Origin of the sequence: Variovorax rhizosphaerae, from assembly GCF_037889975.1 — a bacterium.
In the GTDB taxonomy this organism is placed as follows: domain Bacteria; phylum Pseudomonadota; class Gammaproteobacteria; order Burkholderiales; family Burkholderiaceae_C; genus Variovorax; species Variovorax rhizosphaerae.
The window spans coordinates 282,539-329,461 of record NZ_JBBKZT010000010.1 but is presented as its reverse complement, the minus strand read 5'-3'; the positions used below and the strand labels follow the sequence as shown (position 1 = coordinate 329,461).

Below are 46,923 nucleotides of genomic sequence, written 5' to 3'. Positions count from 1 at the left end.
ATCGGCTCCGCGCATCTTCTGGGGTCTTGATTGCAACTGTCGGGGGATCAACTTCCAACGCTTGGGCATCATCGCGCGCCGACCGGCGGGGAGTATTTCAGCAGCCTGATAAGGCTGGTGTGGGCGCCGCTCGTGATCGCGTGATGCTTAAAGCTCGCGTGGTGCGTAGTTCCGGCCGTCGTACTTTCGATGCCCGCTGGGCTGGCCAGAACGAGGTGTGGTTCACTGAGTTCGGGGAACTGCCCTTGCTCGCGATTGCCTCCGCTGCCCGCGAGCTCGTTGTTCTGCTCCTTCAAGGCCTTGGCGACTTCATCCTGGTCGCCGCTCTGGTGGGCCTTGGCCTGCTGGGCGGTATCGCTCAGCGATTCATGCTGATCGCGTCCCGCCGTGAGGCGCGCGACGGTCTCGCCCATGTCCGTGATGTGTGCGTTTGCGCTGGCGCGCGATTCGGTCGTGAGCAGCATGCCTTCCGCCGCCCTGACAGCCCCATGCCCGTCCGAGCGCAGTTCGAACCCCTGCCCTCTGGGGTCCTGCCGCCCCACGTTGCGCTCGATCCGCGTGATGTGCCCGAGGCTCAACTGGCTCGCATCGTGGTCACTGCGAATCTGCGCCTGGATCTTGCCTTCGGTGTCGTCCAGCAGCACGTGGTTGCTGCGGCCAGCCGGTGAATTGCCTCTGTCACCCTGAAGCTCGCGGCTGCGCAGGCCCGTGAGCGCTTTCTGGCTCGGCAGTTCCCACGGCGGCATGCGCCAGGCGTTGTAGACCACCCCAGTGACCAAGGGGTGGTCGGGGCAGCCGTCCAGATGCACCACGACCACCTCGGAGCCGACGCGCGGGTGCGAGACCATGCCGGTTTCTCCTCCGGCCCAGCTGCTGCTGACGCGCACCCATGCGGTGTGCTTTCCTTCGCGATCCCAGTGATACTGGATTCTTATTCGACCGTACTGATCCACGTGCAGCGAGCCCGCACCCTCCGGACCGACCACGGTGGCGGTCTGTGGGGCCAGCACTTGCACACGGGTGCTGTTGTAGCCGCGGCCGGGGCGCCAGTAGACGTAGCGCCGGGAGGCGACGAAGGTGTTGCTGTACTCGGCGGGCTTGCCGCTTTCCTGCAGGTAGTTGTTGCTCGCGGTGTGGACGGCCGAGACGATCAAGTACTTGGTGTCGTTGTCTGTGCTGCTCTTGACGCCGAAGTGCTCGGTCAACTGGAACCAGCGGCCCGGTTGCACCTGGTAGTTGTTGCTCTCGGCCTGGTGGTACTTGGCAACGGCGTCGAGTTCATCGGCGCGGCGTTCGACGTATTCCTGGCTTCCATTGGAGCGCAGGCCATAGGCGCCCGTGTACTCGTGCACTTCGAGCCGGGGCATGTCGCCGGGCTGGTGGTGGGTGATGGTGATCGCGTGGACCGGGCGCGGGTTCTTGAAGTTGAAACCGATGGCGGAGTATTCGGTGGGGATGCCTTGCCGTGTCGGGGCCAAGGCCTTGATGGCGTTTTCTTCAGCCGGGCCGCCAGCGCTGTGAAAGCGGATCTCGGGACTCGCGCCGTCGATGGCCGGGCCGATGGTGGTGTCGTCGGTGAGCACCAGCGTGTGGCCGTCCTTCGCATGCTCGTAGCGATAGCTCAGGCCGAGCGCTTCCCAGCGGGCATGGAGGTAGTTGGCATCCGATTCGCCGACGCCGCCACCCTGGCAGGCCATGGTGATTTGCGGGTCATCCGAGGTGGCGACCCAGCGCCATTGCGGCAACGCGCCGTAGTCCGCGAAGATGGTGGTGGTCTGGGCTTCGAGCGTTTGCGCGAGGAACACGCGGTTGTTGCTGCGGAGGGTGAGGTAGTGCAGCCAGGGGCGCAGCACGGCGATGTAGTGGGCCACACCGTCATCGGCCTTCACGAGGGTGAACTCGAAGCAGTACCCGGTGAAGTAGCGCAGGCTGCCGTCGGGGCGAACGAGGGAGACGACCAGCAGCTTGCCGAGCATGTCCTTGAGCTTGAGCCTGGCGCTGTCGGCCAGCAGGTGCAGCGTGTAGCGGAAGTCCCGGCTCAGCGCCTCTTCGGCTTCGAGACGGTCGATGACGATGTGGACGTCGGCCTTGCGGCCGTGGGTGTCGGTGACCTGGGGGGCGTCGTCGTGGGGGAACGAGAGAGTGATCAAGCGCTTGCGCTGATCGAAGCCGAACGAAAAGAACCTGCTTGGCATTGCTGTCCGATGTGTCGAATACATCCCAGGACAGCCTGCCGCGGTGTTCCGCAGTCCTTGTCTTGCCATCCTCCCTGTGCGTTCCGTTGGCGTGCAAACGAACGCGTCCGAATCATATCGGAGCAAAGATTCCTGGAGAAGCGAGGATTGCGTGTGAACCTGCCACGAAGCAATGCCATTGCCTTTTCAATGTCGAACGCCTGGGCCGATGCGCGCAAAATGTCCGCATGGATGACATCGTCAAGCAAGCCATTGCCAAATGGCCCAACGTGCCGCATTGCTACGGCTGGCTCGGCCTCGATGCGCGTGGAAACTGGTATTTGCGGGACGACCGCACGCAGGCGGCGGGGCCGTTCGTCGAGGCGCGGGGCTCGCTGCTGGCGCATGCCAAGCTGATCGACTTCATCCAGCGCAACTACGAGCACGACGAGGCGGGCCAGTGGTTCTTCCAGAACGGGCCGCAGCGCGTGTATGTGGAACTGGAAGCAGCGCCGCTGGTGTGGCGGATTGCTGAAGGCGACTTCGCCGTCACGGCGCACACCGGCGTGGCGGCCGAGCCCACTGCCTGCCTGATGGACGAATCCGGAAAGCTCTACCTGGTGGCAGATGCCGGGTTGGGGCTTGTCCATACGCAGGATGTGGGCGTGGCGGCGGAAGTGATCGAGCAAGGGCGCTGGCAGCCGGAGGACGTCCTGGCCGCCGATTTGCCCACACGCTTCGGGCATGTCATGAGCCCTGCGGCGATGCATTCGTCGCGGAAGTAACCGCCCTCGAATGACGGACGCGCGGTGCGCGGTCGGCAGACGCTTCGTTCAACGCGAGCCCCTTGCCAATGAAAACGCCCTCCGGCTTACCGGAGGGCGTTTTGTTTTGGATGGCTGGGTGATCATTCCTGGCCATGGCGCAGGCCACGTGTCCTGCCTGGCCCCTCTCCCCCGGGGAGAGGGCTGGGGTGAGGGCACCGACCCGTCGCCTCGACGCAGCCTGCACAAGTTGCGCAGCCCGCAGCCTCAGACGCTTCAGCCCTTGCGGGCAGCGCGCGCCGGCTTGGCGATCACAGCCACTTCGGTCATTTCTTCCGTGACCGTCGCGAGGCGCGCTTCCACAGCCTTGGCGCCTTCAACCATCTTGTCGGCCAGTTGCGACACCAGCGAAACGATCGGCGCGTTCAGCGTGCGCACGGCGTCGAGGTTGCCGAGTTCGAAGGACGATTCGACGCGGGCCACGGTGCTCGACATCGATTCGATGCTGCTGTTGGCACGCTTGGCGATCGTGTCGATGGCCTGGTTGGCCTGGTCGTGCGCGGTCTGTACGCCCTTGAGCATGTAGCCGGCCAGCACTTGCTGTGCGTTCACGAGTTGCGACTTGATGTTGTCGTCGATCATGGGGATCGAACGTGCGTCCAGCGCCGACACGAGGCGGGCCTTGGCGTCGTCGAGCATGCGCACGGCGGTGGCGCGGTAGGCCTTGTTCAGGGTCTTGCCGGCAGCGCTGTACTGGGCAACGACGTGGTTGGCAACGGTGGTGATGGATTGGTTCGTCATGGCTTGTTTCCTTTGGGTTTCAGTTGGTATGGACGTATCTTCCCGCTGAAGGCGTAGTCGGCAAAAGCTAGAACCGGTCGATAGTTGGAGCATGTGCTCTATGGCGCTGGCGCCTCGAATACGGGCCGCAGCGGGTGCGCCGACCGCAAGCCGGCTCGTGAAGAATCCAAGCGCAAAAAAGAAAGCCGACCCAACGGGTCGGCTTCGGCTTGAAGAGATTCCGCCTGCTTACTTGGCGGGAGCCGGTGCTGCAGGTGCCGATTCAGCGGTGGCAGCCGGTGCGGCGGCAGGAGCCGGCGCAGCAGCAGCAGCAGCAGCAGCTGGTGCCGCTTCAGCCGCAGCAACAGGCGCCGCAGCCGGAGCCGCACCATCCGCCGCAGGCGCAGCACCTGCGGCCGGCCGGTCCGGCACCGGGAACTTGGCGCCGCCCGAATTGGCCATGTAGACCACCGCGCGGCCAATTTCGAGGTCTTCGAAGTCGCCGCCGGCCTGGGCCGGCATGGCACCCTTGCCCTTGAGCGCATGCTCGAGCAGCGTGGCATAGCCCTGGCCGATGCGCGGCGCCCATCCGGCGGCATCGCCGAAGTGCGGCGCCGTCGGCAGCCCGGGGGTGCCGTGGCAAGCCGCGCATTGCGCCTTGAACACCGCTTCGCCCTGTGCGAGCGGCCGGTTGGCGTCGCGGATCTCGATGCTGCCGACACGCTTCAGGCGCTCGGCCACTTCCTTGTCGCGCGCTTCCTTGGTCACGCCGTACAAGTTGAGCTCGGTCTTGGCCGCGCCGGCGGGCTGCGAGCCCGACACCACGTAGGCCACCAGTGCAAAGATGATCCCGATCGGTACGACAAACGAGAAGAAAACCGCCAGCAGCAACTGCTTGGGATTCTTGATGGGGCCGGTGTGGGCTTCTTCTGTGGCCTGGTAATGCGGGTCTGCGCTCATTGGCGTCCTCAAAATCGGGGGCTTCTCGGGGGTCTGCAAATCAACCGGCGATTATAGGGAGGGCGTTCGCATGCCCTCGGGGTGCGGAACAAAGGTTTCTGCCGCCGCCTATCCCTTCCACCCGCCCCCCAGCGCCTTGTAGAGCGTGACCTGGTTCTGCAATTGCTGCAGTCGCCCCTGCACCGAGGCCTGTTGCGCGAGGAACAGCGAGCGCTGCGCATCCAGCAGGTCCAGCGAACTGGCAATGCCGTTGCGCCAGCGCAAGGTGTTGAGCTTCAGCCGCTCGCTCTCCGCCGCCGTGGCCGCACGCAATGCACGCACCTGCTCGCCCAGCGTCTGCCGGCCGGCGAGTGCGTCGCCCACTTCGCGGAAGGCGCTCTGGATCGATTTCTCGTACTGCGCCACGGCGATCTCCCGGCTGGCACGTGCCGAGTCGAGGTTGGCCTGGTTGCGACCCGCATCGAAGATCGGCAGCGTGATCTGCGGCGAGAACACCCAGGCCTTGGTGCCGCTGTCGAACAGGTTGGAGAACTGCGAGCTCTGCGTGCCGATCGAGGTGGTCAGCGCCACGCGCGGGAAGAAGGCCGCGCGCGCCGCGCCGATGTTGGCATTGGCGGCGATCAACTGCTGCTCGGCCGCGCGGATGTCGGGCCGGTCGGCCAGCAGGTCGGAAGGCAGGCCGGCGGGCACGTCGGCCATGGGCCTGGCGTCTTCGAGGCTGCGGATGCCAGCCATCGATTCGGGCGGCACCGGCGCGCCCAGCAGCAAGGCCAGCGCGTTCTCGTCCTGGATTCGCTGACGCTGCAGCAAGGCCAAGGCCGCACGCGCGTTCTCGGCCAGCGAGGTGGACGACTGGTAGTCGATGTCGGAAGACACGCCGTTGTCGAAGCGCATCTTGGTCAGGCGTTGCGTGTCTTCGCGTGTGGCCAGCGTCTGGCGCGTGATTTCCAGAAACTCTTCATCCGCCAGCAGTTGCAGCCAGCCATTGGCCACCGCGGCGATCAGGGCGATCTGCGCCGCATTGCGCGCATCTTCTGTGGCGAGGTACTGGGCCAGCGCCGCGTCCTTCAAGCTGCTGATGCGGCCGAAGAAGTCCAGCTCCCAGGCGGTGATGCCGAGATTGACCGAGTATTGCGACGACACGCTGCCGCCAAAGCCCAGCGCCTGGTACGGATTGGGACTGGACCGCGTGCCGGCGGCCGATGCGCCCACATTCGGGAACAACGCCGAGCGCTGCACCTGGAACTGCGCGCGCGCCTGCTCGATGTTCTGCACCGAGATGCGCAGGTCGCGGTTGTTGGCCAGCGCCGTCTCGATGAGCCGGGCCAGGCGCGGATCGGTGAAGAAGTCCTGCCAGGCCACGGTCGATGCCGCCGGGCCGCCGGGCTGCGAAGGATCGCCGGGGAACACGGTCGGCACCGGTGCGGCGGGGCGCTGGTAGGTCGGCGCCAGCGAACAGCCGCTGATGAACAGGGCCGCCGCCAGCGCGAGGGGGATGAGTTTCATGCTGCGTGAAGACATGGCGTGCTCGCGATCAGTCATGGGCTTCTGCCTGGATGCCCGCGGCCTGCGCATGGCGCAAGTCCGCTTCATGCTGGCGCTTGCTGCCCTTGAACAGCGTGCGCACCACCACGAAGAACACCGGGACGAAGAGCACCGCGAGCGTGGTGCCGGTCACCATGCCACCCAGCACGCCGGTGCCGATCGCACGCTGGCTGGCCGAGCCCGCACCCGAGGCCAGCACCAGCGGCAACACGCCCAGGCCAAAGGCCAGCGAGGTCATGATGATCGGCCGGAACCGCAGGTGCGCGGCAGCCAGTGCCGACTCGATGATGCCCTTGCCGGACGCCTGCAAGTCCTTCGCGAACTCGATGATCAGGATCGCGTTCTTCGCCGACAAGCCGATGATCGTGATCAGCCCCACCTGGAAGTACACGTCGTTCGAATACGCGCGCAGCATGGTCGCCAGCAGCACGCCCAGCACGCCCAGTGGCACCACCAGGATCACCGCGAGCGGAATGGTCCAGCTCTCGTACAGCGCGGCCAGGCTCAGGAACACCGCCAGGATCGAGAAGCCGTAGAGGATCACCGCCTGCGCGCCTGCGAGCTTTTCCTCGCGCGACTGGCCGGTCCATTCGAAGCCGAAACCGGCCGGCAGTTGCGATGCCAGCTTCTCCATCTCCTCCATCGCCGCGCCCGAGCTGTAGCCCTGTGCGGCAGAGCCCGAGATGCGGATCGCCGGATAGCCGTTGTAGCGCACCGTCTGCTGCGCGCCGTTGACCCAGCGCGTGCTTGCGAAGGCGCTCAGCGGCACGGGCTGACCCTGGTTGTTGCTGGCGTTGAGCTTCAGCAGGTCGCCCGGCTGCATGCGGGCCGGCGCATCGGCCTGCACCACCACGCGCTGCAGGCGTCCGCGGTTCGGGAAGTCGTTGATGTAGGCCGAGCCCAGCGCGGTCGACAGCGTGGTGTTGATCGCATCGAAGGTCACGCCCAGCGCATTGGCCTTGTCGCGGTCGATGTCGATCTGCAGTTGCGGTGCGTCTTCCAGGCCGTCGGGTCGCACCTGCGTCAGCAGATTGCTCTGGCTGGCCATGCCGAGCAACTGGTTGCGAGCGTTGACCAGCGCCTCATGGCCCATGCCGCCGCGGTCCTGCAGGCGGAAGGTGAAGCCGCTCGCGGTGCCCAGTTCAGGGATGGGCGGCGGGGAGAGCGGATAGATGAACGCATCGCGCACACCCATCAGCGCGCCGAACGCGCGCCCGGCCAGCGCCTCGGCCGAATGGCTCGGGTCGTGGCGCTCCTCCCAGTCCTTCAGCGTCACGAAGGCGAGGCCCGCGTTCTGCCCCTGGCCCGAGAAGCTGAAGCCCAGCACGCCCACCATGCTCTGCACTTCAGGCTGCTTGAGGATGAAGTCCTCCACCTGCTTCATCACCGACAGCGTGCGCTCCTGCGTGGCGCCTGGTGGCAACTGCACGTTGACGATGATGTTGCCCTGGTCTTCCTGCGGCAGGAAGGAGGTGGGCAGGCTGCGGAACACGTACACCACCGCGGCGATGATGGCCAGGTAGATGATCAGGTAGCGCGCCGCTCGCTTCAGGATGCGCGCGACCAGGCTTTCATAACCCTTGGCCGTGCTGCTGAAGCCGCGGTTGAACCAGCCGAAGAAGCCCGTCTTCTCATGGTGATGCCCGGCCTCGACCGGCTTCAGCAAGGTCGCGCACAGCGCTGGCGTCAGCGACAAGGCCATCATGGCCGAGAAGGCGATGGACGCGACCATCACCGCCGAGAACTGCCGGTAGATGTTGCCGGTGGAGCCCGAGAAAAAGGCCAGCGGCACGAACACCGAAATCAGCACCACCGTCACGCCGATGATGGCGCCGGAGATCTGCTTCATCGCCTTGCGCGTGGCCTCGAGCGGCGGCAGGCCTTCCTCGCTCATGATGCGCTCGACGTTCTCCACCACCACGATCGCATCGTCCACCACGATGCCGATCACCAGCACCATGCCGAACATGGTCAGCACGTTGATCGAGAAGCCCAGCGCGAACAGCACGGCAAAGGTGCCGAGCAGGGCGATCGGCACCACGATGGTCGGAATGATCGTGTAGCGCCAGTTCTGCAGGAACAGGAACATCACGACGAACACCAGCGCCACGGCTTCCAGCAGCGTCTTCACCACCTCGGTGATGGAGAGGCTGACGAAGCGCGAGCTGTCGTACGGAATGATCCACTTCACGCCCTGCGGGAAGTACTTGGACAGCTCCGTCATCTTGTCGCGGGTGGCCTTGGCCGCGGCCAGTGCGTTGCCGCTCGGCGCCAACTGCACGCCGATGCCCACGGCCGGCTGGCCGTTCAGGCGGGCCGCCGTCGCATAGGCCTGGCCGCCCAGCTCGATGCGGGCCACGTCCTTCAAGCGCACGGCGGAGCCGTCGGTGTTGGCGCGCAGCACGATGTTGCCAAACTGCTCGACCGATGAGAGCTGGCCGTTGACTACCACCGTCGCCGCGATGCTTTGGCCCGCCACGTTCGGCAGGTCTCCGATCGTGCCCGATGACACCTGCGCGTTCTGCGCGCGGATGGCTGCGTTGACGTCGCTCGCCGACAGGTTCAGGCCCTGCAGCTTGGCCGGGTCGATCCAGATGCGCATGGCGCGCTCGGTGCCGAACAACTGGGCCTGGCCGATGCCGGGCAGGCGCTGCAGCTCCGGCACCACGTTGCGCGCCGCGTAGTCGCCCAGCGCGGTGGTGTCGATGGCCGGGTTGTCGGACGACAGGATGGTGAACAGCAGGAAGTTGCTGCGCGACTTGTCGACGCGCACGCCCTGCTGCGTCACTGCGGCGGGCAGGCGCGGCGTGGCCCGCGAGAGGCGGTTCTGCACGTCCACCTGCGCGAGGTCGGGGTTGGTGCCGGTCTGGAAGCTGATCGTGATGGTGCCGGTGCCGTCGGCCTGTGCGACCGACTCCATGTAGATCAGCCCGGGCGAACCATTCATCTCGCGCTCGATGACGGACAGCACGCTGTCCTCCAGCGTCTGCGCCGACGCGCCGGGATAGGCCGCGCTGACGACGATGGCGGGCGGCGCCACGGGAGGGTATTGCGAGATCGGCAACTGCGTGATCGCCACGCTGCCCATCACGATGATGAACAGCGCGATCACCCACGCGAAGATCGGGCGCTCGATGAAGAACTTGGCCATGCGGGCGCGCTCCTTACTGCTTCGCGGCCGGGGCCGGTTCGGCCGGCGCGGCGGCGGGGGCAGCAGGTGCGGCAGAAGGGGCGGGCGCTGCGGCAGCCGGGGCGGATGCGGCAGCGGCAGGTGCGGCAGCAGCGGGAGAAGGTGCAGCAGCGGCAGGCGCAGCTGCGGGAGCGGGCGCAGCGGCAGGGGCGCCGGCGGCAGCCACCGGTTTCCACGGCACCGCCTTCACCGGCGTGCCGGGCGGCATCATCTGCAGCTTCTGGAAGCCGTCCACCATCACCTGTTCGCCGGCCTTCAACCCGTCGAGCACCACCCACTGGTTGTTGCGGGCGGCGTCGATCTTGACGGTGCGCTTGGTGATCTTGCCCTCGGCATCGACCACCGACACCGTGTCGCCCTGCTGCGTGCGCGTGACGGCCTGCTGCGGAATCGTGATCGCGTTGTTGATCTGCGCCTGCTCGATGCGCACCCGCACATAGAGGCCCGGCAGCAGTTCGCCCTTGGGATTGGGCACCTCGGCCCGCAGCGTGACCTGGCCGCTGGTCGGGTCCACCGTGAGGTCGGTGAACAGCAGCTTGCCGGGCTGTGCGTATTCGCTGCCGTCTTCCAGCACGATGCGCACGCTGGCGGCGTTCTCGCCCGCGGCGCGCTTGAACTGGCCGTCCTGCAGGGCGCGGCGCAGCTTCAGCGTGTCGGTGGCCGACTGGGTGAAGTTCACGTAGAGCGGGTTGATCTGCTGGATCACCGCGAGCTGCGTCACGTCGTTGCCCTGGCCGACCAGCGCGCCTTCGGTGACCAGCGCGCGGCCGATGCGTCCGGAGATGGGCGCCGTCACGGAGGCATAGCCGAGGTTGATCCTGGCGGTGGCCAGCGCGGCGCGGCCCACGGCCACGTCGGCCTCGGTCGCCTTGGCGGCGGCCACGGCCGTGGCGTATTCCTGCTTGCTCACCGCATTGGCTTCGACCAGCGGCTTGTAGCGCCCGGCCAGTTCCTTGGCCTGCGCGGCATTGGCCTCGGCCCGGGCCAGCGCAGCGGCGGCACTCTGCGCGGCGGCGGCATACGGGGCCGGATCGATCTTGAACAGCGGCTGGCCGGCTTTCACGTCGCTGCCTTCGCGGAACAGGCGCTCCTGCAGGATGCCGGCGGCGCGGGCGCGCACCTGAGCGATGCGCGAGGCTTCCAGCCGGCCCGGCAGTTCCGTCACCAGGCCGACTTCGCCCGGCGTGGCGATCACCACGCCGACTTCAGGTGCCGGCGGCTTGCCGCCACCACCGGCACCACCCGGCGCACCGCCAGCTGCTGCCGGCGCTTCGCTCTTGCCGCAGGCGGCCAGTGTCAGCAGCGCCACCGTGGCGGCGGCGGCAACGACAGCGCGCACCGAAAACGACAAACGTTGAGTGACATGCGATGCAGGCATGCGATTCCTTCCAGTGAGCAGGGCAGCGGGGAGAGAGGGGACCCGGCGCAGTCTACAGAGCCAAGCAAAAACCGTGGCAATGCGGGTCCGGGCAAGTCCGCTAGTTTACATACGTCGGTGAATGTATATTGAATGGGCCCGGACTACCGGGAGTTCACGCATACACCCACAACCCAGGAGGAACATTGGCCCGCCGTACCAAGGAAGAAGCACTCGCCACCCGTCATCGCCTGCTCGACGCGGCCGAGTTGCTGTTCCAGCAGCAGGGGGTGTCGAACACCTCGCTGCAGCAGATCGCCGAGCGGGCGGGTGCGACGCGCGGGGCGATCTACTGGCACTTCAAGGACAAGGCCGACCTGTTCCACGCCATGATGGAACGCGTGACCCTGCCGCTGGAGGCCGACGCCCGCATCGAGGACCATCCCGGCGAAGACCCGCTCGACGTCATCGAGCGCGGCATGCTCGGCGCGCTGCGCCAGGTGACGACCGACCCGCAGGTGCGCCGCGTGTTCGAGGTGGCCACGCAGAAGGTCGAGTACGCGGGCGAGACCGCGTCGCTGCACCGGCGCCACCTGGAAAGCGCGAACGCCTGCGTGGCGGATTTCGAAAAGGCGCTGCGCCTGGCGGCGCGCCGCTCACGCGTCAGGCTGACCGTGCCCGCGCCGATGGCGGCGCAGGGGCTGCACGCGCTGATCGCCGGGCTGATCCAGAGCTGGCTGCTCGACCCCGAGGCCTTCGCGCTGGTGCCGGCCGGGCGGCGCAACTTCAACGCCTTCCTGGCGGGGCTGGGCTTCGACCGGCCGGGGCTGCGGGCCGAAACCCCACCCAAGTTGGTGGCAGCCGCCGCGAACGACGCGCAATAGGCGATAATCCAAGGCTCCGGCCCAACCGGAGCACAACCCTCTCTCGCTGTATTTCAACGGATAGAATTCGGCCCTCCGAAGGCTGAGATCCAGGTTCGATTCCTGGCGGCGGGACCATATTTCACAGCGTCACATCCTGCATCAAGACCCGCACGCGTCGCAGCGTAGCGGGTCTTTTGCTTTTGCTCGCCGCTCAGCTTTGGCAACCCTGGTGTCTTGCCGGTCCCTGTCTGCCGCTCGCGGCTCGCAAGTCAAGCAGGACAGGTCGTGGACATTTCGACCTGCCTATTTCGGCGCGAAGGGTCCTGAATCGGCGCAGCGACAAGCGGCAAGGTCGTCGGCACCATTCGAAAAGATTGCGCGCCAATGCGAATGGCTAACAAAAACGCAGGTAGCCTTTGATAGAGTTGTTGCGATGACAATAAAAAACAACTTAATTCCCCGTTGCTCGAACGTTGCTAAACTGTTAAAGAAAAAAGTACGGGGTGGCGAATGGCAACGTTGACGCCCGCACAGGTGGCGCTCCACACCAACGAAGCTCAGCTTGCTAAGCAACGATACATCCTGTCGCGAACACCGGTGCGAGACGCTAGTGATTGGCACGGCGCGCTGCGACTTTCGCGTCAGTTGATCGCCGACGCCTTGCGAGCCTCAACGTTCCTAACAGACATTCCAGCAGCACTTCGTGCTAGTGGTACGCACATGCTGGTATTCAGACACATCATGGCGCCGCCAACCAGCCAAGATCAGTTCGCGCTGATGTGCCCAACATGGCGGAAAAGCACCGAAAGACCTCCAGATGCAGGACGGACCAGGAGACCTATGCCCGTACTGCAAGCGCAAAACGCGGCGGCAGTATTTTTGGCTCGGCGATCGCAGTCTCTTACCCCGTGGCTGGACGCTGGGCGGCGGCCGTTCCCTCGTGAATTGCGGAGACTCCTTTGGTCTGTTGCACCGTCAATCGCGAATCAGCAGTTTGTAACTTTGCAGCGCGGGAAGGCGGCCGTTGCGCAGGAGGGTGCAGTCATAAGCATGCTTCAGCGGAAAGGATGGATTAGGCGGCCAGGGAGCCTCTTGGATACTCGAGCAGAACTTCCCCTCCGGCACTTCATGCACAAAACACGGTACGCCACCGCAGCGGCAACTCCGCAGGAAGTCGATATCGCTATGGGTCTGCGAAACACTGTTGTACTCGCTATGGAGTGCAAGGTCTCAAATGACCAGACCAACTCGGTTAAGCGGGTCAACGACATTCTTAAAAAGGCTACAGCATGGAAAACACACTGGGGGAGTTTTGTTAAGACCGCAGCGCTATTGCAAGGTGTGATTGCGCCAAAAGATGTCATCCGATTGCATGAGGCTGAAGTCGAAGTGTTTTGGTCACACGATCTCACAGCTTTTGAAGCGTGGATAGACAGTCAGACCTAAGCAGGATTGACCTTTGCCCTGACACCGGACCGAAGTCTGTAACAATCCAGTTTGTCTTTGAATGGCTGTGGAAGGCGACCTCAACGTGCGCGGAGACCTTCAGACGTGATGGAGGGCATCCAAGTGTGGGACTCGTAAGCGTTCAATTTCCTTTGGTTCGAACTTAGTCAGGCCGCCGGCGTAAGTCCTTCCACTATCGGTATTGATGTTTGCGTTGAGCCATCCCACGAGACGGGTCATCGTTTCGGGTTCCAGTGGCTTGCGCGGATACAGCCCATGAGCGATGTTGATGTGTCGTGCGCCGCACGAATTAAGTGTGAACTGCGGCGGGCGTCGGGCCATGTACGTGCACAGGATGGGTGCGGGGGCTTTAAGGCCCACGGACCACCAAGCTTTGCGGTGCTGCGCTACGTATCCCTGATCGGCTCCTTGCGCCTTCGCCCACGTGAGAAAAGCGGCGATGCGCTGCCGTTCTTCTGTCGAGAATTCGTCCAGCTCCGGCGGCAAATCAATTACACGACGCAGGCCCTCGGTGGAGTGCAGACGCGCACCGGCAAATATCAGATCCTTGGCTTTGGTTACTGCTGGTAGCTGGACACGATTGGGGAGGTGCTGCGCGTGGTCGCCTGCTATCCAGATTTCGTTCGCCCCTGTTACCTGCCCGCGATGCACGCGAAACAGTTCCCCAAGTTCGACGTCCCCAAGCGTAGGAGACACGCTCGGGCGAACGATGATCGACCATCGAGGCGCTTCTTGCAGTTCGCCGCGGGGTATGTCGCTACCTACAGTCAGCCCATTTAGGCTGGCTAGCTTTTCAACGGATCGGACGCGTAACGGTGCGTCCCTTTCCCCTACGCGAAAGCAAGTTATTGCAGCCGTGGTTGCTGTGCCGGGGAAAGCTTCGACAGTTGGCTTTAGGACATGCAACGCAATGCCACCCAACTCGTCAAGCAGCAGCTTGCGCAATGCCGAGCCGTAGTTGACATCCAACCATTCGGCTGAGGTGATGAATGCCCCCACATCACCGGCCTTCGCTAGCAACCGCGTTTGCAGAAAAAAGTGCAGATGAAGGCCGGCGAGCCCACTTGCCTTGATTCCAAAATCCGCAAAACGCGAGGCGTACCAAGCCTTCCAATTCTCCGAGATGTCGTGATGTCGCACGTACGGCGGATTTCCAACGAAAGCCGTTTTTCCCGCGCACTTTGGCAGCTCGACTTGACGATAGTCCTTGAGCATCACCGTTGTGCGCTCGGCCCAACCGCGTGCATTTAGGTTTGCTCGCAACATCAACGCGGCCAAGGGGTCCGTTTCGATGGCGACAAGTTCTGCACTTGGAAAGGCTTCCCCCGCGGCAAGAATGAATCGCCCGGACCCTGCGCCTGGATCGATGACGCGCTTAGGGAGGCCTTGCGCAGCGAGCCAACTCATCATTGATTGAACTACCGGCTGCGGGGTATACACCGCTCCTGCCGCGCGTCTGTCGTGTGCTGAACGCACCGACAAGAACGCTTCGCCAAGAGGGTCGGCACGGTCAGCGATTGCCTGCCGTGTCTGTTGAAGGTGGGCCGCTTCTATCGGTATCGTTGCGGTTGCGGCAAGCTCTTGCTCAGCGGGTGAAAGGTTGCTTCGCCCGTCCAAGAGTGCAAGGCACATCGCAATGAGTTGTTGTTCGGTCTGCATGGTCATTTTTGTTTTTTCTCACGACTAGCAAAGAGGTCAGATTGGCCCAGTTGCTGCTTCTCGGTGAAAGCCCGCATGAAATCGCGCAACACGTCGGCTGCGACGACGTTTTGCGACCGACAGGCCTGAATAAACGCTTCACGCAGTTCCCTTTCCACGCGTATGCGCATGCCTGAATCTTTGTGCGACATCGCTCGATGATAGTGCATGGATACACGTATGTGTATCCATGCAGAAGCCGATAAAGCTCCCGGGGGGACAGCCGCTGGCCAACTAAACCCTGTGTATCCGAGCCTGCGATGCTACCGAGACGGGACTTCGGGCGGCCAGGTAGCGCGGCGATTGGACATGTCAACGCATCGCTTCGCGGCCAACAGTTGCGCGCGGTGCGTGTACTAGCCCAAGGGCCGGTGAATACCTTCTTCGACTCGCCGATCGCCTAGTCGTTACAGACGAAGAGAGTTCCACTGCAATGCCATATGCCACCCTTAGTTCGCTCGTGCAGGCGCCGCAAGCACACCCACCATCAGCAGCAGCACGGCAAGTCGCATAGGAGTGGTGAGGCTCAGCACTCACCCCGCCAACCGCGCCGCCAACCCACCCACCCGATCCACCCTCCGCCCAATCGCCCCCTCCAGCACCTCCGGCGCAGCCGCCAACGTGAACCAGTCCCGCGCCCGCGTGATCCCCGTATAGACCAGCTCCCGCGTCACGATCGGACTGGCCCGGTCCGGCAGCAGCAGCGCCGTGTGCGCGAACTCCGAGCCCTGCGACTTGTGCACCGTCATCGCGAACACGGTCTCCACCGCGCGCAGCCGGCTCGGCAGCACCCAATGGATGCCGCCCGTGCCATCGCCGGTCGCGAAAGCCACGCGCAAGGTCCAGCGGGGGCGCTTCTCGCCGGGGAGGGTGGCGGGCAGCGCCAGCGTCACGCCGACGTCGCCGTTCATCAGGCCCAGGCCGTAGTCGTTGCGCGTGACCAGCACCGGGCGGCCGGGGTACCAGCCGCCGTGTTCGGCTTCGAGCAGGCCTTCGGTGCGCAGCAGTGCGGCGATGCGCGGGTTCAGGCCTTCCACGCCATGCGGGCCGCTGCGCAGGGCGCACAGCAGCTGGAACTTGCCGTAGGCGGCCAGAACCTCCTGCGCCCATGTGTCGAACGCGGGTTGCGGCGCATCGATGGCCGGCTGGCGCTCGCGCATCAGCGTCAGGTAGTGGCGATAGCCCACGGGGGGCGGCACCGACCGCTTGTTGTTTCCGTCGAGGCGGCCCAAGCCCAGGCCCGCGAAGCCTTCCGGTGCGCCGTCGACCACCAGGCGGCGCAGCGACGCGTCGTCGATCGGCCATCGGTGCGCGATGTCGGCGTGCTTCCGGCTGTCGAAGATGCGCCGCACGGCCGGGCCGTCGCCGGCGTTGACGGCCTCGGCCAGCTTGCCGATGCCGCTGCTCGCGCTGAAGCGGTGGCTCACGCGCAACTTGACGACGGCCTGGTCCAGCGGGGTGCCCTTGGCGTCGCAGAGCGCCGCGTCGAACAGCTCGCCGGTGACGGCTTGCAGCCACGCGGCGGTGTCGACGGTGTAGTGGCCGGGATCGGCGCGGGCGCACAGGTCGCCGAGCACGGCGCCGGCTTCCACGGACGCGAGCTGGTCCTTGTCGCCGAGCAGGATCAGGGCGGCCTTGGGCGGCAGGGCGGCGAAGACGGAAGCCATCATCTCCAGGTCGAGCATCGAGGCTTCGTCGAGCACCAGCAGGTCGAGCGGCAACGGGTTGTGCGCGTTGTGCCGGAAGTGCCGCGTGTCGGGGCGGCTGCCGAGCAGGCGGTGCACGGTCGTGACCTCGGTGGGGATGGCGGCGCGCACGGCTTCGGCATCGGCCAGCGCGCCGAGGGGCAGGGCGGCGACGGCGCTGGCGATGGATTCGTTGAGCCGCGCCGCGGCCTTGCCGGTGGGGGCGGCCAGGCGGATGCGGAGCCGCCGGCCTTTGCTGTTGTCGTCGTCGCCGCCACCGCGCTCCGACAGCGCCAGGTGTTGCAGCACCGCCAGCAGGCGCACGACGGTGGTGGTCTTGCCGGTGCCGGGGCCGCCCGTGATGATGCTGAAGCCCTGCCGCACGGCGATGGCGCAGGCGACCTTCTGCCAGTCGGTGTTGGCGCCGTCGCGGTGCTGGAACAGGGCGTCGAGAGATTCGGCGAGGCTGGCTTGCGCCTCGGGCGCCGCGGCCGGCATGGAAAGGGCCACGCGCTGGGCGATGGCCTCGCTGACGGACTGCTCGTACTGCCAGTAACGGCGCAGGTAGAGGCGGTCGCCGACGTGGACCAGCGGGGTCGTGCCCGGGCCGGCCGACACCAGCGTGGCGTGCTTGAGGGCCTTGTGCCACTTGGCCAAGGTCACGCCGGCGAGCAGGGTCGACGGGGGTGTGGGCGGCGTGCCTTCGGTGGTGGCGCGGGCCACGCCTTCGGGGGGCATCGACAGGGCCTGGCCGGCATTGGCCAATGCGGCGCGCAGGTCGAGGCAGGAATGGCCGCGGCCGAGTTGGTGGCTGGCGAGCGCGGCGCCGAGGATCAGCAGCGGGTCGGCGTCCGGCGCCTGCTGCGCGAGGAAGGCGGCGAAGGCCAGGTCCAGGGCGCGCAGCCAGCCTTGGGTGACCCAGGTGTCGAGGTCGGCGAGCAGCGGCGCGTGGCGGGTGGGGAGGGGGCGGAGGAAGACTGTGGTGGTCATAGAGAGACCTCCGCGCTGCGCGCTGCGGTGCGAACTTGCTTGGGGCGGCCCGGCGCGGCGTTCATGCTGCAACCTCCGCAGTCGCACCGCTGAACAGCGCATCGAGCGCATCGATCAGCACCTTCGGCGGTCGTTCGTAATGCAGGCCCTGGCCCGGCGCCGCATGGCCGCGCAGGAAGATGTAGACGGCGCCGCCGACATGGCGCTCGTAGTCGTAGTCGGGCAGGCGCGATCGCAACAGTCGATGCAGCGCAAAGATGTAGAGCACGTATTGCAGTTCGTAGCGGTGGTGCAGCACGGCATGGCGCAGCGCAGCGGGCGTGTAGTCGGCATCGCGCGGGCCGAGCCAGTTGGACTTGTAGTCGGCCACGTAGTAGCGGCCCTCGTGCTCGAAGACCAGGTCGATGAAGCCCTTGAGCATGCCGTTGACCTGCTGCGGCAGGAGCATCGGGCGGTGCGCGGCGTCGAGGGTGTGACGGGTGACGAGTGCGTCGAGCGCGCGCGTGTCGACCTGTTGCGCGGCGAGCCAGAACTCCATCTCGATCTGCACGCGGCCGAGCGTCGAGGGGCTGACGGGTGTCGAGCCTGGCAGATGCGCATCGAGCTTCAGCGGCGTGCCGAGCCAGTCGAGCATCCAGCTGCGCAAGGGCTCGATCCAGGTGCTCCAGCCGTTGAGGTTACAGCGGCGCGCGATGAGGTCGGCCAGGTCGGCTTGCGCTTCCGCATCGGCATGCACGCGGGCGAAGCCCTTGCGGCCGACCCATTCGAGCAGGCTGTGCAGGAAGGTGCCGGGGCCGGCGCCGCGCGGGAAGCCGTGCAGGCCGCCGATGGTGGCGTCGGTCGATGGCGCCGCATCGGCGTCGTCGGTGATGGACTCGCTGCCGGCGCGGCTCTCGGCGTAGATGTCCTCGGCGGCCGTGGCGGGGCTGGGTAGCATGGCCGGGGGCAGGGCGGGTGTGGTGTCGTCGACGGGCGTGTCGTCGAACGCGCCCGTGCTGCGCAGGGCCGAGTAGCTGGCGATCCACCAGCTTTCGCGCGGGCCGGCGGGCAGCGGTGGTTCGGGGGCAGGGAGGACCGTGGTGGCCGGGGGCTGATAGCGCGTGTCGTCGGGCTCGGGTGCGGGCTGGACGTTTATGCACAAGTCGGCATCCTGCACCAGTGCATCGAGTGCCGTGTTGAGTGCCGAGGGGGGCAGCAGATGCCCGCCACCCAGCAGGTAGCCGAGCGCGCTGCGCTCCACGCCGGCCAGCGGCGCGACGCCCACCCAGGTCGCGTAGCGGGCCCGCGTGAGGGCGACGTAGAGCTTGCGCAGGTCTTCGCCCAGGCGCTCGGCATCCACGCGTGCGACGGCTTCGTCGTCGGCCTGCAATGCCACCACGAGGCGGCCCTCGTCGTCGTGCCATTTGAGCGGCAGGTCCTTCGGGCTGGCAGGGCGGAAGGCGGTCGCGAAGGGCAGGAAGACCAGCGGGTATTCCAGGCCCTTCGACTTGTGCACCGTCACCACCTTGACCAGGTCGGCGTCGCTTTCCAGGCGCAGCTTGCGCGCGTCGTTCTCGTTGTCGGTCTCGCTCTCGCCGCGCTGCTCGGACAGCCAGCGGATCAGGCCGTGCTCGCCCTCGACCTGGATGCTGGCGTGCTGCAGCAGTTCGGCCAGGTGCAGCAGGTCGGTGAGGGTGCGGTCGTCGCCGGCGGCGAGCAGGCGCTGCGGCACGGCGAAGTCCTGCAACAGTTGGCGAAGCATGGGCAGCACGCCCTGGCGCTGCCACATCTGCTGGTAGCGGCGGAACTGCAGGACGCGGTCTTCCCAGGCGAGTTCGTCATGGTTGAGGCGGTCCAGCTCATGCCAGCTCAGGGCGAGCACGGCACAGGCGAGGGCGGCGCGCAGCGGGCGGTCGTCATCGGGTTCGGCGCAGGCGGTGAGCAGGCGTTCCAGTTCGACGGCGACGGGGCTCTGGAAGACCAGGCCCTTGTCGGAGAGGTAGACGCTGCGGACGTTGCGTGCGCTCAGGGCCTGGCGAACGGCCGCTGCCTCGCTGCCCTTGTTGACGAGGATCGCGATGTCGCCCGGTTGCACGGGGCGCAGCGTGGCGGTGGCGTCGTCGGTGAACCCGGTGGCGCCCGCCAGGCCCTCGGCCAGCAGGCGCACGATCTCGGTCGCGCAGGCTGCGGACATGGACTGCATCGCATCGCCGCTGCTGACGGTCTCGCCGCCTTCGACGGTCCAGCAGGTGAGGGCGGGGGCGGGTGCGTTGTCGCGGGTCCAGTGTTCCTTGCGGCCTTGGGCTTCGACGGAGAGGAAGGGCAGGGGGTTCTCGTCTTCGGTGCGGAACAGGAAGGCGCCTTGGCCTTGCGCGCGATCTTCGGCCAGCTGGAATACGCGATTGACCGCATCGACCATCGCCGTGGTCGAGCGGTAGTTGGTGCCGAGCGTGGAATGACGATCGGCAGCATCGCGGCGTGCGGCCAGGTAGGTGTGGATGTCGGCGCCGCGGAAGGCGTAGATGGCCTGCTTGGGGTCGCCGATCAGCACCAGGGCCGTGTCCTGTGCGTTGGCCGCCACGCCGTACACCGCGTCGAAGATGCGGTACTGCAGCGGGTCGGTGTCCTGGAATTCGTCGATGAGGGCGACGGGGAATTGGTTGCGGATCAGGGCGGCCAGGCGGGTGCCGTTGGGGCCTTGCAGGGCGGCGTCGAGGCGGGTGAGGAGTTCGTCGAAACCCATCTCGGCGCGGCGGGCCTGCTCGGTGGCGAGGCGGGCGGCGGACCAGTGGGCGACATGGCGCAGGACGTCGTCGTGGGCGTCGGGGAGCGCGGCCAGGCGGTCGCGCAGGGTGAGCATGTCGTCGAGCGCGGGATGGTCGGGGGCTGGCACGCCCTTGGTGAAAGCCTCGGCCATGCCATCGGGGGTGAGGCGGGTCCATGCGGTGCTGTTCTTGGACAGGGGCTGCACCGTATCGCCATGGGCCCAGTCGCGCAGGTCGCCCAGCCAGGCTTGGTAGAAGCGGGCTTGCAGCCTGCGGCCGTCGACCTGCTTGGCCGCGCAGGCCTTGTCGAAGATCGCTTCCAGCTCGTCGGCCCACTTCGTCCATGGCGCCTTGATGTTGGCGAGCTCGCGTACCGTTTGCTCGCGTGCGGCCTTCAGTGCGACGGTGGGCTCCGTGCCCGCTTCGAGCGATGGGGTCAACGTCAGCAGGTTGCGGACCGAGTCCGCCAGCACTTTCGGCGTGGCCCACCATTCGCTCACCCGCTTCGCATCTTCGAGCGACAGCGGCGTGAAGAAGGTGCGCCAGTAGTCGCGCAGCACCTCGGCGCGCAGCTCGGCCTGGTCGGCTTCGAGGGTCTGCGTGAACAGGGCGCCGCTGTCGAAGGCGTGCTCGCGCAGCATGCGGTTGCACCAGCCGTGGATGGTCGACACGGCTGCCTCGTCCATCCACTCAGCGGCCAAGCGCAACGCGCGTGCGCAGGCGAGCCATTCGGTGGACGGATAGTCGGCGCGCAGCTGGTGGAGCAGGTCGTTGCTGGGAGCTGCGAGGTCGACGGTGGACGGGTCGACCGCGAAGGCTTCGGCGGCTTCGGCCAGGCGCGCGCGGATGCGGTCGCGCAGCTCCTTGGTCGCCGCCTCGGTGAAGGTGACGACAAGGATTTCGGGCGGCGTCAGCGCGCGCGTGAAGGCGGCCGGCCCGCCGTGGCCGAGCACGAGGCGCAGGTACAGCGCGGCAATGGTGAAGGTTTTGCCAGTGCCGGCGCTGGCCTCGATGAGGCGGCTGCCGCGCAGCGGGAAAGTGAGCGGTTGAAGCAAGGGCGGCGTGGTGGTCATGCGCTTTCCTTGGCGGCGGTCGGTGCGCCCTTGGCTGCCTTGAGGCGTGCGTTGCCGACGGCGTCGCCGAGGGGCTTGAGCAGGTCGAGCGTCCATCGCGCGAATTCACCGTCGGACCAGAGCGCGTCGAAGTCGGGGAAGGCGCGCAGCAGGTAGTCGCTGAACTGGATCTCGCCGCTGCCCGGGACGCGCGCGTCGCCATAGCACTTGCGTGCCGCCTCGAACGCGGCTTCGTGCGGTACCTCGGCCTGCGTGCCGCCGGCGTCGAGCCAGGCGAAGGCCGTCTGTTGTGCCAACGGTAGCGGCCGGCGCTGGCCCTGCTGCCATGCGTCCAGCAGCGCGGACCACCATGCGCGGGCGTCCGCGGGGTCCAGCGGTTGCAGGATCACGTTGCCGGCCTTGCTGATGATGCGGGTGGTCATCGAGCCGCCATCCAGATGGGCGGCGACATGGGCGATCCAGAACGGGTGCAGCTTGTCGCGCCGATAGCGGTCGTCCTTGACCAGGCTGCCGCTGTGGAGCACCAGTCGGCACCTTTCGCCGCTCGCGTTGACGCGCAGGCCGCCGAGCCAGTCGACGAGGCGCATCGATTTGTCCAAGCCATCGGGCAAGTGGTACAGCGCTTCATCGGGCAGCACAGTGGGCCATTCGGCCTGGGCCTTGGCGTACTCGGTGAACATGGGCTCCATCGGCTCGGCCAATGCTTGTTGCTGCAGCACGCCGAAGGGGCCGGCCGGCAGCGCGCCACGGCGAGCGATGCGTTCGAGCAGACCGTCCATCGCGTCTTCGCGCGACGCGCCGGCTTCCAGTGCGCTGCGTTGCGACTGGATCAGTTCGTCCTGCAGCTTCCAGTTCTCGAGGGCGTTGAGGTCGAAGGGCTCATGGTCCTCGCTTTCGCTCTCGCGGTCATCGAGGAACACGCCCAGTCGCAGGCGGAAGAACGCGCGTGGCGGCTCCTTGAGGAAGTCCGTGAGCATGCGCAGGGTCAAGGGGCCTTCGAAGGGACGCGGGGACAGCTCGTGGTCGGGCGCCTCGTCGATCGAAGTTGCAGCCTGAGCGCGCCATGCGGTGGCATAGCTGAACAGGCGGTCATCGCCACCCTGCGTGAAGTAGGCCGGGTGGAAGGGCTGCAGCCGGTGCGCGACCGTCAGCGCGTGCAACAGTTGCTTGCCGGCCTTGTCTTGCGGCAAGTCCTCGTCCCCGGCCAGCCGCCAGCCCGCAGCCAGGTGGTCGCGCAACTGCGCCACCAGCACCGAGGGCGGCCGCTCGGAGTTGTCCAGGATGCTGTGGCCGACCCAGCTGATGTGCAGCTTCTCGCGCGCCGACAGCAGCGCTTCGAGGAACAGGTAGCGATCGTCCTCGCGGCGCGAGCGGTCGCCGGGGCGGTAGTCGTGGCCCATGAGGTCGAAGTCCATCGGCACGCGGCTGCGCGGATAGTCACCGTCGTTCATGCCCAGCAGCGCGACCACACGGAAGGGAATGGCGCGCATCGGCATCAGCGTCGCGAAGGTCACGGCCCCGGCGAAGAAGGTGGCGTTGAGCGTGGGCTGGTCGATCTGCGCGAGCCAGTGTTCGCGCACCACCGACAGCGGCAGTTCCTCGACCAGTACAGCGTTGTCGCAGGCGGCGAGCCAGTCCTGCAGCGACGTGCCAAGGCGCATCAGCGTGAAGCCATCGGCGTCTTCGCCGGTCTCGAAGAAGTCGGCCAGCAGCGCGCGCAGGCGCTCGCCCCAGACCTTGGGCGTGGCCGGCGTGGCGAGCGTGCGCCAGTGGGCTTCGAGGGTTGTCAACAGTTGCACCAGCGGGCCGAGCAGGGCGGCATCGAGACCGCCCACTTCGTCGAGCGGCTCCACGCCGGCCCAGGCCCCGCTGGAGCCCACGGCGTAGCCCAGCAACATGCGTTGCAGGCCGAAGTCCCAGCTGTTCTGCGCCAGCGCTTCGGGCAGGTCGAGGGACTGGCGTTGCTCGGCATGCAGGCCCCAGCGGATGTTGGCGGCGGAGATCCAGCGGTGCAGCAGCGGCAACTGGCTTTCCTCGATGCCGAAGCGCGCGCGCAGCGCAGGCACCTCCAGCCAGTCCAGCACGTCGCTCACCGCGATGCGCGACTGTGGCAGCGCGAGCAGCTTTTCCAGTGCGCCGAGCAGTGGATCGTGGTGGCGCTGGCCCTGGTCGGCCAGCGTGAAGGGGATGTGGCGCGCATCATCCGGCGTGAGCAGGCCGAACACGGCCTGGATGTGCGGGGCATAGGTGGCCACGTCCGGCACCATCACGATCACGTCGCGCGGGTGCAGCGTGGCGTCGGCGGCGAAGGCGGCGAGCAACTGGTCGTTCAGCACCTCGACCTCGCGCTGCGGGCCGTGCGTGACGTGGAAGGCGATCGAGCGATCGGCACGCGGGTCGATGGCGGGCCAGGTCGCGCGCGTTTCGGCGAGCGGGCGCAGGTCGCGGATGTCGTCCTGCAACTGGCGCAGCATCGTGTCCTGCGGGTTGGCGTCGAAGCAGGCGATGGCACGGCCAATGGCCTCGAAGCGCTGTGCATAGGTCGCCTGCTCGTCATGCACGTCGAGCAAGCGGATGAAGTCGCGGCCCTGCTTGCCCCATGCGGCGAGCAGGGGTTGCGCATGCAGGTGCAGCGCCTCGTCGGCGATGGGGCCTTCGCTGCCGGGACGACGCTGCTGGCGCCAGCGTTCGGCGCGCAGCAGGTCCTTGTCTGCCACGATGTGCGACCAGTCGTGCTCGCAGGGGTTGTGCACGCACATCAGCACCTGCACCCAGCGTGCGAGCGTGGCCAGCACTTCGAGCGACTGCTGCGGCAGCGAGGAGATGCCGAAGACCACCAGCCGGCGCGGCAAGCCGGCGGGCCGCTCGCCCTGCCATTCCGATGCGGCGGCCATGAAGCGCTGGTGCACGGCGGCACGGCTGCTTGTGGCGCCTTCGGGGCCGACGTCATCGAGCAGCGCGCGCCAGAGCCTTGGCTGCCAGCGCAGCTCGGGCGGGACGGGTTGTTTGCCGCCACGCGAGGTCGAGATGGTGTCCTGTCCCGCGGCCCAGGCGGCGAGCCAGTCGGCCCGGTAGACCTGGTACTGGTCGAACAGGTCGGCCAGGCGCTCGGCCAGCTGGTGGCGCTTGCGCAGGTCGCTGTCGTCGACGAGGAAGCGCGACAGCGGCGCGAAGACTTCCTCGGCCAGCAGCGCAGGCAGCAGGCGCATGAGGCGCCAGGTCAGCAGGGTCTTGTCGAAAGGCGAAGCGGCCGGCACGTGCTGCGCGCCGAGCACGGCCCGGTAGGCCTGCCAGATGAAGCTGGCAGGCAGTTCGGTGCGGATCGCCGCGGCCACGCCCACGCCGCCTTGGCCCGCATCGCGCGCCAGCGAGAGCTTGAGCCACTGCGCCACGCCGTTGCTCTGCACCAGCACGCACTCGTCTTCCAGCGGCGCCAATGGGTGGCGATCCAACCAAGCCAGCATCAGGTCGCGCAAGGCTTCGGGGTGGTTGCCGTGCACGGCCATGAAGCCTGGGGGGAGAACGGATTCGGTCATTTCAACGGCAGTAGTTTCTTGTGGCGCCACTGTGTGTGCCCGCCTTGGAATAGACGGTGTCATACGTCTTCTCGCATTCAAACGCACCAAAGCGGGTGGAGCCAGCGTCTGAAGGCGTGAAGATTTCGTAGCGAGGGCGCCGAGGTCGGGTTTGCGGCGCGGAACCGCACTCTCGTGCGGTGACAACGCCAGTTGCGGCATAGGCTAACAATTGCGCGCAGCGCTTGTTACGCCGTAGCCAACACCGCAGGCCCGAGATCGGCGTCCGCAGTAGAAAGATTCACGCCTTCAGGACAGGGACCGTACTTCTACACCCATGTCGCGCCAGTCCTCAGGATGGCAGGTGAACAACAAGATCTGATGGCGACTGGCGGCATCGAAGAGCACGCGTTTCATGCGGGCGAGGCGGGCTTCGTCGCTGTGGACCAGGGCGTCGTCCAGGATGAGCAGCGTGGGCCGGCCGGCCTGCCGCAACAGGTCGGCATACGCGAAGCGGCTGATCAGGCCCAGTTGTTCGCGCGCACCGAAGCTGAGATCGCCGAACTCCCCGGACTCGATCGCGCCGCCGGTCTGCGCCGCGCGGGACAGCGTGCCGGGCGACAGGTCGGCCTTCATGGCCACGGCGGCGCCGGGCATCAGCAGCGGCAGGTAGTGCTGCAGGCGTTGCTGCAACGGGGCTTGCAGGCGGGCCAGGGTGGCTTGGCGCTTGTCGTTGAGCCGGGTGCACAAGAGGTCGAGGGCGTTGGCGCGGTGCTGCAGTTCCGAATGCCGGCGCACGGCCCGCGCGAGCTTGCCGGCGAGCGCCTCGTGTTGCTCTTCGAAGCCTTGGGCGCCGGCCTGTTGCAGCGTGTTCTCCAGCAGCAGGATCTGCTCGCGGCGCTGCTGGTGGCTGCGCGTCATCTGGTCGATGCTGCGCTGAAGGCGGTCGATGTCCTGGGCGACGATGTCGGGCCGCGCTTCGTTGACCTCGGCAACGGCGAGCGCGATGCGCGCGGCCAGCGCCTGGCGCTCGGCTTCGTTGCCCAGCAGTTGCTGCTGTGCCAGTGCCTGGCGTTGCACCCGCGCCGGGTCGGACAGTGCGGCTTGCGCCGCCGCGTGCTCGCGCTGCGCGGTTTCGCGCTGGCTTTGAGCGGCAGCTTGCTGGCCTTGCGCATTCGCGAGCGCGGCTTGGGTGGCGCGCTCGGCCGCGACGGCGGCTTCCTGCTCGGCTTCCGCCTGGTTCAGCGGCAGCGCAGGCTCTACCGGAGCAGCCGGCAGGCGCGCAAGCGCCTCCTGTGTGGTGCTGATGCGTGCCTGGGCCTCCGACAACGCGCTGCGCAAGGGTTCCAGTCCCTGGGGCGCCACGATGGCCAGGGCTTGCTCCGCCAGGCGGAACTGCGACTCACGCTCCACGACCGTCGCCAGCCGCGCCTGCGCCTCGGCCAGGTCCGCGACGCCGAGCGTTTGCAGCGCAGATTGCAACGCCTCTTGCGCCTGCGCATGCGTGCGGGCCAGGTCGGCCAGGTCTTCGCCGCCAGGCGTGATGACGAGTTGTCCGCCGCCGGGCAGTTGCAGCGTGGCCGGGCCGTCGAGCAGTCGTTCGCCCTGGGCTTGCAGGCGCTGGCTGTGGCCCTGCGTCAGCAGTTCGAGCGCCTGGCCGTCTGGCAGCGTGTATTGCAGCCGCGTGGCCACGGCCTGGCGGCCCAAGGCGGCGTCGCGCTCGGCACGATCGAGCTTAATGAGCTTTTTGACCTGTGCTTCGCTGATGGCGGGGGCGGCTGCGGCCGTTGCGCGCAGGGCGGCCAGGTGCGCCTGGGCCCGTTCGGCCCGCTGCACGTCCTGGGTGCTGCGCGCCACTTCGGCTTCGGCCTGCCGCAGTTGCCGGGACAGGTCATGCCGATTGGCGGCCAGCCGTGCGGCCCGCAGCGCCTCTGCGGCGACATGGGTGCGGCTGTGCGCGCTCTCCGCATGCTGCAGGGCGATGGACGTGGCGGCGTCGGCCGCTTCATGTTGACGGATGGCGTCGGCCAGGGCTCGCTCGCGTGCGAGGGCGTTGGCTTGCTGCTGCGCGAGTCCGTCCAGTTCCTTGGCCAGCAAGTCACGCGTGCCCTCGAGCTGGTTCAGGCGGGCCTGGTCGTCCCGCAGGCGATCCTGCGCCGCCTGCAATGCTTGCTGGCGCTGGCACGTGTCGGCGAGTTGCTGGCGCAGGGCATCCCAAGGCCGGTTCGCCTCGTCGCGCTGGTGCTGCTGGCGCAACTGGGCCAGCTGGTCGACTTGCTGCCGGTAGGTGGCGATCTGCACGTCGAGCTGATCGAGTTGGGCCTGCAGCGTGTCGATCGATGCCGCCGCCTCGGCATAGGCGAGGCGCGGCTTGCCGTTGCTCGTCAGCAGTTCGTTGCGCTGGCCCTGCAGCCGTTCCAGCAACTCGTCGCCGCCGGTGGCTGCGAGCGCATTGGCGGCGCCGCCGGCCTGGCCTTGCAATGCGTCATGAAGGTGATTGCGGGCGTGGCTCACGTCGAGGTCCTGGCCGGTGCCCTGCTCCACCCAGAGCAGGCCCGGAATGCCCCAGTGCTCCGGCTTGCTGGCGCCCTTGCCGGCAAAGGCGAAGCCGAACAGCTGGGCCAGGTGGTCTTCGGCATCGGTGCCATCCAGCATGCGCGACCCGATGTGCAGCGTGCAGCGCCTCTTGTTGCCGAGAAAGGTCTTCTGCAGGCGGTGCGCGTCGCCGCCGAGCAGGAAGTCCAGCTCGACCTGCGGGGCGGCGCTGGCGCCTTCGCCCCAGGGGCGCAGGTCTTCCACCGAGGTGGAGCGGTGGCGCTCGAAGAAGGCGGCGCGGATGGCGCGCACCAGCGTGCTCTTGCCCGATTCATTGGGCGCGGCGAGGATGTTCAGCCCGGGCTCGAAGCCGCTCAGCTCGCGCGGTTGGCGAAAGCGCTTGAATTGCTCGACGCGCAGGCGGGTGATCTGGATGCCCATGGTCAAGCCACCTCCATCGCCGGGGCACTCGAAGAGGCTGTGGGCGGGGCGCCGGGTGAGGCAGCGGCGGTAGCGGGAGCGGTGGCGACAGCAGCGGTAGCAGTAGCAACAGCAGCGGTACCAGTAGCGGTAGCGGGAGCAACGGTAGTGGAAGCTGCAGTGGCAGTGGCAGCCGGCACACGTTGCGCCAGGGCCTCTGCCAGCAGCGCCAGGGCGCCCTGTGCGGTGCGCGCCTGCGCAGCGTCCGCGCCGCCCTGCATGCCGCGCAGTTCCTCGACCAGTTCGCCCAGGTAGCCGTCCACCTGCAGCCCGGCGATGTCTTCGTCGGTGGGCACGAGGCGCAGGGCGCCCAGGTCGGCTTGCAGATGGCGTGCCCGCGCTTCAGCCCGGCCGATGCTGGCCTGCAGGCGCTGAAGGCCCGCCAGGTCGGTCTGGCCCTGGACGCGCAGGTCGACGACGTGGTGCGCATCCAGCGTGCCCAGCCGGTCGCACAGGGCGTCCACGTCGGTGGGCACTTGCAGGCTGAGGTCCATCGACTGCCACCGATACCGGGCCACGGCCAGCGGCGTGACCAGCGGCTGGGCGCCGGGCGCTTCGATCTCGACCAGCAGTGCATGCCCCGCCTCGTTGGCCTTGAAGCGATCGGGCTCGGGCGTGCCGGCGTACCAGGTGCGCGCATCGATGCGCTTGCAGCCATGCCAGTCGCCCAGGCCGAGGTAGTCCAGCCGGGCGGACGCGGCCCGGTCTGGCGCGATCGGGTTGGTGGCGTCGATGTCCTCGGCCAAGATGCCCTGCACGCTGCCGTGCGCAAGGCCGATACGCAGCAGGCCGGCGGGCGTCTCGGCGGCATCGAACCAGCTCGTCAGGTCTTCGTAGGTGTGGCGCTGGACCAGCGGGGCCGGCAGCACCGCGAAGCCCAGCTCGGCGAACAGCGGGACCGCGGGCGTCAGTAGCAGGTGCACGTTGGGCGGCACGATGCCCAGGCGCCGCGCACGGGTCCAGACGCTCTCGGCGAGTGCGGCATCGTGGTTGCCGGAAATCATCAGCCAGGGCCCGGCATAGCCGGACAGCGCGTTGAAAAGGCGGCGCAGGGTGCGTTCGGAGACGGTCTGCGCGTCGAACACGTCGCCAGCCACCAGGACCGCGTCGACCTTGTGCTGCGTAGCCAATGCAGCCAGTTGCTCGACGGCCGTGATGCGGGCCTCGGCCAGGATCGGCGCATGCTCGGGGTCGAAAGTGGCGAACTGGCGGCCAATTTGCCAATCGGCGGTGTGCAGGAATCGGGTCATGGAGGACTTGGTCGGGGTACGGCGGGTTGGGCAGGGTTTCGGCCACGCGCTCGCGCGGGCCAAGAAAGGATGATCGTCGTTCAAAGGCTCACTGGATGAGCCTTTGCAAAAGAAATTTACATTGCCGCTGGCTGCGGTGGCGTGCGGCCCCGTTCAAGCCGCCTGCTGGCGCGGGTACAGCGCCGCAGCCTGGCGCGTCTTCTCGGCCACATGGCGGCGCAGGGGCGCGTCGCCGACCACTTCGACGTCGGCGCCATGGCGCATCGCCTCCATGGCCAGTTCGCGCACGTCCGAGTAGGGAATGCGCATTTCCAGGCGACCGTCCGGCAGCCATGTCGTCTGCTGGTCGGGGTGCCACTGCTCGTCGGCCACCCAGCGTGCCGCCTCGGCGGAAAAGACCAGCGTGGCCTGCCGGACGGCGGCGCCGCCATACGCGCCGTAGCCGCCGTCGAGCAAGGCCTCCAGGGTCTTGAGTGGCAGCATCTGCGCCGCTTCATCGAGCACGCGTGCATCGCGGATCGCGTCCAGTGAAAACCGCCGCAGGCCGGCGCTCTTCTGGCACCAGGCATCGAGGTACCAGGTGTTGCGGATGTGCACCAATCGCTGCGGTGAAATCGTGCGCAGCGATTCGCTCGATCGGCTGCGCGTGAAGTAGAGGATCTCGATGCGCCTTTGCTGCGTCAGCGCCAGGCACACGAGCTCGAAGTACTTGCTGGCCACCGGCCTGCGGTTCATGCTGGCAATCCGGATGCGGCTGGCCAGCCCCTCGGCCTTGCCATCGACGCTGCCGAGCATCTGGTGAACCTTATCGAGGATCGGTTGCACATGCCGCGACAGCACGCCGTCTTCGTCCAGGCCGGACATCAGCTGGTGCATCGTCAGCAGCGCATGCAGTTCACTTTCGCTGAACCACACGCCCGGCAGGTGATGCGAGGCCGATGTCGGGGCACCCCCGGCCGGGGATTCGAACTCGTAGCCGTTGCGGGACCGGTCGTAGACGATGGGCGCGTCGAGGCGCTCGCGGAGATAGTCGAGGTCGCGCTTCAAGGTGGCCCGGGAAACGCCCAGTTCGGCCATGAGTTCGTTGAAGCTCACCGGGCCGGCGCCGGAAGGGCGGCGGCGAATGAGCATCTCGATCTTGTAGAAGCGTTCGGTTCGATCCATGTCGGAAGTAAAAGCTCATCGCATGAGCCTGTAAGTCTAGCCACTCCGGCGCGGCGCGGCGCACGCCCGCGTCCTGTCGGCTTGCTGCTCGGAACGATCGCGGACCTGGTCGTGCCAGTCCGGGGTGACTGTCACCTGTCGAGATACCGACATGTGCTCGCGCCGCACCGGGGCTTCACCCCGCGCGGCGCGCCCGCAGTGCTCGTCCTAGAAGGTCGAGGTCGCCCATTTCGCCGCCCGGCGAAACGAGGGGAAGGTGCCAAGTTCCTTGAACAGCCGTTCGCGCGTGGCGCGCCGGGTAGCGACGGATTCGATCGCAGTGGCAACGGCCTGGGCTGTCCGGGCGTCGGTCGCGGGCAGTGCGCGCAAGGCGCTGGCAATCTGAAAGAGCTGGTCGACGCTAAGGCGCGGCGCGCCCGTCGACCGATCCAGACGATCGCGCAAGGTGTCCGCAATGCTCACAAGGCGACCAGCAGCCGGATCAACACGGGCGTGGCCATCAACAGGACCAGCAACATCAGGTTGCGACGCCATCCGGCCTTGCGCCGTTCGCGTTCGCCGGCGAGGTACGACGCCCGGAAAGCTGCCAACTCCGTGGGGTTGGACTTGTCTTTCCACCATTCGTGAGAATTGTGAGCACTTTGTGACATGTGAAGATTGTGCTTACATATCGATGCGAATGCCAGCAAATTGCGCACGCGAAAGTTCGCAAAAGCCAAGAATTCGTGCCAATTTCCCGCGACCCGGAGCGCCGTCGATCAGCGCCAGCCGGCGTCGATCAGCTCCAGCCAGCGTCCACGGTGAAGTTCTGCGCGCTGCACATGCGCGAGTCGTCTGCCGCCAGGAACAGCGCCATTGCGGCGATGTCGGTGCCCATCACGCGGCCCGGCAGGCATTGCGCGGCGTCGATCTCCGCCCCCGACTCGGGCTTGACCCACAGCTTGAGCTGGCGTTCGGTCATCACCCAGCCCGGCACGATCGTGTTGACGCGGATGTTCTGCTTGCCGAGGTCGCGTGCCAGCGTCCGGGTCAGCCCCTGCGCGGCGGACTTGCAGGTGGCGTAGACCGACAGCTCGCTGTTCTTGTTCATCCAGCTCACCGAACCCAGGTTGATGATGCTGCCCATGCCGAGCTGCGCCATGTCGGGCGCCACTGCCTGGGCCGCGAAGAATTGGTGCTTGAGGTTCACGGCCACCGTGCGGTCGAAGAACTCCGGCGTCACGTCGGCCACCTTGTGGCGGGTGTCGTTGGCGGCGTTGTTCACCAGCGCGCCGATCGGCCCGAAGCGCTCGCGCACGGCGGCGATGGCGCCGCGCAACGCCTCGATGTCCGTGATGTCGCAGTGTTGATAGAACACCGTGCCCGCGCCGAGCTTCTGCGCCAGCGCCTCGCCGGATGTGTCGTCAATGTCGACGAAACCCACGTTGGAGCCCTGCGCCGCGAACGCGGTGACCAGGTCGGCGCCAATGCCCGAGGCGCCTCCGGAAATGAAAACGGTACGGCCCTTCAGCGAGGGGTAGATGGCATGGGTCATCGCGACACTTTCGGGAAATAAAGGAGGGAAGGAGAGGAGACTGTAGCGGCGAATCGGATTAGTTCGATGGTCGATCAAAGTCCATTTCGTTGGGGTTGACCCTGAGTTTGCTCGCCCGTTGCCACCGCCTCCGCCGCCGCGAAAGGGTCTGGCTTGAAGCTTGCGAGCGAAGTGCGGCAAAAACGGCGAGACCTTCCCGATGACCTACCAACTGCACTACTGGCCCACGATCCAGGGCCGCGGCGAATTCGTCCGGCTGGCGCTGGAGGCGGCCGGCGTGGACTATGTCGACGTGGCGCGCGAGCCGCCGAAGCAGGGCGGTGGCGAAGCGGCGCTGGTGCGTCGCCTGAAAGATCCGCACAACCCTTGGCCACCGTTCGCGCCGCCGTTCCTCGTCCACGGCAGCGTCTTCATCGGCCAGACCGCCGCCATCCTGCTGTACCTCGGCCCGCGCCTGCACCTGGTCGGCGACATGGAACAGGAACGCGTCTGGACGCACCAGATCCAGCTCACGATCGCCGACGTGGTGGCCGAGGCGCACGACACGCACCACCCGGTCGGCACCGGTCTCTATTACGAAGACCAGAAGCCCGAAGCCGCACGCGTGGCCCAGTCCTTCCGCGAAGAGCGCATTCCCAAGTTCCTGAACTGGTTCGAGCAGGTGCTGCGCCACAACCCGGCCGGCGACACGCACCTGGTCGGCGACGCACTGAGCTACGCCGACCTGTCGCTGTTCCAACTGGTGGAAGGGCTGCGATACGCCTTCCCCAAGGCGACGGCGCGCGCGTTGGCGGCGACGCCGGCGGTGGTCAAGTTGCATGACAACGTCGGCCGCCGGCAGCGCGTGCAGGAGTATCTGAACAGCCCGCGCCGGATCGCGTTCAACGAGGACGGGATCTTCAGGCGCTATCCGGAACTGGATGGCTGAGGCCGGGGCGGCTTCAAATTAGTTTTCCACCCCGCTAATCGCGTGACCCACGACGCATGAAACCAGTGCGAGCAATGTCTGTTCGTGGGCACCCGTGGAACCGGCTTTGCGGGGCCGCCGGGTGCGCCCTCTTGAGGGGCTGAGGGCCGCGGCTCCAAGCCTGCCTGCGCAGGCTTGGACGGCCCGCAAGAGCAGCCGCCTCTGGCGGCCGCACGGGCGCCGCAGGCGCATTCAGGGGTGGGTTTTCATTTCAATCCTCGCGCGAATCGCCAGCCCGCAGCTTCAACGCCATCTCATAGAGCCCGTTGCGCGGCGCGCCGCTGATCTCCGCCGCGAGCTTCACCGCGGACTTCACCGGCAACTCGGCCAGCAGCAGCTTCAGCACACGTTCGCCGTCGCCTGTGCCGTCCGGCGTCTTCGCGGTGGCGTGCAGCACCAGCGCGAATTCGCCGCGCGTGCGTTGCGGTCCCGCGGCCAGCCAGCCGGCCAGGTCCTTCGCGGCAACAGTCGCGATCTCCTCGAACTGCTTGGTGAGCTCACGCCCCAACGTGATCCGTCGCGGCCCCAGCACCACCAAGGCACGGGCCATCGCCTCGATGCGATGCGGCGCTTCGAGCAGCAGCACGGAACGCGGCTCTTGCGCAAGCCGCTGCACCGCCGCGTCGCGCTCGCCGGCCTTGGTGGGCAGGAAGCCGGCGAAGACGAAGGCGCTGCCATCCTCCTCGGCCCCGACCAGCCCCGCCGCACTCAGCAGCGTCGTCACGCTGCTCGCCCCCGGCAACGGCAGCACCCGATGCCCCGCCTCGCGCACCGCAGCCGCAAGGCGCGCGCCCGGATCGCTGATGCCCGGCGTGCCGGCATCGCTCACATAGGCGATGCGCTCCCCCTGCGCCAGCCGCGCGATCACACCCAGCGCCGCCTCGGCCTCGTTGTGCTGGTGCACGGCCAGCAGTCGCGCTCCTGGCCGGTCGATGCCATAGGCGCGCAGCATGCCCTGGGTGTGGCGCGTGTCCTCGCAGGCGATGGCATCGGCGATCTCCAGCACATGCAGCGCACGCAGGGTGATGTCGGCCAGGTTGCCGATGGGCGTCGCGACGACGTACAGCGTGCCTTGCGGATAATGCTGCGCACCCGCGGCATCGCGTGCCGCCTGCAGTGCGGCGCCAAACGAGGCGGGGATCAGGGAGCTCAAAAGTGTTTCTCCAGAACAAGTCATCAGCAGGAAGGGCGGGCGCCACGCGCACCGGCGTCACGACCAAGCAGCGCGGCGACGCGGGCGAGGACGCGGCGCTGGCGCATCTGCTCGAGGCCGGCCTCGCATTCGTCGCGCGCAATTATCGAACCCCCGGTCGCGGCGGCGGCGAGATCGATCTGATCATGCGCGACCCGCGCGACGGCACGCTGGTGTTCGTCGAGGTGCGGCGGCGCGCAAGCGGCTCGCACGGCGGCGCCGGCGGCAGCATCACCGGCCTGAAGCAGCACCGCGTCATCCTCGCGGCGCGCCACTACCTGATGAACCTGCGCACGCTGCCGCCTTGTCGCTTCGACGTGGTGCTGGTCGAGGCCGGTCGCATCGAGTGGCTTCAAGGAGCGTTTGACGCTGGCTGAAGAGATCTTGAGAAACAGATCCCTTGATGCGGCCGTCCAGGAGATTGCGCCGGCCGGTGTGACGACAAAGCCGAAGGTATTGGCTCGGCGCCCGAGGGCGGCGAGTCTGCTGCTCTTCGTACCGCAGTCGGCCCTGGTCGACGAAGGCCTCGCCGCGGCCCCTCGCCGCCTCGATGATCTCCTGGGCGCTGGCCTTGACCCGACCAGGGCGATGCCAGCCCCTTGGGATCGCGCCCGCCCGCCACGATGGCACGAATGATCGCCTGGCCCGTCGTGCGCATCGCGTCGCCGAGCACCCCGCTGAGGCCGAGATTGGGCGCACAGGCGCATAGGAACTTGCGGGCCCCTTTCCTTTCAACCACAGACCCATCGTTATCATCCGGACCATGCTCGAGCAACGCATCCAGCAGCACTTCATCGACAGCGCTGACCTCAAGTACCAGGCAGGCACCGTCCTCAGCAAGCCCATTTCCCAAGCAATGCAGGCGCTGCTGGCCTGCGTCACCAGCGGCGGCAAGATCCTCGCGTGCGGGGCAGGCGTGTCAGGCCTGCTGGCCGCGCAGTTCGCCGCGCAGTTCGTCGGCCGCTTCGAACGTGACCGGCCCGAACTCGGCGCCATCGCACTCGCCGGCGACAGTGCGGACCCGCTGGCCGACACCCCCCAGGCCGTCGACGCCGATCGCTTCGCGCGACAGGTGCGCGCCCTCGGCCAGGCCGGCGACGTGCTGCTGGTGCTCAGCGCCAGCGGCCAATCGGCAGCGATCCTGGCCGCGGCGGAGGCGGCGCATGCGCGTGACATGACGGTCGTGGCCTTGCTCGGCCTCGCGCCCGGTGGCGGACGCACCAGCAATGGCGGTGCGGTCGGGCGCGCATTGCGCGAGACCGATGTCCAGGTGTGCGTGCCCCATGAGCGCGCTGCGCGCATCCACGAAGTCCACCTGCTCGTGCTGCATTGCCTCTGCGATGGCGTGGACGCCCAACTGCTCGGCGAGCAGGAAAACGACGCATCGCAACTCCCGGCCTGAGTGCCGCGAGCGAAGAAAAACGGTGGGCTAAACTGACCTGAAGGCCGCCGCTCCGACCACAAGACGCACAGGAATCATTGTTCATGAAGACCCCCTCCGCCCAACGCATGCTCATTGCATTCACCGCGATTGCCGCACTCGCCGCCAGCCTGCCGGGCTGCGTGCCGCTGGTGGTGGGTGGCGCGGTCGCCGGTGCAGGCATGGTCGCGACGGACCGCCGCAGCTCGGGCGCACAGCTCGACGACCAGGCGATCGAATTGCGTGCCGCCGCACGCGTCAGCCAGATCGCCAACGACAACATGAACGTGACGGTGGTCAGCTACAACCGCCAGGTGCTGCTGGTGGGCACGGTCGGCAGCGAGGCGGACAAGCAACGCGTGGGCAACGAGATCCAGCGTCTCGAAAACGTGCGCGCGGTGGTCAACGAAGTGACGGTCGGCCCGGGCAGCTCGCTGGCCGACCGCTCCAACGACACCTACCTCACCGGCAAGGTCAAGGCCTCGCTGCTGGACGCCAAGGACATCTTTGCCAACTCGTTCAAGGTCGTGACCGAACGCAGCGTGGTCTACATCATGGGCATCGCCACGCGACGTGAAGCCGACCGCGCCAGCGATGTCGCCCGGGGCGTCTCGGGCGTCGCGAAGGTGGTGCGTGTGCTCGACCTCGTCACGGATGCCGACCTGGCCAATGCGCAGCGTTCGGGCGGCGTGTCCGCGCCGATCACGCCGGCACCGGTGCAGGACGCGGGGCCGGGCGCCACGTCATCGTCGTCACGCGTGCCGCTGCCGCCGATGGCGCCGCTGCCGCAGGGCAATGTGGCGCCCGCGCCCGCCAGCAACGGCGTGGTGACCTCGCCGGTGCGCTAGCAGATCGGCCTGACCCGAGCCAAGCGCCTACGGCGCTTCAAGGCGCGCACGCAGCGGCCCGGCTATGGCGGTTCCGCGGGTGCCGCCGAAAATAAGTCCCTCAATTGCCCGTCTTGTTCGGATCGCGCCAAGCCCGCTCGAAGGGCAGCCGCCACGCATGCGGCGCGATCAGCTGGTGAACCGGCTTCGGCCCCCATGAGCCTTGCTCGTAGAGCCGCACCGGCGGTGGCGATTCGAGCAGGTGCGTCGAGACTTCCCACAGCCGCTCGATCCCTTCCGCCGTGGTGAACAGCGTGCGATCCCCGCGCATCGCGTCCAGGATCAGCCGCTCGTAGGCTTCCAGCACCTCCCCCGCCAGCCCGGTATCGCGCATCGCGAACTGCAAGCTCAGCTTGTCCAGCCGCATGCCTGGCCCGGGCCGCTTGCCGTAGAAGGACAGCGACATCTTCGACGCATCCGCCAGGTCGAAGGTCAGGTGATCCGGCCCCTGCGAGCCGACGCCCGAGCCCGGCGGGAACATGCTCTTGGGCGGCTCGCGAAACGCGATCGAGATGATGCGTTGCCCCTCTGCCAGGCGCTTGCCGGTGCGCAGGTAGAAGGGCACGCCGGCCCAGCGCCAGTTGTCGATGTGGCATTTGAGCGCGATGAAGGTCTCGGTGTCCGAATCCGGGTCCACGCCTTCCTCGCCGCGGTAGCCGCTGTACTGGCCGCGCACCACGTCGTGCGGCTGGATCGGCTCCATGCTGCGGAAGACCTTGTTCTTCTCCTCGCTGATCGGCGCAGGGTCCAGCGCGGTCGGCGGCTCCATCGCCATGAAGCCGAGGATCTGGAACAGGTGCGTCACCACCATGTCGCGGTACGCGCCGGTCTGCTCGTAGAAGCCGGCGCGCTTGCCCAGGCCCAGCGTCTCGGGCACGTCGATCTGCACGTGGTCTATGAAGTTGCGGTTCCAGATCGGCTCGAACAGGCCGTTGGCAAAGCGGAAGGCCAGGATGTTCTGTGCCGGCTCCTTGCCCAGGAAGTGGTCGATGCGGAAGATCTGCTCTTCCTGGAACACCTCGTGCAGCTTGCTGTTGAGGCTGACCGCGCTCTTCAGGTCGGTGCCGAAGGGCTTTTCCATCACGATGCGCGAACGCTCCACCAGCCCCGCCTCGCCCAGCATGCGCACCACCGTCAGCGCCGCGTTGGGCGGCACGCTCAGGTAGTGCAGCCGTCGGCACTCGACCCCCAGGGATTGCTCTGCGCGGTCGACCGCCTCCCGCAAGGCCGAGGCGCCGGCCGACAGCGGTACATAGTCGAGCGTTGCGGCAAAGCTGTCCCACGCGGCCGGGGTGACCTTGCGGCTGCCGAATTCGTCGAGCGCAGAACGCGCCGACTTTCGAAAGCCCTCGACATCCATTTCGTCAAGCGACACGCCGATGATCCGGCATCCCGGAATGAAGCCTGTGCTGCACAAATGGAACAAGCCGGGGAGCAGCTTGCGCCGCGCCAGGTCGCCGGTCGCGCCGACCAGCACCACCACCTGCGGAAAGCGCGGACCGACGCCGGGAGGAATTTTTGCCATCGTTGTTCACCCTGGAGTTGTCGTGTGCAACGGCCAAGCGATTTCGATGCCAGCAGCGCGGCGCACCTGCCAATGATGACCGGCAAATCGATCGCCTGGTTGGATGGATCGGCGGCGACTCGGCGTCGAGGGTCGTCCTGTGTCGAGTCGCCGCCCGGTGCGCAGGGACCGTGCGCGGGTCGAGTACGGGCTGAAGCTCAGGCGGCCCTGGTACGCGTGCCGAGGACTGCGGCGGAGATGATCAGCGCCGCGGCAAGCGCAATCGTCCAGCTCAGAGGCCGCCCCGTCACCACCAGCAGCAAGGCTGTCGACGCCAGCGGCGTGAGGTAGCTCAGGATGCCGATCTGGCGCGCATCGCCGCGCTTCAACGCCATGTCCCACAGGTAGAACGCGGCGCCGAGCGGCCCCAGCCCGCACAAGGCCAGCAGCAGCCAGTCGCGCACCGACAGGCTGGCCGATGGTTCGAGCATGAAGTGGCACGCCAGGGATAGCAGCCCCGAGACCAGCCCGAACAGCCCGATCGCCGCCGTCGGGAAGGCCGGCACCCGCTGCGTCCACAGCGAATAGCTGGCCCAGATGAAAGCGGATCCCGCAGCCAGCGCGAAGCCCCAGGTTTCGGATGTCACGCCGGCCGTGCCGCCTCTCGCGCCCAGGATCGCGATGGCCGCGCCGGCGAAGCCCAGCAGCGCCGCCACCACGTGCGCGGGCCGCAACGAGACGCTGACCAGCAGCGCCGGCGCCAGCACCACCATCAGCAGCGGCCACAGGTAGTTGACCAGGTTGGCCTCCACCGGTGGCGCATGCCGCAGCGCCAGGAACAGCAGGAAATGAAAGCCGAACAGGCCGTACACGCCCAGCGCCAGGGTCCGCGGCGGCACGCGCCAGGCGTTGCGATTTCGCAACACGCTCGGCAGGCTGAGCAGGCTGCCCATCGCCAGCGACAAGCCGGTCAACTGGAAGGGCGGCAAGTGCGACAGCGCGGTACCGAGCGAGGCGAGCGTGGCCCAGAGCGCAATGGCTCCCAAGGCGTAGAGGTGTGACGGGGGCATGCGTCCAAGGCTAGCCGGTGGGCTGTCAACAAATGCCGGTTTCTCGTCGCGAAATGACGGGAGGTGTCGTTTCGCCACATTAACCGCACCAAAAGCGGGCAAATTCACGTAACCAAAAGGTGACATTTCGTGTCAAATCGAAACTTCCTACTTATGTTGTGCGACTTTTCCGGTGGGGACGCAGAAATGTCCTACGCCGGAGCCAGCCGCAGAACCCAACCAAACGGGGAGAGATCACATGAATTTTGTATACCGAGTTGTTTTCAACAAGGCGCTGGGCTGTTGGCAGGCCGTTTCGGAAATTGCACGGGGCCGCGTCGGCGGTAGCAGCGCAGCCAGCGCGCCCGTCGAGCGTGCTGCAAGCGCAGCCGAAGGTGGCGGCCTGCGGTCGATCGCCGTCGCCGCTGCCATGTTCCTGGCCGTCGGTTCGGCGGCCGCCGGGAACGGCGGCGCTGGCGGCCAACCCGTCAACCCCGTGCTTTCAGCGGGCGCGGGCGGCAATGACAGCACCGGCGGCGCTGGCGCCATCAATGACACCGACTTCGGTTCGCACGGAGGCAACGGCGGCAACGCGACGCCGACCGGCCCGACGGCAGGCACCAACAGCTCGATCGGTACGCTCGGCTTCGACCCGGCCTTCCTGGGCGGCGATGGGGCCGGCGGTGCGGCTGGCACCGCCGTGGCGCCGAACGGCGTTGCCGGCCAGAACGACCCGACCAACGGCAATGGCTTCGGCGGTGGTGGCGGCGGCGGTCATGCTGGCGCTTCCGGCCCGTTGACCTCGAACACCGGCACCGTGGTCGGCGGCAATGGCGGCAATGGCGGCAACGGTTTCTGGGCTGCGGGTGGCGGTGGCGGTGGCGGCTACGGCGCTGTGATCGATCCGTCGGTCACGGCGATCAGCAACAGCGGCAGCGTCTCCGGCGGCCGAGGCGGTGACGGCGGCGCTGCGAACTCGCAAGGCGGCGGCGGCGGCGGTGGCGGCACGGCCGTCTACTTTGCGCCGGCAAGTTCCACCAGCGTGGCGACCAACACCGGCACGATCACCGGCGGCAACGGTGGCAACGGCGGCGACAGCCAGACCCGCCCCAACCGATCCAGCGGCGGCGGCGGTGGCGGCGGGAACGGCATCGCCCTGATGGCCGGGCAACTGGACAACCAGGCGGGCGCAACGATCGGCGGGGGCAATGGCGGCAATGGCGGCAATGTCGTCGTCGGCCCCGAGGCGTTCGAGGGCAACGTGTCGGGCAGCGGCGGCGGCGGGGGCAATGCCGTGAATGCCGTGGCCACGGGTGCCCAGGTGTTCAATGCCGGCAATCTGGTCGGTGGTAACGGCGGCGTCGCCGGCACCAGCACCGGCACGCTCGGCACCGCGGGCGCAGCGGGTGTCGGTGTCAATGTCGCGGGTGACGACAACAGCGTCGTCAACGCCGGCAGCATTTCCGGCGGATTGGGCGGCGACGGTGTAACGCGCGGCAATGCCGTCACGATCGCCGGCAACAACAACACGCTTGAACTGCGATCCGGCTACGGATTCACCGGCAATGCCGTGGCCACCGGGTCCGCCAACGTTCTGGCGCTCGGCGGCAGCACCGACGCCGCGTTCGACACCTCCGCCATCGGCAACCAGTACCAGGGCTTCAGCGACTTCCGCAAGACCGGCACCAGCACCTGGACGCTCAACGGCATCCAGGCCGGCGTGACGCCGTGGACCGTGAAGGCCGGCACCCTGTCCGTCGCCAACGACGCGAGCCTCGGCGCCCTGGCTGGCGCGCTCACCCTCGACGGCGGCGCCCTGCAGGCGACGGCTGATATCACCACCACGCGTCAGATCAACCTTGGCGCAGGCGGCGGCACGCTGCTCACCAACGCCGGAACCACCTTGAGCCTTGGCACGGGCATGACCGGCGTGGGCACCCTCACCAAGAATGGCGCCGGCACGCTGGCGCTGGCTGGCGCCAACAACTACACCGGCGCAACCAACATCAACGCGGGCACGGTGCGCGCCGGCGCGGCCAACACGCTGAGTGCTGCCAGCGTCCACACGGTGGCAGCGGGCGCAGCGTTGGACCTCGCCGGCTACAGCCAGACGGTCGCGTCGCTCGCCAACAGTGGCACCGTGAGCCTGCTGGGCTCGGCGCCCGGCACCACGCTGACCGTGACCGGCCCCTACGTCGGAAACAACGGCGTCCTGCGCCTGGGCACCACGCTCGGTGACAGCAGCAGCCCCTCGGATCGCCTGGTGCTCAGCGGTGTCACGGCCGTCGCGAGCGGCACGACTTCCGTGCAAGTCACCCAACTGGGCGGCCTCGGCGCGCTGACCACCGGCAACGGCATCGAAATCATCAGTACGGTCAACGGCGGCAGCATTGGCGCCAACGCATTCACGCTGGCCGGCGGCCACGTCGACGCGGGTGCGTTCGAATACCGCCTGAACACCACGGCCAACGGTGGCTACCTGCGCTCCGACGTGCAGGTGCTGCCACCCCCGCCGCCTCCGCCCGCACCTGCACCTGCGCCAGCACCCGCACCCGCACCCGCACCCGCACCTGCACCTGCACCCGCACCTGCACCTGCACCTGCACCTGCACCTGCGCCTGCGCCTGCACCGGCACCGGCACCTACGCCTCCGCCCGCCCCCCAGGAGGCGATCAAGAAGCAGGAGCCCACCCCCCTCGCCATGACTGTCCCGGCCTACCGCGCCGAAGTGCCCCTGCTCGCCGCGCTGCCCGAGCAGTTCCGCCAGCGCAACTACGCCATGCTCGGCAACCTGCACCAGCGCGTGGGCGACGATGCCGGCATGACCGACGGCAGCCGCCAAGGTTGGGCGCGCATGATCAGTGTCGACGACACGATCAGCCAGCGAGGCACCGTCAATCCTCGCAGCGACGGCCGTGTCACCGGCTTCCAGGCCGGTACCGACCTGTTCGTCAAGAGCGGCTGGCGCGCCGGCCTGTATGTCGGCCAACTCGACGGCGACATGCAAGTCACCGGCTTTTCCGGCGGCATCCTGAATCGTGCGGTCGGCTCCAACGACCTGCGCAACGAGTACCTGGGCGCGTATGCCACCTACCGCGGCGCGACTGGCTTTTACGCGGACACGGTCGTACAGGCCGGCCGCCATCGCTACACCTCATCGACCGGGACGTCCTTGCCCATCTCGGGCAAGGGCGACAGCCTGATCATGTCCTTGGAACTGGGCCAGTCCTTCCGCCTGGCGCCGAACTGGACGATCGAGCCGCAGGTGCAGATCGCCCACCAGCGCATGAGCCTGGACCCCGAATGGATTCCCGGGGCAACGCTGGTGCGGCAGTGGACAACGGATGGTTGGCTGGCACGCGCAGGTGTGCGAGTGAAGGGCGACGTCACCACGCCTGTCGGTCCCCTGCAACCGTATGGCCGCGTCAACCTCTACGCCAGCACCAACGGCACCGACGTGACGAACTTCGCCACGCTGGCAGGCAACACCGCCATCGTCACGAACACGGGCGGCTCCAGTGGCGAAGTCGCCATCGGCGCGACGCTGGCCGTCTCGTCGACCGTGAGCCTCTACGGCGAAGTCGGCAAGCTGTGGGCGATCGGTGGCGACACGCGCGTGCGAAGCAGTGCCAACGGAAGCCTGGGCGTGAAGGTCCGCTGGTAAAGGTCGGTTACGGTGCGGCGGCCTCCTCGCGCCGCATCGCCGCCGTGAGCGCCGAGGGTGAACGGTAGCCGGTGCGGCGCGCCACCTCGGCCACGCTGATGCCGTGGCCGCGCAACTGGCGCGCGTGCACCAGTCGCTGCTGGCGCAGCCAATGCATCGGGCCCATGCCCTGCTCGTCGCGGCAACGTTGCGCGAACTGGCTCGGGCTCAGGCACACAACCGCAGCCATGTCGGCCACCGTCAGCGGACGCTGCCAGCGTGCCTGCGCCCACAGGCTCAGCGCGGCCCAGTCGATGGCCCGCCGCCGGCTTGCACTGGGAGGCAGCGGCCCCCAGGCTTCCAGCAGCAATGCCGGGCCATGGTGCAGGGCGAGCTTCGGCGCGTCCGGCTGCCCCAGGCACAGCGCCAGGTAGCGGGCCAGCGACAAGGTCCGCTGCGCCATTGGCGTGCGCCCGACCGCACGGGACCAGGGCAGCTCGGAGGTGTCGAGCACCAGACACTGGGCACCCTCGCTCGATTCGAAATCATGCCGGTCGCCCGGCGCGATCACCCAACCTTCCCCGGCCGCAATGTGCCGCCCTCGGCCTTCGACTTCCAGATCGAGCCGCCCGCTCAGACCCACCAGAACCTGGAAATGCCCATGCGCGTGGCTCCCGCGCGAGGCGCCATAGCGGCGCAATGACAGGCCGTGCATGGCAGGCTCAAGAGGATCGGTATGGAGGAGGAGCGAGGGCATGTGGGCCGCATTGTCGAACGTGCGCAACGCCGCAGGCAACGTGTGTCGCTTCAGCCCAGGCGCAGCAACAGCGCCGAGCCGGCGCACACCAGCAGGAACGGAATGCTGATCCGATGGAACTCACGCAGGCCATGCGGCAGCTTCGCCAATCGAAGCGCAATCAGGTTGGCCAGCGAACCCAGCACGCAGCCGAAGCCACCCACGCTGACGCCGGCCGCCAGCGCCGGCAGGTCGCGCACCGGGCCGTCGAGCAGGATGGCCGCCGGCACGTTGCTGATCACTTGCGACGTCACCACTGCGGCCAGGTAGGCGCGCCAGCCTTCATCGATGGGCCAGCGGCTGAGCAGGCTTGCGATGGCAGGCAGTTCGGCCAATTGGCGCAGGTCGACGAACATCAGCCCGATGATCGCCAGCAGCGACCAGTCGATGCCGCGCAGCACGCCCCGATACGTCAACAGGTAGACGCCGAACACCAGGCCCAGCCCCGCCAGCAGCCAACGGTGCTCCAGCGCCACCACGAACGCGACGAACAGCGCGGCGGACAACCACAGCAGCCGCGGCTGCATCGGCCCAGTGTCCTCCACGTGTTTCAGAGTGATCGGCGTGCGCGGCACCAGCAGCCACACCGCGACGAGCAGCCAGGCCAGCATGATCCCGACGGTCGGCGCCATCATGCCCATGAAGCCGAGGAAGCTCTCGCCGGAGCGATGCCACAGGTAGAGGTTCTGGGGATTGCCAATGGGCGTCAGCGCGGAGCCCGCATTCACCGCCAGCGCCTCCAGCACCACCAGCCGGGCCAGCGGCAAATGCGCCTGCGTCGCTAGCACCCGCGTCAGCGGCACCAGCAGGAACAGGCTCACGTCATTCGTCACCAACGCCGACAGCAGCGCCGACGTGGCCACCAGCAGCAGCGCCAGGCTGCGCAGGTTGGTGGTGCGCTCCAGCAGGTGCTCGGCCGTCGACTGCAGCATGCCGCTGCGCTCCACGCCTTGCGTGATGGCCAGCAGGCCGGCCAGCGCGCCGATCGTCGGCCAGTCGACCAGCTTGAGCAGGTCCATGGGCGCTCGCGGATGGACGAAAGCCAGCACCGCGGCGACCGCCAGCAGCACCCACAGCAGCCCGTTGCCGCCGCCCTCCTTGTGGGCCTGAGTTGGTTGCGTGGCTTCAGCCGCGCCCATGCCGCTCCCGCAGTTCGCGCTTGAGCACCTTGCCGATGGCGCTGCGCGGCAATTCCTCGATCAGGTGCAGGCTGGCGAGCCGTTGGGTCTTGCCGAGCTGGGCATTGGTCCACGCCAGCATTTCGGCGGGGTCGGTCGTGTCGCCGTCCCTGCGGACGACAAAGCCGACCGGCGTCTCGCCCCAGGCCTCCGAGGGCATGCCCACCACGGTCACATCGGCCACGGCAGGATGCGCGCGCAACACGGCCTCGAGATCGCTCGGGTAGATGTTGAAGCCGCCACTGATGATCATGTCCTTCTTGCGGTCGAACAGTGTCAGGAAGCCATCCGCGTCGAAGCGGCCCACGTCGCCGGTGCGGATGAACCGCTTGCCATCGGGCGCGAACCATTCGGCTTCGCGCGTCTTCTCCGGCTGGCGGTGGTAGCCCACCATCATTCCGGCGGAACTGCCCACCACCTCGCCATCGCCTCCGGCAGGCACTTCCTGGCCGGCCTCGTCGATCAGCCGGATGTCGCTGCCCTCGGCCGGTCGGCCGACCGTGTGCAGCTTGTCCGGATGCAGGTGCGCCTCCAGGATGCAGGTTCCGCCGCCCTCGGTCATGCCATAGAACTCGACCAGCCCGCCCGGCCAGCGCTTCAACACATCCGCCTTGAGCGCGGCGCCAAAGGGCGCACTGGTGCTGAACTTGTATTGAAAAGACGAAAGATCGTGCGCGTCGAAGGACGGATGCGCCATCAGGCGCTGGTATTGCACCGGCACGAGCATCGTGTGGGTCACGCGGCTGTCCTGCGCGAGCCGAAGGTAGCTGGCCACATCGAACTTCGGCATCAGGATCACCTGCCCGCCGAACGCGAGTGTCGGGAAGAACACCACCAGCGTGGTGTTGGAGTAGAGCGGCGTGGAGAGGAGGGTGACGGTGTCCGGCCCGTATTCGTAGCGCGCGCCCCGCTTCACATGCGACCAGCGCATGCCGTGGCCTTGCACGATGCCCTTCGGTTCACCCGTCGTGCCGGACGAATAGATGATGTTGAAGGGGGAAGAGGGCTCGGGCTCCACCCTGGCAGGCGGTGACCCCTCCGGCGCGAGCCAGTCGTCGAAGGCACGGCCGACACCGGACCCATCGAGCGCAATGCGCGGAATCCCGTTGGTTTCGGCGGCGCCGAGCACCTCCGCCGTGCTCGCGTCGGCAAAAACCAGCTTTGCCTCGGCATCCCGCTGCATGCGACCCAGGCTCTCCGGCGTCGACCCTGGCGCCAGCGGCGCAACCGCCACTCCGGCGCGCAAGGCACCAAGAAAAACCGCGGCGTAGTTCACGGAAGATGTCGCGCAAATGACAATCGCGTCCCCCTTTGCCAGGCCGTCGCGCTGCAGCGCCGACGCGATTCGGTCCATCAGGACGTTCAGCGAAGCATAAGTGAGCGTGCGCTCGCTGTCTCGCAATGCGAGGTGATCAGGCCGTTCGTTCGCGTGAATCCGGATCAGGTCGGCGATGAGGCCGAAGTCCGGGGCAATGGCGTTTGTCAGGGTTTCCGTGGGGGTCATGGCTGAAGTGATTGAGGCGTCAACGAATCGTCGACACGCTGCGTTGAATGATGCCGCGAGCCAAGAGGCCGCGATTCCAATAACCAGGACGCATGATGACCCGTTCCAACAAACCCGACGTTCGCGCAGACGACAAACGCTCCGGCCCGCCGACCCGCCGCCGTCCGGCCCGTCAAACCAACCCCGCCTGAGTTACCGGGCGCGCAGGCCGCTGGATTCAGCAGGCCTGCACTCACAAGTCACACGCCTGCCGCGTGTGCCTGCTGGTCGGCGTGATAACTCGACCGCACCATCGCACCCACGGCCGCATGACTGAAGCCCATCTTGTAGGCTTCTTCCTCGAACATCTTGAAGGTGTCGGGATGCACGTAACGGCGCACCGGCAGGTGGCTGTTGCTCGGTGACAAGTACTGGCCAATGGTCAGCATCTCGATGTCATGTGCACGCATGTCGCGCATCACCTGCAGGATTTCCTCGTCCGTCTCGCCCAGGCCCACCATGATGCCGCTCTTGGTCGGCACGCTCGGATGCAGCGCCTTGAACTTCTTCAGCAGATTCAAACTGAACTGGTAGTCGCTGCCCGGCCGCGCTTCCTTGTAGAGACGGGGCGCGGTCTCCAGGTTGTGGTTCATCACGTCCGGCGGCGCTCCCTTCAGGATTTCTAGCGCACGATCGTCGCGGCCGCGGAAGTCCGGCACCAGGATCTCGATCTGCGTCATCGGCGACAGTTCGCGGATGTTGCGGATGCAATCGACGAAATGCTGGCTGCCGCCATCGCGCAGGTCGTCGCGGTCCACGCTGGTGATCACCACGTACTTCAGTTTGAGCTTGGCAATCGTCTTCGCCAGGTTCAGCGGCTCATCTGCATCCAGCGGGTCCGGCCGGCCGTGGCCGACGTCGCAGAACGGGCAGCGCCGCGTGCACTTGTCGCCCATGATCATGAACGTTGCGGTGCCGTTGCCGAAACATTCGCCGATGTTGGGGCACGAAGCCTCTTCGCAAACCGTGTGCA

Annotated in this window: 32 protein-coding genes, 1 tRNA gene and 1 pseudogene (1 of these 34 running past the window's edge); 9 read left to right on the top strand and 25 right to left on the bottom strand. The window is 67.3% G+C overall.

From position 1 onward, the window contains the following. Positions 1-68: 68 nt before the first annotated feature. Positions 69-2,195 carry a type VI secretion system Vgr family protein gene (locus WKW82_RS22800; RefSeq protein ID WP_340344621.1) on the bottom strand — a complete coding sequence of 709 codons (2,127 nt, stop codon included), beginning with the start codon at positions 2,193-2,195 and terminating at the stop codon, positions 69-71. Between the two features lie 227 nt (positions 2,196-2,422). Between WKW82_RS22800 and WKW82_RS22795 the strand changes: the two genes are divergently transcribed. Beyond that, positions 2,423-2,959, top strand: a complete 537-nt coding sequence (locus WKW82_RS22795; protein ID WP_340344620.1) for a DUF2946 family protein — start codon at positions 2,423-2,425, stop codon at positions 2,957-2,959. A 255-nt stretch (positions 2,960-3,214) separates the two neighbouring features. On the opposite strand, the gene WKW82_RS22790 is transcribed toward WKW82_RS22795, so the two are convergent. From WKW82_RS22790 to WKW82_RS22770, 5 genes are all read right to left on the bottom strand, one after another. Continuing rightward, positions 3,215-3,739: a hypothetical protein gene (locus WKW82_RS22790; protein WP_340344619.1), complete on the bottom strand. Its 525-nt coding sequence runs from the start codon at positions 3,737-3,739 to the stop codon at positions 3,215-3,217. A 228-nt stretch (positions 3,740-3,967) separates the two neighbouring features. Next, complete coding sequence (locus tag WKW82_RS22785; RefSeq protein WP_340344618.1) at positions 3,968-4,678, bottom strand: c-type cytochrome; 711 nt, start codon at positions 4,676-4,678, stop codon at positions 3,968-3,970. 108 nt (positions 4,679-4,786) lie between these two features. Further along, complete coding sequence (locus tag WKW82_RS22780) at positions 4,787-6,199, bottom strand: efflux transporter outer membrane subunit (RefSeq protein ID WP_340344617.1); 1,413 nt, start codon at positions 6,197-6,199, stop codon at positions 4,787-4,789. Between the two features lie 13 nt (positions 6,200-6,212). Then, complete coding sequence (locus WKW82_RS22775) at positions 6,213-9,374, bottom strand: efflux RND transporter permease subunit (RefSeq protein ID WP_340344616.1); 3,162 nt, start codon at positions 9,372-9,374, stop codon at positions 6,213-6,215. Positions 9,375-9,387: 13 nt separating this feature from the next. Next, on the bottom strand, positions 9,388-10,791 hold the full coding sequence (locus WKW82_RS22770) for an efflux RND transporter periplasmic adaptor subunit (RefSeq protein WP_340344615.1): 1,404 nt from the start codon (positions 10,789-10,791) through the stop codon (positions 9,388-9,390). A 185-nt stretch (positions 10,792-10,976) separates the two neighbouring features. Here WKW82_RS22770 and WKW82_RS22765 point away from each other — a divergent pair, with 185 nt between their 5' ends. The 3 genes from WKW82_RS22765 (at position 10,977) to WKW82_RS22755 (ending at position 13,082) form a co-directional block, all read left to right on the top strand. Then, the gene (locus WKW82_RS22765; RefSeq protein WP_340344614.1) at positions 10,977-11,654 is read left to right on the top strand and encodes a TetR family transcriptional regulator; all 678 of its coding nucleotides are present in this window, start codon (positions 10,977-10,979) and stop codon (positions 11,652-11,654) included. Positions 11,655-11,696: 42 nt separating this feature from the next. Then, positions 11,697-11,771, top strand: a tRNA-Arg gene (locus WKW82_RS22760). A gap of 375 nt (positions 11,772-12,146) precedes the next feature. Next, positions 12,147-13,082, top strand: a complete 936-nt coding sequence (locus WKW82_RS22755) for a XamI family restriction endonuclease (RefSeq protein WP_340344613.1) — start codon at positions 12,147-12,149, stop codon at positions 13,080-13,082. Between the two features lie 99 nt (positions 13,083-13,181). On the opposite strand, the gene WKW82_RS22750 is transcribed toward WKW82_RS22755, so the two are convergent. The 11 genes from WKW82_RS22750 to WKW82_RS22700 form a co-directional block, all read right to left on the bottom strand. Beyond that, positions 13,182-14,768, bottom strand: coding sequence for an Eco57I restriction-modification methylase domain-containing protein (locus WKW82_RS22750; RefSeq protein WP_340344612.1), 1,587 nt, complete (start codon positions 14,766-14,768; stop codon positions 13,182-13,184). Further along, positions 14,765-14,953 (bottom strand): plasmid-related protein, encoded by a 189-nt coding sequence (locus WKW82_RS22745; protein WP_340344611.1) that lies wholly within the window; start codon positions 14,951-14,953, stop codon positions 14,765-14,767. The genes WKW82_RS22750 and WKW82_RS22745 overlap by 4 nt, the downstream gene beginning before the upstream one ends. Positions 14,954-15,334: 381 nt before the next feature. Further along, a complete protein-coding gene (gene recD, locus WKW82_RS22740; protein ID WP_340344610.1) occupies positions 15,335-17,476 on the bottom strand; it encodes an exodeoxyribonuclease V subunit alpha in 2,142 nt (713 codons plus the stop codon). Positions 17,477-17,537: 61 nt separating this feature from the next. Continuing rightward, positions 17,538-21,293 carry an exodeoxyribonuclease V subunit beta gene (recB, locus tag WKW82_RS22735; RefSeq protein WP_340344609.1) on the bottom strand — a complete coding sequence of 1,252 codons (3,756 nt, stop codon included), beginning with the start codon at positions 21,291-21,293 and terminating at the stop codon, positions 17,538-17,540. Beyond that, complete coding sequence (recC, locus tag WKW82_RS22730; protein WP_340344608.1) at positions 21,290-24,829, bottom strand: exodeoxyribonuclease V subunit gamma; 3,540 nt, start codon at positions 24,827-24,829, stop codon at positions 21,290-21,292. Before recC ends, recB begins: the two co-directional genes overlap by 4 nt. Before the next feature lie 288 nt (positions 24,830-25,117). Next, positions 25,118-27,784 (bottom strand): AAA family ATPase, encoded by a 2,667-nt coding sequence (locus WKW82_RS22725; RefSeq protein ID WP_340344607.1) that lies wholly within the window; start codon positions 27,782-27,784, stop codon positions 25,118-25,120. A 2-nt stretch (positions 27,785-27,786) separates the two neighbouring features. Then, positions 27,787-29,073, bottom strand: a complete 1,287-nt coding sequence (locus tag WKW82_RS22720; protein ID WP_340344606.1) for a metallophosphoesterase family protein — start codon at positions 29,071-29,073, stop codon at positions 27,787-27,789. Between the two features lie 153 nt (positions 29,074-29,226). Further along, the gene (locus WKW82_RS22715) at positions 29,227-30,237 is read right to left on the bottom strand and encodes a helix-turn-helix transcriptional regulator (protein ID WP_340344605.1); all 1,011 of its coding nucleotides are present in this window, start codon (positions 30,235-30,237) and stop codon (positions 29,227-29,229) included. A gap of 207 nt (positions 30,238-30,444) precedes the next feature. After that, a complete protein-coding gene (locus WKW82_RS22710; RefSeq protein ID WP_340344604.1) occupies positions 30,445-30,699 on the bottom strand; it encodes a hypothetical protein in 255 nt (84 codons plus the stop codon). Then, positions 30,696-30,887, bottom strand: a complete 192-nt coding sequence (locus tag WKW82_RS22705) for a hypothetical protein (RefSeq protein WP_340344603.1) — start codon at positions 30,885-30,887, stop codon at positions 30,696-30,698. The genes WKW82_RS22710 and WKW82_RS22705 overlap by 4 nt, the downstream gene beginning before the upstream one ends. 128 nt (positions 30,888-31,015) lie before the next feature. After that, positions 31,016-31,771 (bottom strand): SDR family NAD(P)-dependent oxidoreductase, encoded by a 756-nt coding sequence (locus WKW82_RS22700; protein ID WP_340344602.1) that lies wholly within the window; start codon positions 31,769-31,771, stop codon positions 31,016-31,018. 199 nt (positions 31,772-31,970) lie between these two features. Here WKW82_RS22700 and WKW82_RS22695 point away from each other — a divergent pair, with 199 nt between their 5' ends. Then, positions 31,971-32,699 (top strand): glutathione S-transferase, encoded by a 729-nt coding sequence (locus WKW82_RS22695; protein WP_340344601.1) that lies wholly within the window; start codon positions 31,971-31,973, stop codon positions 32,697-32,699. 250 nt (positions 32,700-32,949) lie between these two features. Here WKW82_RS22695 and rsmI read toward each other — a convergent pair whose 3' ends face one another. After that, positions 32,950-33,891, bottom strand: coding sequence for a 16S rRNA (cytidine(1402)-2'-O)-methyltransferase (rsmI, locus tag WKW82_RS22690; RefSeq protein ID WP_340344600.1), 942 nt, complete (start codon positions 33,889-33,891; stop codon positions 32,950-32,952). 2 nt (positions 33,892-33,893) lie between these two features. On the opposite strand from rsmI, the gene WKW82_RS22685 reads away from it, so the two are divergent. Continuing rightward, a complete protein-coding gene (locus WKW82_RS22685) occupies positions 33,894-34,307 on the top strand; it encodes a YraN family protein (protein WP_340344599.1) in 414 nt (137 codons plus the stop codon). A 157-nt stretch (positions 34,308-34,464) separates the two neighbouring features. Here the strand turns inward: WKW82_RS22685 and WKW82_RS40860 are convergent. After that, positions 34,465-34,621 (bottom strand): annotated as a pseudogene (locus WKW82_RS40860) (IS110 family transposase); the annotation flags it as partial. A 72-nt stretch (positions 34,622-34,693) separates the two neighbouring features. Here WKW82_RS40860 and WKW82_RS22675 point away from each other — a divergent pair. Continuing rightward, positions 34,694-35,332, top strand: a complete 639-nt coding sequence (locus WKW82_RS22675; protein WP_340344598.1) for an SIS domain-containing protein — start codon at positions 34,694-34,696, stop codon at positions 35,330-35,332. 83 nt (positions 35,333-35,415) lie between these two features. Next, positions 35,416-36,198, top strand: coding sequence for a BON domain-containing protein (locus WKW82_RS22670; RefSeq protein WP_340344597.1), 783 nt, complete (start codon positions 35,416-35,418; stop codon positions 36,196-36,198). 100 nt (positions 36,199-36,298) lie between these two features. Here WKW82_RS22670 and zwf read toward each other — a convergent pair whose 3' ends face one another. Further along, positions 36,299-37,762: a glucose-6-phosphate dehydrogenase gene (gene zwf / locus WKW82_RS22665; protein ID WP_340344596.1), complete on the bottom strand. Its 1,464-nt coding sequence runs from the start codon at positions 37,760-37,762 to the stop codon at positions 36,299-36,301. A gap of 197 nt (positions 37,763-37,959) precedes the next feature. After that, positions 37,960-38,811, bottom strand: a complete 852-nt coding sequence (locus WKW82_RS22660) for a DMT family transporter (protein ID WP_340344595.1) — start codon at positions 38,809-38,811, stop codon at positions 37,960-37,962. Positions 38,812-39,049: 238 nt separating this feature from the next. Here WKW82_RS22660 and WKW82_RS22655 point away from each other — a divergent pair, with 238 nt between their 5' ends. Next, the gene (locus WKW82_RS22655) at positions 39,050-42,454 is read left to right on the top strand and encodes an autotransporter outer membrane beta-barrel domain-containing protein (RefSeq protein WP_340344594.1); all 3,405 of its coding nucleotides are present in this window, start codon (positions 39,050-39,052) and stop codon (positions 42,452-42,454) included. A 7-nt stretch (positions 42,455-42,461) separates the two neighbouring features. Here the strand turns inward: WKW82_RS22655 and WKW82_RS22650 are convergent, their stop codons facing one another. From WKW82_RS22650 to lipA, 4 genes are all read right to left on the bottom strand, one after another. Continuing rightward, complete coding sequence (locus tag WKW82_RS22650) at positions 42,462-43,190, bottom strand: AraC family transcriptional regulator (RefSeq protein ID WP_340344593.1); 729 nt, start codon at positions 43,188-43,190, stop codon at positions 42,462-42,464. A gap of 50 nt (positions 43,191-43,240) precedes the next feature. Continuing rightward, positions 43,241-44,368: an SLC13 family permease gene (locus WKW82_RS22645; RefSeq protein WP_340344592.1), complete on the bottom strand. Its 1,128-nt coding sequence runs from the start codon at positions 44,366-44,368 to the stop codon at positions 43,241-43,243. After that, entirely contained in the window at positions 44,355-45,911 is a 1,557-nt protein-coding gene (locus WKW82_RS22640) for a class I adenylate-forming enzyme family protein (protein WP_340344591.1), read from the bottom strand. The genes WKW82_RS22645 and WKW82_RS22640 overlap by 14 nt, the downstream gene beginning before the upstream one ends. 239 nt (positions 45,912-46,150) lie before the next feature. After that, on the bottom strand, positions 46,151-46,923 hold the 3' portion of the coding sequence (lipA, locus tag WKW82_RS22635) for a lipoyl synthase (RefSeq protein ID WP_340344590.1). The gene runs 208 nt beyond the window's last position; 773 of the gene's 981 nt are visible here — the last part of the coding sequence; its start codon lies off the right edge, out of view; it ends in the stop codon at positions 46,151-46,153.

Excerpts from the sequence above, each read along its gene's own strand:
- WKW82_RS22800 (WP_340344621.1), bottom strand. The coding sequence starts at position 2,195 with ATGCCAAGCAGGTTCTTTTCGTTCGGCTTCGATCAGCGCAAGCGCTTG.
- WKW82_RS22795 (WP_340344620.1), top strand. The coding sequence starts at position 2,423 with ATGGATGACATCGTCAAGCAAGCCATTGCCAAATGGCCCAACGTGCCG.
- WKW82_RS22790 (WP_340344619.1), bottom strand. The coding sequence starts at position 3,739 with ATGACGAACCAATCCATCACCACCGTTGCCAACCACGTCGTTGCCCAG.
- WKW82_RS22785 (WP_340344618.1), bottom strand. The coding sequence starts at position 4,678 with ATGAGCGCAGACCCGCATTACCAGGCCACAGAAGAAGCCCACACCGGC.
- WKW82_RS22780 (WP_340344617.1), bottom strand. The coding sequence starts at position 6,199 with ATGTCTTCACGCAGCATGAAACTCATCCCCCTCGCGCTGGCGGCGGCC.
- WKW82_RS22775 (WP_340344616.1), bottom strand. The coding sequence starts at position 9,374 with ATGGCCAAGTTCTTCATCGAGCGCCCGATCTTCGCGTGGGTGATCGCG.
- WKW82_RS22770 (WP_340344615.1), bottom strand. The coding sequence starts at position 10,791 with ATGCCTGCATCGCATGTCACTCAACGTTTGTCGTTTTCGGTGCGCGCT.
- WKW82_RS22755 (WP_340344613.1), top strand. The coding sequence starts at position 12,147 with ATGGCAACGTTGACGCCCGCACAGGTGGCGCTCCACACCAACGAAGCT.
- WKW82_RS22750 (WP_340344612.1), bottom strand. The coding sequence starts at position 14,768 with ATGACCATGCAGACCGAACAACAACTCATTGCGATGTGCCTTGCACTC.
- WKW82_RS22745 (WP_340344611.1), bottom strand. The coding sequence starts at position 14,953 with ATGTCGCACAAAGATTCAGGCATGCGCATACGCGTGGAAAGGGAACTG.
- recD (WP_340344610.1), bottom strand. The coding sequence starts at position 17,476 with ATGACCACCACAGTCTTCCTCCGCCCCCTCCCCACCCGCCACGCGCCG.
- recB (WP_340344609.1), bottom strand. The coding sequence starts at position 21,293 with ATGACCACCACGCCGCCCTTGCTTCAACCGCTCACTTTCCCGCTGCGC.
- recC (WP_340344608.1), bottom strand. The coding sequence starts at position 24,829 with ATGACCGAATCCGTTCTCCCCCCAGGCTTCATGGCCGTGCACGGCAAC.
- WKW82_RS22725 (WP_340344607.1), bottom strand. The coding sequence starts at position 27,784 with ATGGGCATCCAGATCACCCGCCTGCGCGTCGAGCAATTCAAGCGCTTT.
- WKW82_RS22720 (WP_340344606.1), bottom strand. The coding sequence starts at position 29,073 with ATGACCCGATTCCTGCACACCGCCGATTGGCAAATTGGCCGCCAGTTC.
- WKW82_RS22715 (WP_340344605.1), bottom strand. The coding sequence starts at position 30,237 with ATGGATCGAACCGAACGCTTCTACAAGATCGAGATGCTCATTCGCCGC.
- WKW82_RS22705 (WP_340344603.1), bottom strand. The coding sequence starts at position 30,887 with ATGTCACAAAGTGCTCACAATTCTCACGAATGGTGGAAAGACAAGTCC.
- WKW82_RS22700 (WP_340344602.1), bottom strand. The coding sequence starts at position 31,771 with ATGACCCATGCCATCTACCCCTCGCTGAAGGGCCGTACCGTTTTCATT.
- WKW82_RS22695 (WP_340344601.1), top strand. The coding sequence starts at position 31,971 with ATGACCTACCAACTGCACTACTGGCCCACGATCCAGGGCCGCGGCGAA.
- WKW82_RS22675 (WP_340344598.1), top strand. The coding sequence starts at position 34,694 with ATGCTCGAGCAACGCATCCAGCAGCACTTCATCGACAGCGCTGACCTC.
- WKW82_RS22670 (WP_340344597.1), top strand. The coding sequence starts at position 35,416 with ATGAAGACCCCCTCCGCCCAACGCATGCTCATTGCATTCACCGCGATT.
- zwf (WP_340344596.1), bottom strand. The coding sequence starts at position 37,762 with ATGGCAAAAATTCCTCCCGGCGTCGGTCCGCGCTTTCCGCAGGTGGTG.
- WKW82_RS22660 (WP_340344595.1), bottom strand. The coding sequence starts at position 38,811 with ATGCCCCCGTCACACCTCTACGCCTTGGGAGCCATTGCGCTCTGGGCC.
- WKW82_RS22655 (WP_340344594.1), top strand. The coding sequence starts at position 39,050 with ATGAATTTTGTATACCGAGTTGTTTTCAACAAGGCGCTGGGCTGTTGG.
- WKW82_RS22650 (WP_340344593.1), bottom strand. The coding sequence starts at position 43,190 with ATGCCCTCGCTCCTCCTCCATACCGATCCTCTTGAGCCTGCCATGCAC.
- WKW82_RS22645 (WP_340344592.1), bottom strand. The coding sequence starts at position 44,368 with ATGGGCGCGGCTGAAGCCACGCAACCAACTCAGGCCCACAAGGAGGGC.
- WKW82_RS22640 (WP_340344591.1), bottom strand. The coding sequence starts at position 45,911 with ATGACCCCCACGGAAACCCTGACAAACGCCATTGCCCCGGACTTCGGC.